Raw genomic sequence first — 57,459 nt, forward strand, 5'->3', positions numbered from 1 at the left:
GCTTGTTAGCTCATCGCTGACTTACATTTAAACCTGTTTGACAGGTCGCTCATTGTTCAGTTTTCAAGGAACAAGTTATTTTCTCGTATCGCCCATGTCTCAGCGGCGACTTGATTAATATATCATAACCCAGAAGGGGATTGCAACCCATTTTTATAACTTTTTCTAAAATATACGTCATTCCTCAAAAAAAGTAGAAACGCAGGGAATCCTGCGTTTCTAAACTCTGATTATTCACCTGCACGCTCGCGCATAAGCGGGAACAACAGGACGTCTCTGATGGACGGCGCATCCGTCAGCAGCATGACCAGACGATCGATGCCGATGCCGAGTCCTCCCGTAGGCGGCATGCCGTACTCCAGCGCGCGAATAAAGTCTTCGTCCATCTCGTGCGCTTCGTCGTTGCCTTGCTCTTTCTCGAGCAACTGGGATTCGAAACGCTGGCGCTGATCGATCGGATCGTTCAGCTCGGTAAAGGCATTGGCATGTTCGCGCGCGACGATGAACAGCTCGAACCGGTCGGTAAAGCGCGGATCGAGGTCATTCTTCTTGGCAAGCGGCGATATCGCGACGGGGTGCCCCGTTACGAACGTCGGCTGGATCAGCGTGTGCTCCACGAACTCTTCAAAGAAGGCGTTCAAGATATGACCGAAGGTCATATGCGGTTCTACTTTCACGTTGTGAGTCTTGGCGTGAACATGCGCTTCTTCGTCCGTCATTTGCTGGCTGAAATCGACGCCCGTCGTTTCTTTGACCAATTCGACCATGGAGACGCGGCGCCACGGCGGCGTCAGGTCGACTTCCTGGCCTTGATACATGATCTTCGTAGTACCGAGCACCTCTTGCGCGATATGCGCAACGAGCGACTCGGTAAGCGCCATGATATCTTTGTAATCGGCATAGGCCTCGTACAGCTCGATCATGGTAAATTCAGGATTATGACGCGTCGAAATGCCTTCGTTGCGGTAAACGCGGCCGATCTCGTAAACCTTCTCCATGCCGCCTACGATCAGGCGCTTCAGATGAAGCTCGATCGCGATCCGCATGTACAGCTGCATGTCCAGCGCATTATGATGCGTGATGAACGGACGCGCCGCCGCGCCGCCGGCGATCGCATGCAGCGTCGGCGTCTCGACTTCCAGGTATCCGCGCGCATCCAAATAACGGCGCATCGATTGAATGATGCGCGAACGGGAAATGAACGTTTGCTGCACTTCCGGATTCGTAATGAGATCCACGTAGCGCTGGCGGTAGCGCAGCTCTACGTCCTTGAGGCCGTGGAACTTATCCGGCAGCGGAAGCAGCGATTTGGAAAGCACTTCGATATCCTTCGCTTTAATGGACGTCTCGCCCGTGTTGGTCTTGAACACGGTTCCCCGCACGCCGATGATATCGCCGATATCCAGCAGGTCGAACGCTCGGTACTGCTTTTCCTCGACGGAATCTTTGCGCACGTAGATTTGGATCTTCCCGCTCAAATCCTGAATATGCGAGAAGCTGGCTTTGCCCATGCTGCGTTTCTGCATGATGCGGCCCGCCATGGATACTTCTACGGCCTGCTCCTCGAGGTCTTCCTTGCTTGCTTCGTCATACGAATCCAAAATTTGCTTTGCTTGATGAGACCGCTCGAATTTGCCGCCGAACGGATCGATTCCCAAGCCCCGGAGCTCGTCCAGCTTGTCCCTTCTGATCTGCAGAAGCTCGCTCAGCTCTTGCTCTTGAATACCACCCGTACCTTGCTCCACCATGATTCATCTCCTTCTAATTCCTGCAACGGACGCGTAAACGCCCGCCGCACGTGCTTAATTGCTGCCTGAAATGTTCCTCTATGTTGAAAAAAGCTTCCACAAGGAAGCTTTTTCGAAAGGCATGCCTGTTTATTTCTTGATATCGACGATTTTATATTGAATAATGCCGGCAGGTACGCTGACTTCCACGGTTGTTCCTTTAATCTTGCCGAGAATCGCTTTTCCAACCGGACTTTCGTTCGAGATCTTGTTTTGCAGGGGATCGGATTCTGCCGTGCCCACGATCGTGTATTCCATCGTGTCGCCGAATTCCAAATCCTCCACCGTCACGATCGAGCCGATGCTGACCATGTCGACGTGGATTTCGTCGTTATTGATGATGCGCGCGTTGCGGAGCATTTTCTCCAGCGTAATGATGCGGCCTTCGATAAAAGCCTGCTCGTTCTTCGCGTCTTCGTATTCGGAATTCTCGCTGATATCGCCATAGCCAATCGCCACTTTGATCCGCTCAGCCACTTCACGACGCTTGACGGATTTCAGGTTCTCCAGTTCGTCCTCAAGCTTGTTCAGACCGTCTTGTGTAAGAATAATCTCTTTATCGCTCATGGTACCATTTCTCCTGTCATGTGGCTTTTATTCATACCTGTGTATGAATTCACTGTTACTTAATATATTACGCTCCATGCCCATGATGACACCGCGCAGTAATCAGTTCGACAATCCTAATCCAGGCAGACGGTTTGTTATTGGAAGATTATATTTCATGTTTATCTATATGTCAACGAAAGCCAATTGCCCATGTAATCGCTTAACTTCACGAAACGCAAAGGGCCGCGCGGGCGCCTTTGCGTTCGGTTTCAGTGGTATACGACCTCGTCCTTGGAAGATGAGACTGCCGCCACGGGCGTTTCGCTCTTCTCGCCCAAGGTTTCGACAAAATCCCCCAGAATCCGCACCATCTTGTCGCGGGTCGTCTCTTCCATGATGACGTCTTTGACGCGCGCCGCGCCAGGGATGCCTTTCAGGTACCAGGCCAAATGCTTGCGCATCTCGCGCACGGCCGTGAATTCTCCCTTAAGGTTGACGAGGCGGTCCATGTGAAGGATCGCGACGTCCATTTTCTCGCGCGGCGTCGGATCGTTCAGGAGCTCGCCCGTCGTTAAATAATGAATCGTCCGGTAAAGCATCCATGGATTGCCAAGCGCGCCGCGGCCGATCATGACGCCGTCGCAACCGGTATGCTCCAGGATCTTCTGCGCGTCCTCCGGCGTGAACACGTCCCCGTTGCCAATAACGGGAATCGATACCGCCTGCTTAACATCCCTTATAATATCCCAATTGGCCGTGCCGGTATACAATTGCTCCCGCGTGCGGCCGTGCACGCTGACCGCTTTGCCTCCCGCGCGCTCGACGGCTTGCGCGTTCTCCACTGCGTACACGTGCTCGCTGTCCCAGCCGATGCGCATCTTGACGGTAACGGGTTTATCGACGGCATCGACGACCGCCGACACCATCTCGTAAATCTTGTTGGGGTCGAGCAGCCAGCGGGCGCCCGCATCGCATTTGGTTACTTTCGGCACGGGGCAGCCCATGTTGATATCGATGATGTCGGCATTCGTTTGTTTATCGACGACCTTCGCCGCTTCCACCAACGACTCGCGGTCGCCGCCGAATATTTGCAGGCTGAGGGGCTTCTCGCGCTCGTCGACGAACAGCATCTCCATCGTGCGCTTGTTGCCGTGCAGGATTGCCTTGTCGCTGACCATCTCGGCGCAAACCAGGCCGGTACCGAATTCTTTGGCGATCAGTCGGAAAGCCGGGTTGCACACACCTGCCATCGGCGCCAGCACGACTCTGTTTTTCATCTCGATGTTTCCGATTTTAAGCATGAACATCCGGTCTCCCTTCTGACTCGCACAGGTAATATAATGTAGTTTGTTGCATACGGTTCATTATGATTCGGCGGTTAAGTCGGCGTAGCCGACTCCGAGCGCATCCGCGATGCGTTCCAGCAGTTTAGGGTCGGGCTTGCGCGTTCCCCGCTCCAAGGAGCCCAGCACGGCAACGGATATTTCCAGCTTCGCTGCCAGCTCCTGCTGCGTGTACCCTTTCAGCTTTCGGAATGCGCGGACGCGCCCTGCCAATTGATCGTATTCCATAGCGCGATTCCTTCCCCTCTGTCCCGTAACGCCCGCTGCGCGATGTAGGTCGCCTGCCCGTGCAGCGCATGCCCGTTCTCCAGCACGTCGGCAAGCGGTACAAGAACGAAGGCCCGTTCCATCATCCGAGGATGGGGCAACGTCAGCTCTTCTTCCTCCATCACAACCTCTTCGTATAACAGCAGATCCAGGTCGATCGTACGCGGCCCCCAGCGGACATCCCTCGTCCGGCCCAACCGGCTCTCCATGCCGAGCATGGCCCGAAGCAGTTGCAACGGGTCAAGCGAGGTGCCGAGCGCCGCGGCCATATTGAGAAAAGCCGGCTGATCGGTAAAGCCGACCGGCGCGGTCTCGTAGACGGCCGATATGCGGCGCACTTCAATAGCGGGATGCTCGTCGAGCAAGCGCAGCGCATCCCGAAGGAGCCCGGCGCGGTCTCCGACGTTGGAGCCCAGCGCGATGTACGCCGTATGGCTGGCCGGGTTCAAATGCACGTCAGTTGGCTGCGGGTCGTAGTCTGCCATGGTCATCCCGCTTTCTGCAAAGTTCCACCGTCACTCCGTCGAAATAAATCTCGAACGGCGGATTCGGCTTCGTTACGGATACCGTCACTTCATTTACACTAGTATAAGCGTCGAGCACGGCCGATGCAATGTTACCGGCTAAAGCCTCGATCAGTTTGAAAGGCGGGCCTTGGACGATCTCTTTCACGAACGCGTAGACTTCGGCGTAATTAACGGTGGCCTCCAGATTATCGGTCGCGGCCGCTTCCGCCAAATCGAGCCTAAGCCCCAGATCGACAATATACTGCTGTCCTAGTTTATTTTCCTCCGGAAAAACGCCATGATACCCGAAAAATCGCATTCCGCGCAGCGTCATCCTATCCGTCGACATTATTCATTCCCCTTCCCGAAATGGGCTTGTATTGCTTACATAACCGTCAGAACGAATTTCTCTAACGCGGATAGACGATGGCGTCGGTCATCATGGCCGCTTCCTTGTTGCTTCGCACGTCATGGACGCGGACGATCTGGCAGCCTTGGGCGATGCCCAGCACCGTCGTGGCCGCCGTGCCGAACGCGACTTCGTTGGTCTGCAGCCCGAGCGTATCGCGGATGAATTTCTTGCGCGACGTGCCCAGCAGGACCGGGTAACCCTCCCCGGTGAGCGTACGAAGCCGATTCATCAGCGACAGGTTGTCCGCATGCGTCTTGGCAAAGCCGATGCCGGGGTCGAGCCAAATGTCGTCGCCTCGCACGCCGGCGGCCCGCGCAATCGCGATGCTTTCGCGGAGATCCGCCATAACGTCCGCGGCCAAATCGCCGTATCCGCGGTTATCCCGGTTATGGCTGATGATGACCGGGCAGCGGAAGTCCGACGCGACCTCTGCCATGCGGGGATCGGCTTTCAGCCCCCAAATATCGTTAATGATGTGCGCGCCCGCCTGCAAGGCTTGCTTGGCGGTTTCCGCCTTATAGGTATCGATGGATAGCGGCATGTCAGGCAGCGCCGCCCGAACGGCGCGAATGACCGGAAGGACCCGCTCCAATTCCTCCTCCAGCGGAACCGCGGCGAATCCCGGTCTGGTGGACTCCCCTCCGATATCGATGATGTCGGCGCCTTCGGCAGCCATCCGGCGCGCATGATGCACCGCGGCTTCCGCTTTGCCGTATCGTCCGCCGTCGGAAAACGAATCCGGCGTCGCATTCAAAATGCCCATGATCAAGGTTCGTTTGCCAAGCTCCAGCTTTACTCCGTCCGGAAAAACGTATTCGCGCCGGTACGGCCATCGCTGAAGTTCGCGTTGTCGTTCGTTCATCGGTTCGTATCCTCCCGGTAAAGGCCCAGCAGCCTCGTCGTTATCGGCCCGGCATGCCCGTCACCGACCTTATGGACGTGTCCATTCTGGTCTCTCAGCGCCGTGATCGGCACCAGTTCCTGGATGGAGTTGGTCACCCAGACCTCATCGGCCCCGGCCAGCTCATGCCATGTATACAGGCCTTCCTCCGCGGGCAAGCCTTCCCGCGCGGCCAGCTCCAGCACCCGCCTGCGCGTAATGCCTGGCAGGATGCCCGTTGAAATCGCCGGCGTGCGCAGCTGCCCGGCCCGCGCGAAGAAGAGGTTGCTTACGATCCCCTCGGCCAGCCAGCCTTCCCGCGTCAGCATCAGCCCTTCCGCGCCTTGAGAAGCCCCTATTGCCGTTAATTCCCGCTTTGCCACGATGTTATTCATGTAGTGCAGCGATTTCAACCGGACTTCGCCTTCCGGCGTATTGCGAAGGGTAGAAAGCTGAACGAGCTCGCGGCCGGCTTGATACAGCTCAGGATTCGTCGCGGGCAGCGATTTGACCAGCAGCAGCGCATTGGGCGATTCATAATCGCCGCTCGGGAGTCCGAGGATATCCTCGCCGGCCGTCACCGTCAGCCTGACGTACGCTTCCGCCAGCCCGTTCGCGGCCATCAATTCGCGAAGCCAGCGACGAAGCTCTTCCGCATCCGGCTCATAGCGAATGCCGAGCGACCTGCAGCCCGCGGCGAGGCGCTCCAAGTGCAGCTCAAGCAGATAGGGCTGCCCGCCATATGTCCGGAACGTCTCGAACAAGCCCATCCCATACAAAAAACCGTGATCGTAAACCGAGATCACGGCTTCTTCCTGCGGCTTGACGCAGCCGTTCCAACCGACGTTCATCGTGCCGCGCCTGCGCGCAAACCGAGGAAGTTGCGAAGCAAGGTAAGCCCGTTCTCGGTGATGATGGATTCGGGATGAAATTGAACGCCCTCGATGGCGTATTCTTTATGGCGAAGTCCCATTATTTCGCCTTCCTCCGTCTCCGCGCTGATCTCCAGGCAGTCCGGCAGCGTCTCGCGCTTGACGATCAGCGAATGGTACCGGGTGGCCGTGTAGGGAGAGGGAATACCGGCGAAGATGGTCCGTCCGTCGTGATGAATCTGCGAGGTTTTGCCGTGCATCAGTTTCTCCGCGCGAACGACTTCGCCGCCGAAGGCTTGTCCGATCGCCTGATGGCCCAGGCAGACGCCGAAGATCGGAATCTCGCCCTTGAAGCGGTCGATAAGCGCAAGGCTGATGCCCGCCTCGTTCGGGCTGCATGGCCCCGGCGAAATGAGGATATGATCCGGCTTCAACGCCGCGATGCCTTCCAGGTCGATCTCGTCATTCCGCTTGACGACGATGTCCTCGCCCAGCTCGCCCAGGTATTGCACCAAGTTGTACGTAAACGAATCATAATTATCGATGACCAATATCATTCGCGTTTCCCCCTTCGGTAACTGGCTGCCTGCCCGCCGAAGCGCCGACCAGCGCCGTCCATTGCTCGCTGTATTGGATCGCCTTCCAGAGGGCCTTGGCTTTGTTCATGGATTCGACATATTCGCGTTCCGGCAGGGAGTCGATCACGATGCCGGCTCCGGCTTGAATATGCACGACTTCGTCCTTCACGAGCATCGTTCGTATAATAATATTAAATTCCATATCCCCGTTATAGTCAATCCATCCCATCGATCCCGTGTAGGGCCCGCGCCTCGTCGGCTCGAGTTCTTCGATGATCTCCATCGTCCGGATCTTGGGCGCGCCGGTGATCGTCCCGCCGGGGAAGGTCGCGGCGATCACGTCGTACGCATCCTTGCCCGCCGCCAGCTCGCCCTCTACCTGCGAAACCAAATGCATGACATGGCTGTAGTATTCGATGACCATCAATTCCTCGACCTTCACGGTGCCGTAAGCCGAGATTCGCCCGAGGTCGTTGCGCTCCAGATCGACGAGCATGATATGCTCCGCCCGCTCTTTCTCCGTGGCCAGCAACTCCTCCGCCATCCTGCGATCCTCTTCTTCCGTGCGGCCGCGGCGCCTGGTGCCCGCGATCGGCCTTGTCGCCAATTTACCGTCCGCGAGCTCCACGAGCAGCTCGGGCGAAGCCGACACGAGCTGGAAATCAGGCGCGCCGATGTAGCCCATATACGGCGAAGGATTCACCAGGCGAAGCCATTCATACAGCTCGCGGGCGTCCGCCTTGGACGGCCGATCCTGGCGCTGGGACAGGTTGACCTGAAACGCGTCGCCCGCCGCGATGTAATCGCGAATCCGTTCGACCGCCTCCTGATAAGCCGCCCTGGCGAACGGCGACGCGATCCCGCCCACCGACTCCACGTCGATGTGAAGCGACCCTTCGTCCATAAAACGAACGCGTTCGGCGCGCAGCGCCTCGGCCTCTAACCCCGCCCTCCCGCCTGCGAACGCCGCCCACTGCGCCATCAGCCGCTCTGTCCGGATGCAAGCTTGCGTGTATAAGGATTCCAACATCCCATGCGAAGCGTCCGCCGGCAGATCCGTATGAACCGCCGTCATTAACACACGTTCCTCATGGTCGAGGATCCAAAGCTCGTCCATGCGCATAAACAGGTACTCCGGCAGTCCAAGATCGTCGGCCGCCAGCTCCGGGAGACGCTCGATCGTCCTTACGACGTCATAGCTCCAGAAGCCCGCGCAGCCGCCCGTCCACTTCGGAGAACCCGGTACGCGTGGCGCCTTGCGTCCGCCCATCCAGCTGCGCACGGCCTCGAGCGGCTTCTGCTCATAGACCGTCACGCGTCCGGTCAACGCGTCGACCGCCTCTCCCCGCTGGCTGTCGCCCCGTATGACGGAAGCCGGATGGAGACCCAAATACGTATAGCGTCCGGATTTGCCGCTTTCCAACACGAATGCATGCGGGGCTGCCGTTCTCCACGCCGCCTCCCATGAAGCCGGGCGCTCCCCTTCGCTCCCCGACAGGGGGCGCTTCATCAGCAGCGGCAGCGAGGTATAGCCTTGCTCCTGCCACTCCAACCAATCCCTAAAGGCTGTCCGTTCCAATTTGCAGCCCCTCCGCTTCTTCGCCGTTCATAAGAGCCTTCGCTCTCGGTTTGGAAGCTAGTATACCGAAATTGCCCGGAAAAGAAAAGGGCCGGAGAAGCAGACCGACGCGAACCGCGCTCGCTGAAAATCCGCCGATTCGATCGTATCGTAGTCGCATCGCGCGATATGCAAAAAGAGGACCTCTGCAAAAGAAGGTCCTCTCCCCGTACGAACGGCAACTACGCCGTAATTAGTTCTCGAAATTGAACAGCGGCGTGGACAGATAGCGCTCGCCGTTGGACGGAATGATCGCAACGACGCGTTTGCCTTTGCCCAGCTCCTTCGCGACCTTCAAAGCAGCGAAGATCGCGGCGCCGGAAGAAATGCCGCACAAAATGCCTTCTTCTTTCGCGGCGCGGCGAGCGGTTTCGAATGCTTCTTCGTTCTCGATCGTGATGACTTGATCGTAGATCTCGCGGTTCAGGATCTCGGGGATGAAGTTCGCGCCGATTCCTTGGATCTTGTGCCCGCCCGGGCTGCCGCCGGACAACAGCGGAGACGCCGCCGGTTCAACCGCCACGACTTTGATGCCGGGGAAGTTCTTTTTCAGCACTTCGCCCGCGCCGGAGATCGTGCCGCCGGTTCCGATACCCGCGACGAACGCATCGAGCTTGCCGTCGAGCGAATTAATCGCTTCCACGATTTCCGGGCCCGTCGTTTCGCGGTGGATTTTCACGTTCGCTTGGTTCTTGAATTGCTGCGGAATAAAGTAGGACGGGTTCTCGGCTTGCAGCTCTTCCGCACGGCGTACCGCGCCGTTCATGCCTTCGGCTCCCGGCGTCAACACGAGCTCCGCTCCATAGGCGCGAAGCAGGTTGCGGCGCTCGACGCTCATCGTCTCGGGCATCACGAGGATCGCTTTGTAGCCTTTGGCCGCCGCGACCATCGCCAGACCGATTCCTGTGTTGCCGCTCGTCGGTTCAACGATCGTATCCCCTGGTTTGATGCGTCCTTCCTGCTCGGCAACTTCGATCATGCTGATGGCAATCCGGTCCTTCACGCTCGCGCCCGGGTTTTGATACTCCAGTTTAACGTAGATTTCCGCGCTGTCCTCCGGCACCAAACGGTTCAAACGGACAAGCGGCGTATCCCCGATGAGCTCGGTAACGCTTTGTACAATTTTAGCCATGAAAGTTGCTCCTCCTTATTCCGACCAATTCAGTAGGTTTTACTAACATAGTACCAATGAAACCCAGACGTTGTCAATAGCGAGTTTCCGTCTGCAGCCGCATCGGTGACCTTGATGGCCCGGCTATTGGATGACGACGGCGTTGTATTTTGCAAGCAGGCTGTCTTCGATCGCCCGCTGTCCGTTCAGCTTCTCCATGGCGATTTCCTTGCGTGCCCGATCGTGCATTTGCTCCTGGTCCAACTGCTCGTCGGTCTGCTTCTCCGTCAAGCGGATGACCGCTTGCCCGCCGTCTACCGGGATCGGCCCCGTCGTCTCTCCGACGCTCAGCTTGTTGGCGGCTTCCAGCATAGCCTGGTCGGCCAGCGGATCGTCCGCGTCGATGTACCCCAGATCCCCGCCGTCATCGGCCGTATCGGCGTCGATGGAGTAGGTCTTGGCCATCAGCGCGAAATCCTCGCCGTCGGCCAGCTTCTGAAGCACGTCGTCCGCATCCTTCTCCGTCTTCGAGAGGATCCACGAAATGCGCAGCTGCGTGCGGGCCGCAAACTCCCGCTCGTTGTCCGCGATGTACGCGTCTTCCTCGGCTTCGCTGACATCGGCGGTCCGCACGGCGATCTTCTCCAGCAGCAGCCGGTACTTCGCATCCTCCCGGATCTCGTCCGGCGTCAGGCCGAGCTGGTCCCGCATGGCGGCAAAATACTGTTCCTCGCCGTCGTACCCTTCCATCGCGGAAGCCAGCTCTTCGTTCAGCTCGGTGGCGGTTACTTGCAAACCGTAGGCTTGCGCATCCATGCGAATGGCCGCATGGACCATCAAGGTTCGCAGCACGCCGTCGCCATACTGCAATCGCAGCTGGTCATTGAGCTCTTTCACGGTAATCGGCTCGCCGCCGACTTTGGCCGCGACCGGTTCCGGTTCTTCCGCGGGCGCGTCGTTATGATCCTGCGCATCTCCGGACGGCACCTGCGGCGTCGATTTGGGCGGCAGCAGCACGCGGTACACGACGATGAACGCCAAAATAATCAAACACAATGCTTGAAGCACCACGATGTACTTCAGCACCCGGTCTTTCCTCATGTTCGCTCGGCCTCCGATTAGTGCATCGGTTTCGGCTTCGCCTGTTCGAGCAGCATCTCCAGCTGCGGGCGGTCAAAAACATACTTCTCGTTGCAGAAATGGCACTCGACTTCAGCTTGTCCGTCATCCTCAATGATCTGTTTCAATTCCTGCGCCCCCATGCTGATGAGGGTGCGCTCCACGCGTTCTTGGGAACATTGGCATTTAAAGACGATGGCGAGCTCGTCCATCAGCTGCACGTCCTCGCCGACTACCCAGCGCAGCAGCCCTTCCGGCGTTTCTCCCCGCTCCATCAGCGCCGAGATGGGAGGCAATTCGGCAATCGCCGTCTCCAGCCTCGTCACCTCGTCATCGGTCATGCCGGGCATGACTTGGACGATAAACCCGCCTGCCGTGATCACTTGGCCGTATTCGTCGACGAGCACGCTGAGTCCGACCACGGAAGGCGTCTGCTCCGACGTGGCGAAATAATACGTGAAGTCTTCCGCCAACTCCCCCGAAACGATCGGCGTGCTGCCGCGGTACGGTTCTTTCAAGCCCAGGTCTTTGATGATATGGATGTAACCCGTTCGTCCTACCGCGCCCGCGACATCCAATTTGCCGAGCGCGTTGCTCGGGAGCTGCACCTGCGGGTCGTCCACGTAGCCGCGAACCTCGCCGTTCGCGTTGGCGTCCACGACGATCTGCCCGACCGGACCGTCGCCTTTCACCTGAATCGTCAGCTTCTCGTTGCCCTTCAACATGGCTCCCATCATGGCGCCCGCCGTGGCCGTCCGACCCAATGCCGCCGTCGTCGTCGGCAGCGTGTTATGCCGTCTGCGCATCTCCTCGACAAGCTCGGTCGTCTGTACGGCAAAAACGCGCAGTTTCCCGTTCCAGGCGGTGCCCCGAACGAGATAATCCTGCTTTCTCTTCATTTCCTCTGCCATGCGATGGCCTCCTAACGTCTTGCATCTTTGAATGTTGCGCACGATGTCATGGTTGGATTGCCCAAGCTCACTCCTGGTTGCGTTCGTAAATCATGCGAAGCCCTTCCAAGGTCAGCAGCGGGTCCACTTCTTCGATCGTCTCCGACTCGGCCGCGATCAGATCCGCGAGCCCGCCGGTCGCGATCACGCGCGGATTGACGCCGAACTCCTTGCGAATCCGGTTCACGATTCCGTCCACTTGCCCGGCATAGCCGAAAATGATCCCGGCCTGCATGGACGTAACGGGATTCCGCCCGATGACGCTCTTCGGCCGGATCAGCTCGATGCGCGGCAGCTTCGCGGCGCGCTGGTACAGCGCCTCCGTCGAAATGCCGATGCCCGGCACGATGGCCCCGCCCAGGTAGTTATTATCCGCGTCGATATAATCGAAGGTCGTCGCCGTCCCGAAATCGACGACGATCAGCGGCGTGCCGTATTTCTCGATTCCCGCGACGGAGTTGACGATCCGGTCCGCGCCGACCTCGCGCGGATTCTCATAGCGGATATTGAGGCCCGTCTTGATGCCGGGTCCGACGATCAGCGGCGATTTGCGCAAATATTTCTGGCTCAGCTGCTCCAGCGTACGCATCAGCGGCGGCACGACGGACGAGATGATGACGCCTTGAATCTGATCCAGCTTCACGTTCGCGATCTGAAACAGATTGTGAATCATGATGCCGTATTCATCCACGGTCGCCGAGCGGTTCGTGCTGAGCCGCCAATGATAAAGCAGCTTCCGGCCTTCGTAGATGCCGAGCACGATATTCGTATTGCCTACGTCCACGACGACGATCAAGCGGACACGCCTCCCTTTTTGCCGTGCAAATCCAAGCTGATGTCCAGCGATTGGAAGGAGTACGTCAGTCCGCCGACCGAGATGACGTCCACGCCGCATTCCGCGATCGCGCGAACGGTATCCAGGCGAACGTTGCCGGATGCTTCCACGATGATATGCGGGGCGCGGGCCTTAATGACCTGCACCGCTTCGCGCATCCGATCATGCGGCATGTTGTCCAGCATAATGATGTCCGCGCCGCTCGCCAGCGCTTCCTCGACTTGCGCGAGCGACTCCGTCTCCACTTCGATCTTCATCGTATGGGGGATCGCTTCGCGCGCGGCTTGCACGGCGCCCGCGATACCGCCGGAGCCTTTAATATGATTATCCTTGATCATGACGGCATCGTACAGGCCGAAACGATGGTTGTGGCCGCCGCCGACCCGTACCGCGTATTTCTCCAGCATGCGGTGTCCAGGCGTTGTCTTGCGCGTATCCACCAGACGCGTCGGCAGCCCTTCGAGCGCATCGACGAAAGCGCGCGTCTTGGTCGCGATGCCGGACAGCCGCTGCATCAAATTCAGCGCCAGGCGCTCGCCCGTCAGGATGCTGTGCGTGCTTCCTTCCACCTCCGCGATGACGTCGCCCTTCGCGACGGTCTGACCGTCGGCCGCAAGCGGACGGAACGCAAGCGTCGCGTCCACGACCTCGAACACGAGCCGCGCGATCGGCATGCCGGCAAGCACGCCGGATTCTTTCACATGAATAACGGCGTGCGATCGGCTTCCCGCGGGAATCGTCGCCCAGCTCGTAATATCGCCCGATCCGATATCTTCGGCAAGCCATGCGCGAATTTGCGCGCGCACCGCGTCCGCGCTAATGCCGCCGGCCGTTGCCAATGTTGCTTCAAACATATTCGATTCGCTCCTCCGTTGAGCCGTGCTCGCGATTAAGCACGACATGCTTGCGCCAGGTCAGGTCGTCCCGTTCCGGAAAATCTTCGCGGCTGTGCGCGCCCCGGCTCTCTTCCCGGGTGCCGGCCGCTTTCGTCGTCAGCAGCGCGCAGGTCAACAAATTCGCAAATTCGTATTCCTCGCGCTTCGTGATGACCGAGCGGAAAATCGAACTGAGCCGGCTCAGCTCTTCGAGTCCTTTGCTCAGTCCGCTGGCATTGCGTTTGAGTCCGGCGTAGCGGACCATGATCTTCTGCAGCTTGAGCCGTTTCTCCACCACGGCTTGGATCGGGGCATCGCTTCGCTCCAGCGAATCCATGTGCACGCGAAATCCCTGCTCGGCAGGCGGCAGCGTGTTAATGCGCTCGACGATACGGCGTCCGAACACGATCGCTTCCGACAGCGAGTTGCTCGCAAGGCGGTTGGCGCCGTGCACGCCCGTGGACGAGCATTCGCCGCACGCGAACAAACGGGCTATGCTCGTTTCGCCGTTCAAGTCGGTTCTGACGCCGCCCATCATATAATGCGCCGCCGGCGCCACCGGAATCCAGTCCGTCGTCAAATCAAGGCCGTATTGCAGGCAGTATTCATAAATGTTCGGGAACCGATGCCTGACCATGTCCGCGGATTCGTGCGTGACATCCAGAAAAACGAACGTTGAATTGGTCGCTTCCATCTCGCTGACGATCGCGCGCGCCACGACGTCCCGCGGCGCGAGCTCGAGCTGCTCGTGGTACTTCTCCATGAAGCGCTCGCCGCGGATGTTCCGAAGCACGGCGCCTTCGCCGCGAACCGCTTCCGAGATCAGGAACCGGGGCGCGCCGGGATAACAGAGCGACGTCGGATGAAATTGCACGAATTCCATATCCCGAATATCCGCTCCGGCACGGTAAGCCATGGCGATCCCGTCGCCCGTCGCGACCTCCGGATTGGTCGTGTAGCGATACAATTGTCCGGTTCCTCCCGAGCAGAGGATCGTCGCTTTGCCGCGCACGATCAGCCGCTGTCCGTCCGGTTTCTGAACGAGCGCGCCGACGCATACGTTATCGTCCGTGATCAGATCAATGACAAAATGATCGTCCCACACCTCGATGCGGGGGTTGGCCACCGCTTTCTCCGACAGTGCACGAACGATCTCGAAGCCGGTCGCATCGCCATTCGCGTGCAAAATCCGCCGCTGGCTGTGCGCGCCTTCCTTGGTCAAAGCAAATTCGCCGTTCTCCACATCAAACTTCGTGCCCATGCGCACCAAATCCTGCACGCCCATGGTACCTTCATGCACCAAAATATCCACCGCCTCTTGGGAACACAGGCCGGCTCCGGCAAGCAGCGTATCTTGACGATGGTATTCCGGCTTATCGTCTTCCGAGATAACCGCGGCAATGCCGCCCTGCGCATAGCGCGTGTTGCTGTCGAGGAGCGACTTCTTGGTAATCATCAGCACCTCATTGTCTTCGCTTGCCTTGATCGCGGTAAAAAGACCGGCGATGCCGGCCCCGATAACAATGACGTCTTTATACAAAACCGGCAGATCTTCGAGCTGCTCGTCGACGAGATAGCGTGGAATCATATCGATGCTTTCCTTTCTCTTCGGAAAGTGGAGTAAACGTACGTTATTTGACTTGCAGCATGCGCTCCAGGGACAGCCGCGCTTTGCTGGCGACATCTTCAGGCACGTAAATTTGCGGCTGCATCGTTTCCAGGCTTTTCACGAGCTTCTTCAAGTTGTTGACTTTCATGTTCGGGCATACCAAATATTTGGTCGCGAAATGGAACGTCTTATCCGGGCTGTCCAGGCGAAGCTGGTAGCCGGTGCCGTCTTCCGTGCCGACGATGAATTCTTTGGCGTCGGATTCTTTGCAGTATTTGATGATCGCGGTCGTGCTGCCGACGAAATCGCCGAGCGCCACGACTTCCGGGCGGCATTCCGGGTGGACGACGAACTCCGCGTTGGGATGCTTCGCTCTCATTTCTTCAACGTCCTTGACGGTCAGCATATCGTGCGTGTTGCAATAGCCTTCCCAGATAATCATCTTTTTGTCGGTTTTTTGCTGAACGTAATGGCCCAGGTTTTTGTCCGGCACCCAGATGATTTCGTCGGAATCGACCGAATTGACGACGCGCACGGCATTGGCGGACGTACAGCAAATATCGGTTTCCGCTTTGATCTCGGCGGAGGAATTAATATATGTGACGACTTTCGCGTTCGGATGCTGGGCTTTCAGCTTGCGCAAGCCGTCCACGTTGACCATGTCGGCCATCGGGCAGCCGGCGCGTTCGTCGGGAATGATGACCGTTTTGTTCGGCGCCAGAATCTTCGCGCTCTCGCCCATAAAATGAACGCCGCAGAACACGATGACGTCGGCATCGGTTTGCGCCGCCTTCTGCGCCAGCAGGAAGGAATCTCCCCGGAAATCGGCTACCTCTTGAATCTCGTCGCGTTGGTAATAATGCGCAAGGATAATGGCGTTGCGTTCCTTCTTCAGCTGCAGCAAACGTTCCCGCAGTTCGCGGTTTTGTTCCGCTTTCCGCTCGAGCGCTAATGCTTCCATGGCTATTCCCCTCTTTTCACTAACTTTGTGAACTGATGCACAAACTCTGCCAAAACAAAACGGGCGCGATTGCCCTTATGCCTGTTTGTGCCGCTTTATGATCAAGAACGAGGGCCCGAGCAAGGTTATTTCCGTTAGAATACCCTTCCTGCCAAACCCTTGATTCACAGTCGGCATTACAAGTGATTAACATTTAATTTACACAAGGTCCGGTAGGCTGTCAACTCACAAAAGCAGCCGTTTTGACCGTTGTAGGCAGGTTTGCGCGCATTAGAAAGGCACGCGTCCCGCACGCTTGTATCTTCTTGCATTCATGCATTCCGATTCCGAATCCGCCAGGTATTACCGCGTAATGTCCGGCCTTGCGGAAAATAAAGCCGAACGCATGCAAAAAAACTGCCCGCCGCAGTTGATTCTGCGGTGGACAGCCCTTTGTTTTGCTTCTTAATTATGATGGTTGCGATCCGCCGTTGCCGTTGCCATTATCGTTGCCGCTGTCCGGATCGACAGGAGGCGTCACGATATCTCCGGCTTCTTTGGATTGAATGCGTACCTTCACGCCGCCGATCGTATCGACGATCGGTTCGCCTTTCGGCTCGTCGCTTACCGGACCGGCGGAAGAACCGCCTTCTCCGTCTCCGGCGATCGATCCGCTCTCGATCAAGCGTTTGATTTGCTCGATTTCCAGCGTCTCTTCGCTGAGCAAGGTTTGCGCGATCAGATGCACTTCTTTGCTCTTCTCGGTCAGGAGCTTTTTAGCCCGTGCGTAGCATTCTTGAATGATGGACTGCATCTCTTGGTCGATCTCGTACGCGATGGCATCGGAGTAGTTCTGTTCATGTCCGATATCGCGGCCTAAGAAGACTTGCCCCTGCGAGCTGCCGAACTGCATCGGCCCGAGCTTGTCGCTCATGCCGTATTCCATGATCATGGCGCGGACGATGCTCGTCGCTTGCTTGAAGTCGCTGTAGGCGCCGGTGCCGATTTCGCCGATGAAGATTTCTTCGGCTACGCGGCCGCCGAGCAGTCCCGTGATTTTATCCAGCAATTCCTGCTTGGTCGCCAGCATGCGGTCGCCGTCTTTCGGAAGCATGATGACGTAACCGCCCGCTTTGCCCCGCGGAATGATCGTGACTTTATGCACTTGGTCGGCGTGCTCCAAGAAGTAACCGACGATCGTGTGGCCGGCTTCATGGTACGCGACGATCCGTTTCTCGCGGTCGCTGACGACGCGGCTGCGTTTCTCCGTGCCGACGATGACGCGATCGATGGCATCGTCCACTTCCGTCATGCCGATGTCCTTCTTGTTGCGGCGGGCCGCGAGAAGGGCTGCTTCATTAAGCAGGTTCTCCAGATCGGCGCCGGTGAAGCCCGTGGTGCGTTTCGCGACGACATCCAGCTTCACGTCGCGCGTGAGCGGCTTGTTGCGCGAATGGACCTTCAATACCGCTTCGCGGCCTTTCACGTCCGGACGGTCGACCGTGATTTGACGGTCGAAACGGCCAGGGCGCAGAAGCGCCGGGTCAAGAATATCCGGGCGGTTCGTCGCCGCCACGATGATGATGCCTTCGTTCGCGCCGAAGCCGTCCATTTCGACGAGGAGCTGATTGAGCGTCTGTTCGCGCTCGTCATGCCCGCCGCCGAGGCCGGCGCCGCGCTGGCGACCTACGGCATCGATCTCGTCGATGAAGATGATACAAGGCGCGTTCTTCTTCGCGTTCTCGAACAAGTCGCGTACGCGGGATGCGCCGACGCCGACGAACATTTCCACGAAGTCGGAACCGGAGATGCTGAAGAACGGTACGCCCGCTTCGCCCGCAACCGCGCGCGCCAACAGCGTTTTACCTGTACCCGGAGGTCCGTTGAGCAAAACGCCCTTCGGAATTCTTGCTCCGACGGCAGCGAATTTGCGCGGATCCTTCAAAAACTCGACGACTTCGACAAGCTCTTGCTTCTCTTCGTCGGCGCCCGCCACGTCCTCGAACGTGACGCGCTTCTTCTCTTCGTTATATAGTCGGGCACGGCTCTTGCCAAAGTTCATCACTTTGCCGCCGCCGCCTTGTGCCTGATTAATGAGGAAGAAGAACAGGATAAAGATGATCACGAACGGAATGATCGACGTCAGGAAGGTCAGCCAAATGCTTTGTCCCTGCATCGGCTTGCTGCTGATTTGGAATCCGTTCTTGGCCTGGGCGTCGTACACTTCCTTCACAACGAACTCTTCGACGTTGGAGTGGGTGTAGAATTGATTGGAGTCTGCGTTGTCCGGCTTCTTCTTGTATTCACCCGTGATCAAGTAAGAATAACCGTCGAATTGATACTCCAACTCCGCGATGTTGTTGGTCTGCAATTCCTGCCTAAATTGATCGTAGCTAAGTTCTGTGCTGGAGTCATTTTGGCTGCTGATAAATTGGAAGATCCCGACGGTCACCAAAAAAATAATCAAATAAAAGCCAGTATTGCGGATGATCCGATTCATCCCCTACCTCCTCTCAAGACGCAAAAAATAAGTTGACCCTGCAACTGGCTCCCGGCTTGCGGAAGCTGCCTCGCACGGTGAATTGCATCCTTGTTTACTTCTCATAAACCTCGGGCTTCAAGATGCCGATAATCGGCAAATTGCGGTATCGCTCCGCGTAATCGAGCCCATACCCGACGACGAAAGCATCAGGCAGCACAAATCCTTTATAGTCCGCTTCCAGTTCCACCTTGCGTCCGGTCGGCTTGTCGAACAGCGTAACCAGCGTGATGGATTTGGCGCTGCGGCGCTCAAGCACGTCGATGAGATAACTGAGCGTAAGCCCGCTGTCGATGATGTCCTCGACAATGAGCACGTCGCGTCCCTGCACCGAAGCGTCAAGGTCCTTGATGATTTTGACGACGCCGCTCGTCTTGGTCGATTGACCGTAGCTGGACACCGCCATGAAGTCGATCTCAAGCGGAATCGTAACGGCCTTCACCAGATCCGCCATAAAAATAAACGCGCCTTTGAGCACGCAGATGACAAGCGGATTGCGACCTTCGAACTCGCGGCTGATGGTTTCGCCAAGCTCTTGCACCTTCTGCTGAATTTGGTCTGCGTCGTAAAGCACTTCTTGAATGTCGTTCAGCAACACGGGCCCTCCTAAATGTTTCTTGCCTATACTATGAATGGTTCCGCGCATCTTATTCGGACAAATGGGTCAAACGGTAAAATCCGACGCAAACCGCGCTTTCATGCGAATGACGCTTCGTGTCGAATCCGTGATTTGAGCCGAGGCCGATCTGCGAATGCCAGGAATCCATAGCACCAATCCATTGGCGTCGACAACGATCGGCAGCACCTCGCGGCGCGAGGGAGCAACACGATCATCAACGAACATATCTTGTACTTTTTTGGTGCCGTTTAAACCAAGCACCGCCATACGGTCGCCGGGCCGCCGGTTTCGTATCGTGAGCGGGTAACGAATCGCGTCGGCGTCGAACAGCGCCTCCAGCCGGTTTCCCGGACGTTGCGCAGCCGATGCCGCCATCGCTTCGAACGTCAAAATGCCTTCCGCTTCGGGAAGCAGCAAGGAAGTCGTTCCTTCCTCCGCTTCGTAAGCGTATCCGTCCGGAGGTCTCTCTTCTCCCGAGGGACGAACAAAAAGCAAATTGTCGTACTCGCGCACGAACCGGATGCCTCCGCCTGCATCGAAGCTCCACGTCGTGGCTGCGCTCTCGAGGGCTGCAAGCCGTATCGTTTCTATGCTTTCGAATGAAGTGGTTTCCGTTTCCAAGCCAATATAACTCAATATTAGTTTAATCAATCTCCTTTGTAAAGCGACGTGCAGACCGAGCAGCGCTTTGCGGTTCAATTGGCATCCTTCGCGGTAAGGCAGCACATGGCGTTCGTAAACCGCCTTCGTTTCTTGCGCGAGCCAGTCGTCCTCGGCCGCCGCAAGCTCCGCCAATCGGACGAGCGACTGCGGGAATTGCGGGTTATGCGCCGACAGGTACGGCAGGATATCCAACCGGACAACGTTGCGAAAATAATGCTTATGCCCGTTGCTGCTATCATGACTGTACGGGACGGCCCACAAATCGCAGTAGCGCAGGATGTCTGCCTTGTATTTACGCAAAAGCGGCCGAATAAGTTCCACGTTTTTTTCGAATCTCGAAATCGGGATGCCGGCCAGTCCGCCAAGACCGGTCCCGCGGATGATTCGCATGAGGACCGTCTCCGCTTGATCGTCGGCATGATGGGCGAGCGCGATACGCGACGCTCCGTATGTATGGGCAATGCCATGAAGGTAGGCATAGCGCTTCTCGCGGGAAGCGGCTTGGCCGTTCATGCGCGATTCTTCTATATAAGCAGGCATGTCGATAAAGGTAGATTCGCAGGGAACGCCGAGCGCGGCGGCGTACTGCCTGACCGTCTCCGCTTCCCGCGCGGATTCCTCGCCGCGGAAACCATGGTCGACGTGGGCGGCGACCAGCGTCAGGCGCTCGGGAGCCGAGAGACGGTGGAGCAGATGCAGCAGCGCCATGGAATCCGGCCCGCCGGACACCGCGACGACCAGCGTGTCGCCCGGCGACCAAAGCTTTTCTTCCCTGGCAAGTTCCGTCAACTCGCTCAGCCATTCGTCCACTATCTTTCATTCCTTCCCGCGGTTCTGGTTCGCTAGCGTATCCCTACTATATTGAAGTCGCGCCGCGATGCAATCGCGGATTCTCTCTCATTAGAGCCCCGAGCGCAGCAGCCAATATACCGTCGTCGCGAGGACCGCGGCCGAGAGCGCGAACAGGCCCTTCATCCAGCGCGGCGCCGGCGCGCCGGCATGGCCGCGCTCGCGGTTCGGACGGTGCATCCATTGCTGCCAAGAGGCAGCCGCTTCGCGCGCGTTGCGGAATTCGCCGTAGAAGGCCTTGCGCAGCCAGCCGCTGAGCGGTTTCAACTGCGGGCTCGTCGCGGCGAGCTTCGCCAGCTCCTCCTGCGTCCGCGTCTGCGGCAGCAGCCCGGCCGACAGCTGCGCCAGCCTGCGCCCTTCGTAAAGCTGAACGCAAAGAACGGCGAACGAGAACAGGTCGTAGCCCGCATCCGCCGTGCGCGATCCGGCATTCCAATACCCGCGGTCGTAGATCTCGGTAAATTGCCGGACCCCTTTCCCGAACGCCGTGGCGCCGCCGTAATCGACGAGCTCCGGACGCCCGTAATCTTCGACGATGACGTTCTCCACCTTCAAATCGCCGAACGCCCAGCCCGCTTCGTGCAGCTCCGCCAGCTTGCCGAGCAGATGAAACCCGACGACGGGGAGCCATTCTTTGCCTTGACGCTCGAGATAGTCTCCTAACGTCATCCCTTTGATATAACGCATCACATAGAAGGGATAATCCTTCCCGTCCGCGGCCTGATAATCATCCACATCGACCAGAAACGCGCCGGACTTGGAGCCCAGCCTGCGTTTCTGCCCGGCTATCGCCTGCAGCACGTTGACCTCGGACTGCAGGTCCACCGCGTCGGCGCCGAGCTTGAGCGCGTACAAGTACCGCTGCCGTTCCACCAAGAACACCTTGCCGTTGGCGCCTTCGCCGAGCGGCTTCTCGACCCGGTACGCGCCCTGCTTCCATTTGCCCCGGATCAGCGTGCCGCGCGGCAGGCTCCAATCAAACGACGTAGTCACTCATCATCCCGTCCGTTTCATCATTCTTCCTATTACCATAATCGGCTTTCCGGTAAAAATCAATGACATGCAAAATCGCCGGACCCGTCGGCGTCGTACCGCGCATCTGCAGACGCGGAAAAATCGCGTTCACGCCGCCGATATCCGCCGTCCAGTCCAAGTCCATTCTGCAGTCTTCGCCGTATGCCGAGCCGGGAAAATGAAACACCGACAGCTCGCTGCCGCCCTGTCGCGAGCGCAAGCTGAGCGCCAGATCGCGGATCGCTTCCTCGACCGCTTGGAGCTTCGGCTTCATGCTGGCGCTGGCATCGATCAGCAAGGCCACCCGAAGCTGGCTCGTCTCGCTGAGCTCGTCGATGACGCGCACGACTTCGCCGCGCTTCTCCGGCGGAAGCTCTTCGATCGAAGAGGCTCCGAGCACCTGCTTCAGCTCGCGGTGCACGGCATGCTGAATCGTCTGCACGACGGTTTTGCGCGTGAGCATCTGAACCGTCTGGGACAGCTGGCGCGTATGGGAAAGCCGGCTCAAGCCGCCGCCGGCTTTGGCGATTTCCTCGATCTCCGTCGTGCCGAATTCGACCAGGTCGCCTTGATCGACGATGCCGACCACGTTGACCGTAATCCCGGCGGCATACGCCTGCGCGGCCGCGACTACCGGACTGACGCCGACATTGGAGCATCCGTCCGTCACTAATAGAATCTGCCTCATTGTACATTCCCCCAAAAGCTTGAGATTAAAACGCTTGGCAGCTGATGCTGGCTAGCACTCGTTCTATCAGCATTGCCATAAATGGAAGAGGCTAATCCTGCTCTCGGGACACACGGCATAAGAAGCCTGCCGCGGGCCGGCAGGCTTCTTGCGATTCTCTCGATTCTATGAGGCGGATCGGACGACCCCGCTATCATTGGTCGCGCAGAATGGCCGGCACGCGCGCCGGCGGCTGGGAACCGGGCGTTCGTTTGCGCTGCCGGGCGATGAACATTCGCTTCGGCTGGCCGGATTCGGAAACGCGTTTGAACGGCTGAAGGTCCGGCGCCTGTTTGGGCGGGCGAAGACCGGATGATTCATCCGGACGCTTGCGATGGACCGCTTCGCGCGGCATAGGGGCGTCGGGCGCCGCTCTCTGCTGCCGACGTTCGAGCGTCGCGCGAGCAGGCTGCGGGATGTCCGGCGCCGCTCTCTGCTGTGGACGTTCGGACGTCGCCCGAGCAGGCTGCGGGATGTCCGGCGCCGCTCCCTGCTGACGACGTTCGGACGTCGCCCGAGCAGGCTGCGGGATGTCCGGCGCCGCTCCCTGCTGTCGACGTTCGAGCGTCGCCCGAGCAGGCTGCGGGATGTCCGGCGCCGCTCCCTGCTGTCGACGTTCGAGCGTCGTCCGAGCGGGCTGCGGGATGTCCGGCGCTTGGCCGAACCGCCGCAGCTCGACTATCCGTTCGCGCTTCGCCGCTTCGGGAGGCGGCGGCACCCGGAGCGCCCAATGCTCCCGCCCGGGCAGCCGGTCCTCCGGCATTCGTATGCGCGCCCGCCTCCGCTGCGCCTTGACTCCGCGTTCCTCCGCCGCTTCGTTCCACCCGTTCAACGCTGCCGTGCTTCTATTTAAAAATGCGCCTCGCATCAACTTATATCCATTCATCTCAGCTCACCGTCCTCGGACGCTCGACCGTGGGTCTACCAGGCCAGCGGAATGTTGCCCACTCGGGCTGATGCTTGTCCACTCTTGCGACGACAACCGTCATATCATCCACAATGTCGCCTTTGTGATACCGTACCACCGTATCGAGAAGCGCGTCCGCAATCTCCTGCGGGTTGTCGGTTTTGATCTCCTGGATGACCCGTTTCATCCACATCTCCTTGTTCACGGCATGTCCCGGGGCATCGTAGATGCCGTCGGTCATCATGATGAGCGTGTCTCCCGGCTGCAATTGTACGCGAATCAGATCTATGTCAATGTCCTGCAATATCCCTACCGGCAAATTGTTGGCCGAGACCGGAATCACTTCGTTCCCGCGCTTGATGAAGCTGGGCGTTGATCCGATTTTCAAGAAGGTCGTCTTCGCCGAATACATGTCGATCAGCGCTACGTCGACCGTTGCGAATACTTCGTCCGAGGATCGAAGCAGGAGCACGGAATTGACCGATTTGATGGCCAGCTTCTCGTCCATGCCGGACTGCAGCAATTGCTGCAGGATCGTCAGCGCCGCGCTGCTTTCCTGCTTCGCCCGCTCGCCGTTGCCCATGCCGTCGCTGATCGCCACGGCAAACTTGCCGTTGCCCAGCTCGACCGTGCTGAAGCTGTCTCCCGACAGCAAATCCCCGCCTTTGGCAAGCCCGGCCACGCCGGTATCGACCTCGAACGCCTTGGCGGTGCCGAAGACGACCAGCGCGGCGCCGCCGTCCTTCTCCGGCAGTTTCTCCGACATGACGGCGATCGGCTCGCCCAGGATATCGGAGAGGAGCGGCGCAATGATTTTGCGGCACTCGTCATAGCCTTGCCCGAAGGTGTGGTACACCTCGATTTCAACATTCCCCTCCTCCAAGTTAATGACTTCGATGCCCTGTATCGATAAACCGAGCCCTTCCAGCGCTTCTCGGATTTGTTCTTCCTGCAAGTGCAGCTGCTGCCCTTCCCGTTGAATTTCCCTCGCCAGGTCTTCCATGACCTGCGAGACGCCGGACAGCTGCTCCGCCACGAGCTGACGCGAGTCGTTCAGCTGCTTCCGCCATTGAAGATCATGCTGATACAGTTCATGCTGCTGCTGCATCACCCCAAGCACCTGATGCGTCTTGGTGCAATGCACGCTCCACTCCCTCGGCACCTCCTTCGGCCCCATGCGGCGGCCCTCTTCCACGGTCGACATCATGTTCGTCATCATGCGGTACGTGTCATAAAATTTCCCCTCCCAACAGAGATCTTTTCGGTGGCAGCCGCTGCAAACCCGCTCCGCCGCCGCATTCATGAAGTGACTGACCGTTTCTTCCCGCTTGTCCTTCTCGTCCGTGCCGCCGCCGAACTGCCCGAAGCTTCGGGACAACTGACGAAACACTTCCGAGAACTGCGTCACTCGCTGCGCCGTCACGTCCCGTACGCGCTTGGCGTACTCATGCTGGGATTTGACGTGTTCTTGCGTGCCGGGCACGTATTTGGAAATGATGCGCGTAATCGATTTGGGGGTGGCGAGCAGCAAAGCCGCCGCGATGACGGACTCCCACGTGGAAGCCATCACGTCCGTCTGGTTCCCCACGTAGATCGCAAGGATGGAGGAACCGAGCAGCATGCCGAAGGCGACGGCCATTTTGCCTCCTTCGCGGAGCAGACCCGCCAGCATGCCGGCAAACGCGAGCAAGCTCATCTGCACGATCGCGTTGGCATCCGCCAAGCTTAAGATGAGACCGGCCACGACGCCGACGGAAGCGCCGAGCGGCGCGCCGCCGACCAAGGCGAAGAGGAGCAGCATATAGCGCGACATGATGTGTTCGATGGATAACCCTTCTATGGTCCAGCCAACGGCTCCCGTCATAATGGAGGCCAGCATGATCATGAGGCAAATGATTTCTTCGTTCTTGAGCGAAGAGGTCTTCTTCGTGAACGTCAGCACGGGAAGGGCTTGCACGAAGACGAGAGTGAGCACGAAGCCAAGCGACGCCTCGACGCCGACCATCATCAGCTCGTACCAGCCAAGCGAGCTCTGCGTGACGACGCCGAACAGCCGCACGAGCAGCGTGGCCAGGAACACGAGCAGCGGCGAGTAGGAGAGCTCGGCCCTTTCGTAGGCCTCCAGCCCGCGCAGCAATAAGTAGACGACCGCGAGTTCCATGGCGATCCACATCGGGTCCGGCGAGACGGCGAACCAGCTGCCGGCGATGATCGTCGCGGCTACCGGCAGATGCAGATCCTTTCGCAAAAAGTAGATGACGGTGAAGTACGCGACGGCGAACGGGGTGAGCGATTCCAGAATGACGGCTCGTCCGAGGAGGAAGCCGACGGCCATGAGTATGAACGTCCATTTACGGGAGGCGACGATACCCGCGAGTCGAAGGGCACCTGTGCGGGTCAACCCTTTATGAAGCGCCGATTGCACGAAGCTTGTTTTGCGCACGCCTGGGAACATGACGACTTTCGGTTTGACTGCCATGGTGAGAAGCACCACCCTTTTCGAAATAATGTATCGCCATTATAGAGTCGGGCAAACGAGAAAGTTTGTCAGAAAGCGTTGTCACCGCCAAAGTTTTTTCCGACAATTTCGCCGCGGCGGGCGGCGGCGTGTCGCCGGACCGGCATCCTGCTGTATGTCTGGGATTCAGCGTGGGCTGCGGTGTTCCGCCGCGTTGCCTTTCAACAAAAAGCGTGGCCGATTGTTGCGCGTCCGGTGACGATTCGCCGTCCGAAACTGTCGGGATAGCGTGAGAACAAGAGAAAAGTTTTTTCCGTGGGCGGGTATATTTATGACGTGGGCTGCATAAAGAGGTCACAGAGGGAAAGAAAAATCAAAAAAGGCAGTGCCGAATGGGGCACTGCCTTCAAAGATGCTATGCAATTAAACGCGTTTCGCTCCGCGACCGCCGCGTTTGGATTCCGTGTTCTTCTTCAGGGAGGACATACGTTCTTCGCTGTCTTTCAGGAAGCGTGACATTTTATCCTCGAAAGAAGGCTTGCCGTAAGCAGGTTTGCCGCCGCCGGCTTTATTAAATGGACGTCCGCCGCCGCCACCGCCGCCTGGACGATTGAAACCTCCGCCGCCGCCGGGTCCGCGATCTCCGCCGCCGCTCGGACGGTTGAAGCCGCCTGGCCGATCTCCGGTGCGCTCGCGCTGAGGAGGTACAGAACCTTCTGGCCGGTCGATTGCTTGTTTGATGGAAAGCCCGATTTTCCCGTCTTTATCTACATTAATGACCTTCACTGTAACGACATCTTCCAGTTTCAGATGGTCTTTAACGTCTTTGACGTAGTTATCGGCAATCTCTGAGATGTGAACTAGCCCTGTGACACCTCCCGACAAATCGACGAATGCTCCGAAATGCGTAATGCCTGTCACCTTGCCTTCTAACTTGGCGCCCACTTCAATTGCCATAGGTAAAAATGTTCCTCCCTAACCGTTATGAGAAGCATCTCGCTTCGAGATCCGCAGCTCCAGCATCCGCGGGTAAAAAATGAGGTAAGCCAAGATGATGAACTGGCCGGCGCCGTCTTCGTGCGGCAACCGAGAGCGTCACCCTGTGAAAGCGAAAAATTGCGGTTACTTAAGCTAAGTATACTCGAACGGCAGAAGCAAGGCAACAGACGTATACCCGTTTTGCCGCCCGGCTACGGCCTTGGGACGACATCGATCTGTTTCTCGCCCTTCTTGACCATCCCGAATTCCTGCGTCGCCTTCAGTCCGATATACTCCGGATCGTTCAGCCGCTTGAGCTCGAGCTTTAAGTCTTCCGATTGCTTGGTCGCTTCGTTGAACTTCTGCTTCGCGGCAGCCAATTTCTCCTCCGCTTGGCCTTGATGGTGAAGCTGCGTTATGAATGTATAGAGCGCCCAGCCCATGAAAAGCGTGACGAACATAAACCAAAGCTTAAGCCTGCGTTTCGATCCCGCGCGGTTCGCAGACGATGCGTTAGAGTTAGCGGCAGCCATTCATGGACCCCCTGACGTAAGTTTAATCATCTTCCTTCTTCGCGTCGTTGCGGTTCTTCCAGCGCTGCCAAAGCCCCTGCACGGCGCCCTTGCCCGTCTGAAAACGTTCCGCAACCCGCCATTTGGCGATAATCGGATATACCCGCTTCTTGCACCAGCGAAACACCGGTTTCCAAATCGGCTTCGTCATCCAGGAGATCAGAAGCCAAAGCGGACGGAATAATTGTATCACAATTTTGAAGAGGAAAATAGTAAACGCCCGGAAAAAGGCCAAAACGAGCCTTGCCAGCCGATACAGCAAAACGAGCGGTTTCACGATCAAGATCATGAAGGCTTGGATCGTGAACTTCGTGACGGCGCGAACGGTCTGAATGAGCAGCTGCACGACCCTGACGGTGATCTTGCTGAACAGCCAATAGTAGCAGGCGATGCCGAGCAGCAGCCCCAGGAACACATAGAACCGCACTTCCCCGTGATTGCTCGACGAAAGCACCTGGAACACCGCGATCGTCGCGGCGATCCAGTACAGCAGATCGAAAATCGGCACCCAGATGCGGCTGATCCGCAGCTCGTCCGATACGACGCGGTAGCCGTCGAAAACGATGCCCATCCCGATCCCAGAGAGAAGCATCGTCATCATGGTCCACCATTGCACGCTGAGGCTTACGCTCACTTGAAGATCTTCCCGAACAGGCCCTTGGATTTAGAGGCCGAATTGCCGTCCAAATACGTGAGCGAATGAACAAGCCCTTCTATGGCGACAAGCCCCTGCTCCAGGCTCAGATGCTTCATGTGCAGATTTTGCCCGCGGATCGCCAGGAAGCCAAGCTCCGTCTCCAACAGAAACTCTTCCACGTCGAAGCTTTCCACGTTCATGACGCCGGTAATCTCAAGGATCTTGCGGTTAAGCATTTTGATTTCCTGGCGTTTCTGCGTTTTGTTCCCCTGCTCCATCACTGCCCCGTCCCCCTTCTACGAGCCTACTAGTAACTGAGACTAGCCTATGAGGAGCGGACAGGTTTTAGAACTGATGCGAAGCGTGCCGTTTCCACGCCGCATGAACGGCCCTCCACCCGCGAACGGCGTCCTATTCATCGCGGATTTGCCCGCGCCGGGCGGTTTCGCGCATAAAAAAAACGGCCCCGTCCGGTGGTGCCGGATGAGGCCGCCTGCGCTTACTGCCAGTCGAGCTTATTGTCGGGCTGGCGCGATTCTTCCTTCAACAAAGTATACATCCCGCTCGCCTCGTCCTTCTTGGTCGTCTCCGCGATCCGCTCGACGCGGACGGTGACGATCTTCTGGCCGTATTGAATCTTGAGCTCGTCGCCGGCTTTGACGTCGCTGCTCGCTTTGGCTTCGCGGTCGTTGATCCAGACGCGCCCTTGATCGGACACGTCCTTGGCGACGGTGCGCCGCTTGATCAGACGCGATACTTTGAGGAATTTATCCAGACGCATGCTTACTTGATGGCGTCTTTCAATTTGTTGCCGGCTTTGAACGCTGGTACCTTGGATTCCGCGATCGTGATCGGGTTGCCCGTTTGCGGGTTGCGGCCCGTGCGGCCGGAACGTTTGCGCGTCTCGAACGTGCCGAAGCCGATCAGCTGCACTTTATCGCCGCCTGCGAGGGCGTCCGTGACTTCGCCGAGGAAGCCGTTCAGCACCGATTCCACGTCGCGTTTGGTCAAGCCGCTCTTTGCTGCAATGTTGTTGATCAAATCCGTTTTGTTCATCGTAAAAATCCTCCTATTAATTCAAATATGGTTGTAGGCGGCGCGAAGACCGCCAGTTAGCCTCGTTTCCTCAAAACGTACTATTCTGCTCGTTAGCAAAAAAATCCTGCCTGACTGGAAAATATTTTTGTGTTTTATGAGGAAATTAGCCGAATTTTGACGAATCTTTCTGGACTGCTAGGGAAGCCGCTTCGCTTCCTCCCAGTAACGATCCATCTCTATTAATTCAGTTTGGTCAAAGGAACGCCCGCTTATACGAAGCTGCTCCTCAATATATGAAAATCTCTTCATGAACTTCCGGTTGGTGCGCGAGAGCGCCTCTTCCGGATCGGCATGGATGAATCTGGCGGCATTGACCGCCGCGAACAGCAGATCGCCGAGCTCGCCCGCCTGCTCCTCCGCATCCTTCGCCGCGATCGCTTCCCTCAGCTCGCCGAGCTCCTCTTGGATCTTGTCCAGCACCGGACCGATCTCGTCCCAGTCGAAGCCGACCTTGGCCGCTTTCTTCTGAAGCTTGTAGGCTTTCATGAGCGCCGGCAGATCCGGCGGAATGCCGTCCAGCTGCGAAGCCTTCGAAGGATCGATGCCTTTGCGGCGTTTCTCCTCGGCCTTCATCTCTTCCCAGTTCCGCAGCGCCTCCTGCGCGTCTCCCGCGGCCGAGTCGCCGAACACGTGCGGATGGCGGAACAGCAGCTTCTCGTTCAGCGTCTGGATGACGTCGTATACCGAGAACGTGCCGAGCTCCTCTTCCATCTGGCTGTGCAGCATGACCTGCAGGATCACGTCGCCGAACTCCTCGCGCATGCCGTCGGGATCGTCGTTGTCGAGCGCTTCGATCGCTTCGTACGTCTCCTCGATGAAATTCTTGCGGATGGACTGGTGCGTCTGCTCCATGTCCCACGGACAGCCTTCCGGGCTGCGCAGGATGCCCACGATCTCGTGCAGCCGCTCGAAGCTGCGGTTGCGCAGGCGCTCGTCCGTCGACCGCGGCAGCCAAATGAGCGACAGATTGCCGAAGCCCGGCGTCCGGTCCAGCTCGTAGAGCGGCACGGTCAGGATCCGCTCCTCGCCCGGCACGCCGAGCGCATGGCCGATCGTGACGGGATGGTCGTCCGGCAGCACTTCCATGAGCGTCAGCTTCACGTCCGATGCCGTGAAGGCGTCGTATACCTGGCCGATGACGGTATGCAGCTCCGTCCGGATGAAGGACGGCTTCAGATCGGCGGCGTCGAGCAGCTGGAAGCCCTCGATCGGGTCGAAACCGAGCCTCGTGAACGCTTGGTCCAAGAAGCTCTCGCCGCCCAGAATGGTCAAGGCGATGCCGTGCTCGGGGCAGCGCTCGCGGAGCAGCTGCACCGTGCGCTCCGCGACCATCGGATGGCCGGGCACGGCATAGATTAGCGACTGCTTGGCCGCCGCCTCCTTGAGGAGCGCGTCCGCGATGGCTTCGTAAACGTCGGGAAAGGAATCCAGCTGCTCGTAGAACGAGTCGAAGGATCGATACGCAAGCTGATGGTCGCTGAACAGCCGCATCATGGGATGCTTGTCCGTCCGCACGTAGCGGTGAGCGGCCTCCTGAAGCTTGCGCCACGCGCCGAGCGTGAGCTGATCGGCGTCGCCGGAGCCCAGCCCGACGACGGTAATGGTCGGTTGCATCGTTCGTTACCTCCTGGCAATGATTTCTCGCCTAACTGGATTCATTATAGCACTCCGTTCCCGCGAACAGAAAAATCCACCCCGAGCTAACGCTCGAGGTGGAGCCCGGCCGGCGAAAACGGCCTGCAGCCGGAGCTTGAATCCATGCGACGGGCTTGATTTCCGGGCGCGATGCGAGGGGCGATACGGCGAACATGCGCGGTCGCCGCGGAGGTCGTGCGATGAATCCCCGGGGAGGTTGCGCGCTAAATCCCCGAGGAGGTTGCGCGCTAAATCCCCGAGGAGGTTGCGCGTTAGTTCCACAGTGGAGTTTGCGTGCTAGTTCCCCGCGTTATCACGCTACGGTTTCGCCAGGAACTCGGCCGTGAAGGCTTTGGTCACGTCCTGCTTCTCCTTCAAGCCCTTGATCTCGATCAGCTGATCCTGCAACCGGTTCCACCTGTCCGCCGTCATGGCGCCGATGCCGTTCGCCTTGGTCTCGTCGGTCAAAATGAATTCCTTCTCGTGCTCCGCTTCGTAATTCATCGCGTCCAAAGTCGCCTCCGGGTTGTATGTCTTGATGAGCGGATTGACGGTCTCGTAGTTGTCCAAATAGTAGCTCCAGCCCTTCTGGCTCGCTTGCACGACGGCCTTGACGACGTCCGGGTGCTTCGCGAGGTAATCCTCCGTCGTGAACAGCACGTCGGCATAGTTGGCATAGCCCGAATCGGCGACTTTCAGCAGGGATACGTCGACCCCTTGGTTGGCGAGCGCATACGGTTCGTTCGTAATGTAACCTTGGTTCAACGATTTCTTATCCTTGATGAAGTTGACCAGCTGGCCCGTGTAGGCCATCGGCTTCGCTTCCGTCAGCTTGAATTTGCTCTTGATGTACTCCCAATACAGCGTGCCCGGCGTCACGTACACGGTCCGGTCCCCGATATCGGCGAAGCTCTCGATCCTGTCGTCCGCATGGTGAATCAGCACCTGGGGCGAGTATTGGAAGCCGGCCAGGATGCCGACGACCGGAATGCCCTGCTGCCTCGCGAGCAGGATGTCGTCCGCGTAGGAGATCCCGAAGTCAGCCTTCCCCGAAGCGACCAGCGTCATGGCCGAGATCTGCGGACCGCCGGGCGTAATCGTCATGTTCACGCCGGCGTCTTGATAATACTTTTGTTGGAGCGCGGCAAAATAACCCCCGTCCTCGCCTTTCGCGTACCAGCCCTCGATCAAGGTGACGTCGGTCGGGTTCGCGCTTGCCGGAGCGTCCGCGGCCGGCTCTTCCGCGGCGACCGAAGCGGTATTGGCCGAATCCGCGGTTGCCGCGTTCGAAGCCGGCTCGCCATTCGAGCCCGAATCGTTCTTCGCGTTCGTGCCGCAGCCCGCGAGCGCGAGCAGAACGAGCAGCATCGCGATTCCTGTTCCTTTTACATGTCTAAACATGGTATCCCTCCCCTGCCGATCCATTTCGGCTTCTCTCTTCTCATGCCGACGTGTTCGGTCTTTATGACCTTATCGTAGAGCCCGGAGGAAGTGTATGTAAATATAGCTGACATAATTTTGGAGAAAAGACGAAGAAGCCTGCTTATTTTTGTGCAGGATAACAATTTCGGACGCGCCAATAGGGATATATATTTCATGAATATCACATGAATATGCCGTCATCTGCCGATGAAAAAGGCTCTCCTTCCTTGAATTCGGGAAGAAGAGCCTTGGTCTTGGCGCTGGCTTAGGCGCCTTCGGGCAGCAGGCGCCAACGAATCAGGCGAGCGGCGAGCGCATCGCCGCCCGGCAGCGCGCGCAGCTCGCGCGCGCTAACGCCGCCGAAGCGCAGCGCGGCGGCGGCGAAGAGCGCTCCGCCGAGGGCGGTGCCCCCGAGCGCGAGCACGGCCGCTGCCGCCCGCGGCGGCAGCGCAAGGCCGAGCAGCGGGGCCACGCCGCGCTCAGCCAGGACGAGCGCCGCGGCCATGACCGCGAGCGCGAGTCCCATGCCCGCGGCGCTGCGCGCGGGCACCGCCGCGCCGGCGGCGCGGCGGACGGCGCCCGAGCCCAGCAGGGCGGCCGCCGTGAGCGCCGCGATGCCGGCGCAGGCGGCGCCGGCCGTGCCGTAGGCCGGCACGAGGGCGGCGTTGAACGCCGCCTTCAACACCGCCGCGCCCAGCATGAGCAGGGCAGGGGTGCGGACCGCCCCCAGCCCTTGAAGCACGGCCGCGGTCAACGCGCTGACGGTGCCCGCAAGCGCCGTGCACCCGACCAGGGCGAATGTACGCGAGCCGGCATCGTTCGCGTACAGCAGCATGTTAATGGGCTCGGCCAGCAGCGCGAGCCCCAGGGCCGCGGCCGCGCCGATGCCCCACGCGGCGCGCAGCACGAGGCTCGCTTGCTGCCGGACGGCCGCCGCGTCCCCGCGGGCGCGCGAACCCGCAAGCGCGGGGACGAGCGCGCCGCCCATCGCGCCGGCCACCATGACGACCAGCTGCACGAGCGGCTGGCCGCGGCCGTACAAGCCGAAGAGCGTCATCGCTTCCACCTGCCCCAAACCGTTGCCCTGCAGCAGCCGGGGGACCGTGAACGCGTCCACGACGTTCAGCACCGGAATCGCCAGCGCCCCGAGCGTTACCGGCACCGCGAGCAGCGCAAGGCGGCGCATCAAGGCCGGCAAGCTCGCCCGTCCCTCGATGCGCCGCTTCCGCGAATACGGCGATCCCGAGGAACGCCGCAGTCCCGGTCGACCGATTCGCTCTCTGGAACCGCGAGGCTCGCTTGAATCTCGGAACTCGCGCAAGACCGGTACCGGGATCGGTTCCCGTCTTCCAGTCCCTTTCTCCGCGCTTGAATACCTTCCGGCCCGCGCTGCATCCGCCGCTCGCGCTTCATCGAACCGCTCTTGCCGCCGCCTATCCCGCAATCCAGGCGCATGTCCCGCGTCTGCCGGACCGCGCTTCTCCCGCAGCCAATACGCGACGATCACCGCCAATCCGGCCAGGCCGCCGATCGCGGAGCCCGCCGTCGCGCCGGCCGCAAGCCGGGCATCGGACCAGCCGAGCTGCCAGCCCGCGAGCAACAGCGCCAGCATGCCGGCCACGCGCACGGTCTGCTCGGACAGCTGCGAGACCGCCGACGGCAGCATTCGCCCAAGTCCCTGGTAATAGCCGCGAAACGCCGCCATGGCCGGGGCGACCCAGAACGCGAGCGCGGATGCCTTGACCGCGTTCGTCGCCGCCTCGTCGCCCAGCCACGAGGCGATTCGGTGCGACCCGGTCCATAGCAGCAGGAAGCCGATCGCCCCGCCCGCGGACAACAGCCACGCGCTCGCCGTCAGCACGCGTCCCGAGCCGTCCCGGTCGCCCGCGGCCTCGCGCTCGGCCACGAGCAGCGATACCGCGACCGGAAAGCCCGCCGTCACCATGACAAGCAGCAGCTGGTACAGCGGGTAGACGGCATTATAGATGCCGAATACGCGATCGCCCGCCAAGTTCTGCAGCGGAATCTTCTGCAGCGTGCCGAGCGTCTTGCTGAGCAGCATCGCGACGCCCATGAGCGCGGCGCCCTGCATGAAGCGCGGGCCTTTTGCGCCGGCCTCGCCGCCGTTCCGAGCCCTTCCGGACCGATGCCCCGATTCCGACGGCAAGCGGCCGGCTTCCTGCCCGGCGCCGAACTCCTCCGGAGGCCGTTCGTTTATTTCAAGCGTTTCGGGATCGTTCGATGACGTCCCGCGACGCCGATTTCGTTCTTGCTTTTGCCTCAAACGTCCGCACCTGCCCGTCTCTTCTCCTGCCCCCATTATACCCCAAACGCGGGCGGCCGGCGCGGCGAAGCAAAAAAGCTCCCCCGAAGGTCGTATCCCTCCAAGGAAGCTTGTCCGGCGCTATTGCTCCATTTGTTTGGCGAGGAACCCGGCAGCGGTCTCCGCCATTTTCGTTTCCATTTGCGACATTTTGACCGCATCGTCCTTGCTCAGCAGCACAACCGTCCCGATCGGATCCCCGCCGGCCACGATCGGTGCCGCCACGAACGAGCTGAACGTCTCGCCGATGTCCTTGACGACCTCGAACGACCCGCCGCCGGACTCCACGACCGTCTTGCGGTTCTCCATGCAGCCCTCCAGCATGGCGCCGATTTGCTTCTCCAAGTAATCCTTCTTCGGCGCGCCCGCGACGGCAATGATGTTGTCGCGGTCCGTGATGAGCGTGATGTGGTTGGTGCTCTCCGAGAGGGACTCCGCGTATTCCTTCGCGAAATCGCCGAGCTCGCCGATCGGGGAATACTTCTTCAGGATGACTTCTCCGTCGCGATCGACGAATATTTCCAGCGGGTCGCCCTCGCGTATTCTCAGCGTACGGCGGATCTCCTTGGGAATGACGACCCGGCCGAGATCATCGATGCGACGGACAATTCCAGTTGCTTTCATGTTCTAGTTGCCCCACTTTCCTTGGAAGGTTTTGAATTCGACTGGACGATTGTGATGCCGGCAATGCTTTATTATTCAAGAGGAGAGAATCCTTGAAAGAGGTGTTTAGCGAACTGACCATAGTATTCATCCCCTCCCATTTTCTTATGCATTCGGCCGACCCGGAAAGCCGTCCTTCGACGGTCGAAAAAACGGCGTCCGCGAACGGCGCCGGAGGCCATAAAAAAACCGCCGCTCATAGGCGAGCGGCGGGATGGCGAAAGAACATCAGGGTGACGACGAAACCGAGCACAGTCCACAAACGCGCTTTCCAGCGACCTGCATTTCCATTACGTTCCATGCGCAACGCTCCTCTTTCGCGGGATGACGAATCAATGCTTCAGCAGCGCCCCGAGCTCGCGCTTGAGCGACAGGAACGCCGGCAGCTCCCGGACCTCCTGCGTCCGCTGCGCGGGCAGCTTCACGTCGAACGCTTTCAGGATCCGGCCGGGGTTCGCGCCCATGACGACGACCCGCCGGGAGAGGAAGATCGCCTCCTCGATATCGTGGGTGATGAAAAGCACGGTCGTTTTCTCCTTCTCCCACACCTCGAGCAGCATCTCCTGCATCTCCAGCTTCGTCTGCGCATCCAGCGCGCCGAACGGCTCATCCATGAGCAGCACCTTCGGGCGGTTAGCCAGCGCCCGCGCGATCGCGACTCGCTGCTTCATGCCGCCGGACAGCTGCTTCGGGTAGGCGTTCGCGAACTGCTCGAGCCGGATGACTTTCAGAAAATGGCTGCTGATCGCCCGGCGTTCCAGCGTGGAGACGCCCTTCAGCTTCGGGCCGTATTCGATGTTCTCGCGCACCGTCAGCCACGGGAACAGCGTATAGCCTTGGAACACCATGCCCCGCTCGGCGCCCGGCCCGACGACCTCATCCCCGTCCAGCCGCACGCTGCCTTCCGTCAGGTCGTCCAAACCGGCCACGATCCGCAAGAGCGTCGACTTTCCGCAGCCGGACGGCCCGACGATCGTCACGAACTCATTGGCGCCGATCGTCAGATCGATGCCGGCGAGCGCCTCGAAGCGGTTCTTCTTGGAGGCGTACACCTTCCCCAAGCCCGCGATGACGATTTCTCCTTGCCGGCCCGCTTCGGCAGGCGCCGATCCGATCGATCCGGCGGCTTTCTCCTCGTATAAAGCTTCCTGTTTCTTGGCAGCTTCCATAACGTTCACGCTCCGTTTGTTCTCCCTTGGCGGGAGTTGCTTGGCGACGACTGCATCCGTCCAAGGCGTTCTACGCCCAAGGGAATAATCTGCGGTTCAGGAAAGCGAAGATCCGATCGCTGATCAGTCCCAGCAGTCCGATGACGATGATGCCGACGAAGATTTGATCCGTGTTCAGGAAGCGCTGCGCCTTCATGATGGCATACCCGAGGCCGCTATTGACCGCGACGAGCTCCGCCACGACGAGATACGTCCACGCCCACCCGAGAATGAGGCGGAGCGTGTTCATCAGCTGCGGTTGGATCGCCGGAATGAGCACCGTCTCGATCGCTTTCCAACGCCCCGCCCCGAGCGTGAACGACGCCTGCAGCAAGTCGGCCGAGACGCGGCGCGTATTGTCGGCCACCATCAGCACGAGCTGGAAGAAGCAGCCGAGGAAGATGAGGAGGATTTTCGCCCACTCACCGATTCCCGCCCACACCATGATGAGCGGAATGAACGCCACGGCCGGCATGTAGCGGATAAACTCCATCGGCGGCTCCACGAAGGCCTCCCCGTACTTGAAGGTGCCGGCGAAGATTCCGAGCGGGATGCCGACGATGCAGGCCAGGATAAACCCGGCCGATACCCGGAACACGCTGATGCCGATGTGATGCCAATATTCGCCGGTGCCGAGCAGCTTGATCATCTCCGTCAGCACCTTATCCGGCGTCGGCAGGAAGACGGGATTCACCGCCTTCGCGTAGCTCAAGACCGACCAGACGATCAGCAGCAGCAGGAAGGAGAAACCGGCCGTGAAAGCAAACGGCCTCCCGCCGATATCCTTGAAGATTTGAAACGTATGGGGTTTCCGGCGTTTGGTCGCGTTCATCGGCGATCACTCCTTGGCGGCTTTTTCTACGAAGCTCGAATCGAACAAGCTATCGAAGTCTTTGATCTCGTCCACCATGTCCAGCTTTTGCAGGAAATCGGCGGTCGTCTTGGCGGTATAGGCGAGCGACGTGTAATCGTCGCGCTTGCCGAACGCGTTCACGTTGTCTTCCGGCGTGAACAGCTTGATGCTGGAGAGGCCGAGCTTGAAGTCTTCCGGCGTCGTCTCGGCTTTCTTCGCCATCAGCGCGATCGCTTCGTCTTGATGGGACTGGAAGTAATTCAGAGCGTCGAACCAGGCATCGACGATCTTCTGAATATCGTCCGGGCGATTCTTCACGACGCTGTCGCGGAAGACGAGCAGATCCGGAATCAAGCCCGGCGTTTCCTTGGAGGAGAAGAGCACCTTGCCCTTGCCTTCCTTCACCGCCGTCGTCTGGAACGGCTCCCACAGCACGGACGCGTCCGTCTTCCCGGAGATGAAAGCAGGACCGGCGTCGTTGACCGTCATGTTCACATAGTTGACATCCTTCTCGCTCATGCCGTTCTTGGCAAGCGCCGTCAGCAGCAGCAGGTGGTCGACCGTTCCGAGCTCCGTCGCCACGGTTTTGCCCTTCAGCTCCTTGATGGAGCCGATGCTCGTCTTGCTGACGATGGCATCGCCGCCGAAGGAGTTGTCGTTGACGAGGACGGCCTTCAAGCCGATGCCTTTGGATGCGGGCGCGAGCGTGTCGCTGAGCGTCTGGCTGTTCGCGTCCACCTTGCCGGTCGAGAGCGCCTGCAGGGAGTCGCTGTAGACGGGAAACCATTTCAGGTCGACCTTCACGCCGTGTTTGTCGAAGAAGCCCTTCTCGTCGACCAAGTACCAGAAAAACCAGCCCGGCCACGGGCTCAGCGCAATCGTAATGGGATCGTCCGAAGAACCGCCCGAGGACGCTTCCTTGGCGCCTCCGCAGCCCGCGAGCACCGTAAGCATGACCAAAAGCATTAGCAGCGTAACCGATCGTTTCATCACTTTCATGTTCTCCCCACTCCCCATCTCTTTGTGCAGGAATCGCCGGCTCGCCGACCCTTTCGCCCGCGCCGCTTCATTCCAGGTAAAAAAGAAAAAGCCTAAGGAGAGATCTCCCAGGCTTTTGTCCTTCCGTGTTATATGGGGCAGCGGACCCCGCGAATACGGGACCTTGCGCCATACGCCGCCTCTTGGACCAGACTGACCGCGAACGGTCACGGAACCCTAGACAGCATGTTGTTCCCAAGTATGATGGCCGGGAACCGCTATAAAATTGTGAGCTAACCTTACATCTACCTGTATTGTAAAAGCACACCCCGCAACGTGTCAATACAAATGTTAGGTTTTATTACATTCGGTTGCGCGGCTAAACCGTTAAATACTGCCGGATGACCTCGTCGTTCAGGTCGGCCAGACCGCCTTCCCACGCCACGGCGCCCTTCTCCAGGATGTAAAAATAATCGCCGACGCTCTTCACGAACTCCAGGCTTTGCTCCGCCAGCAGGATCGACGTCTTGCCGTCCGCCTTGATGGCGCGGATGACGTCGCGGATATCGTCGACGATAGAAGGCTGGATTCCTTCGCAGGGCTCGTCGAGCAGCAGCAAATCCGGCTCGGACGCCAAGGCTCTGGCAAATGCGAGCTGCTGCTGCTGCCCGCCGCTGAGATCGCCGCCCCTGCGGTCGTACATCGCCGGGAGCACGGGGAACTTCGCGATCGCCGCGTCCGGGATCACCCGCGTCTTCGATCCGGACGCTTCGAGTCCGAGCAGCACGTTCTCGAATACGGTGAGCTGGGCGAACACCTCCCGCCCCTGCGGCACGTATCCGATGCCCTTCTTGGCCCGCTGCCCGGGCGCCCGCCTGGTCAGGTCGTCGCCCTTGTACGAGACGGTTCCCTTTCGCGCCTTCAATACGCCCATGATGCTCTTCATCAGCGTCGTCTTGCCGACGCCGTTGCGCCCGAGCAGGCAGACGACCTGCCCCGGCCTCACTTGCAGCGTGACTCCGCGCAGGATCACGCTTTCCCCGTACCCCGCTTCAAGCTGTTGAACGGCTAGCATCGGCATCCCGCCTTTTCCCCAGATAGACTTCCGCTACGCGGTCGTCGCGCTGCACCTCGTCCATCGATCCTTCCTTCAGCAGCTTTCCTTCGTGCATGACCGTGACGAAGCTTGCGAAATTGCGAACGAATTCCATGTCGTGCTCCACGACGACGATGGACTGCTTCTTGCGGATCTCCTGCAGCAGCTCGCCGGTCTTCTCCGTCTCGTTGTCGGTCATCCCCGCCACCGGCTCGTCGAGCAGGAGGATCTCCGGCTCCTGCAGCAGCATCATGCCGATCTCGAGCCACTGCTTCTCGCCGTGCGACAGGCCGCCGGCCCGCCACTGCGCTTTGTCCGCGAGGCCGACCATGTCCAGCTGCGCCGCGATGCGTTCGGCGTCTTCCTTGCGAAGCTTCGCGCGCATGGCGGCGAACACGCCCCGGTTCTGCTTCATCGCGATCTCGAAATTCTCGTACACCGTGAGGGACGCGAAGATCGACGGCGTCTGGAATTTGCGCCCGATCCCGAGCTCCGCGATCTGATGCTCCTTCTTGCGCGTAATGTCGACGCGGCTTCCTCCGAACAGCACCTTGCCGACTGCCGGCTTCGTCTTGCCGCAGATCACGTCCAGCATGGTCGTTTTCCCCGCGCCGTTCGGCCCGATCAGGAACCGCAGCTCCCCCCGCGCCAGCGTCAAATTCATGCCCTGTACCGCCTTGAATCCGTCGAAATCGACGGTCACCTCGTCACACTGCAGGATAACGGACTCCATCTGCTCCTTCATCGGCTGCCTTCCTCCTTCTGAGCCATTTGAATTGGCCGAACAGACCCGCCGCCCCCTTCGGAAGAAAGACGACGACGACGACGAACAACGCGCCCATGAACAAGATCCAGATATTCGGATACGATTCGCTGAAGGTGCTCTTGGCGTAATTGAGCAGGACCGCGCCGATCACGGCGCCCGCCAGCGTGCCGCGGCCGCCGATCGCGACCCACAGCACCATTTCGATCGACGGGACGATGCCCATCATGGACGGCGAAATAATGCCGACGTGCAGCACGAACAGCATGCCCGCAAGGCCGGCGAGGCCAGCCGAGAAGCTGAACGCGACCATCTGATAGATCGCCGGGTTATAGCCTATGAACCGGGCACGGTTCTCGCCATCGCGGATCGCCCGGAGCACTTTGCCGAACCGGCTCTTCACGAGGAACCGGCAGAGCAAGAACGCGCCGATCAGCAGCGCGACCGTCACCCAGTAGAGCCACCGCTTCGTCTCCGGCGAGCCGAGCGAAAAGCCGAACAGCTTGCTGTAGCCCGTGAGTCCGTTGGTGCCGCCGGTGTAGGCTTGCTGCCCGATGAAGAGCGTGGTCGTGATGATGACGAGCGCCTGCGTCAGGATCGTGAAGTACACGCCCCGGATCCGGTTGCGGAACGTAAAGAAACCGAGTATGAGCGCAAGCAGCGCAGGCAGCAGGATCCCCGCCGCGATCGCGAACGGCAGCGATTCGAACGGCTTCCAGAACCACGGCAGCTTCGTCAAGCCGCTCCAGTCCATGAAATCCGGCAGCTTGCCGCCGCTCGCATCCATCTTCAGATACATCGCCATCGCGTAGCCGCCGAGTCCGAAGAATACCCCGTGCCCCAGGCTGAGAATGCCGGTGTAGCCCCATATCAAGTCAAGCCCCAGCGCGACGATGGCATAGGCCAGAAATTTAGCGAGCAGGTTAAGCCGGAAATCGCTCAGCATAAGCGGGGCGCAGAAGAGCAAAGCCGCGGCCGCCGTATAGGCGGCAAGCAGCCACAGCCGCTGCGCCGACAGTTTACGAATGGGCATGATGATGTCCTCCACCTTTCGGGGGCGATTGCGCCCCGGCCGAATCAGTTATCCAGCGAGCGCGAGCGCATCGCCACGAAGCCGCTCGGCTTCCACTGCAGGAAGGCGACGATGCACAGGAACACGAGCACTTTGCCGAGCGAAGCCGTCGTCCAGTATTCGAAGAGCGTATTGGAGAGCCCGATGCCGAGCGCGCCGAACACGGTGCCGACCAGCTTTCCGACGCCGCCGAGCACGACGACCATGAACGCGTCGACGATATAATACGTCCCGATCGTCGGACCGATCGGACCGATCAGCGTCAGCGCGCAGCCCGCGATGCCCGCGATGCCCGAGCCGATCGCGAACGTCGTCGCGTCCACCCTGCGCGTCGAGATGCCGAGGCAGGCGGCCATCTCGCGGTTTTGCATGACCGCTCGCATCCGGCGGCCGGGATGGCTGCGGTAAATGTACAGGTACATGACCAGCAGGCAGACGAGCACGAGCCCGATGATAAACAGCCGCTTATACGGAAACACGTTGTCGCCGACCGTCATGCCGCCGTCCAGCCATGCCGGACTTTTCACCCCCACGTTCGGAGCGCCGAAGATGCTGCGCGCCAGCTGCTGGAGCATCAAGCCGACGCCCCAAGTGGCGAGCAGGCTGTCGAGCGGCCGGCCGTAGAGAAACCGGATCAAACCCATCTCCAGCACCAGGCCGAAGACGAACGCCACCGCGAAGCTGACCGGGATGGCCAGCGCGAAATACCAGCCGAACATCGAGGCGGGCATATAGTCGGCGAACAGGTTTTGCACGACGTAGGCGGTGTACGCCCCGATCATGATCAGCTCGCCGTGCGCCATGTTGATGACCTTCATAAGCCCGAACGTAATGGACAGCCCAAGCGCGATCAGCAGCAAAATCGAGCTGATGCTAAAGCCGTTGAACAGCTGAAGGATGATCACGTCCATAATTTCACTCCTTATGAAGAAATGAATGAGTTACACTAAATAAACGAATGAGTTTCTTCAGGGGAAATGAATGAGTTGCACTAAATAAACGAATGAGTTTCTTCAGGGGAAATGAATGAGTTGCGCTTAATTTACGGAATGAGTTTCTTCAGGGGAAATGAATGACGAAGGGAGCATCCGAAGCACACCGCCGACGAATACTCCCTCCGTTTTATTTGCCTTCGCTCAAGCTTTTCGCCCAGTCGTAGCCCTTCAGGAACGGATCGGGCTTCACCGGCGAACCGGAGTTCCATACTTCCTTGAACTGTCCGTCGGTCTGCACCTCGCCGATCCGAACGGTTTTGTACAAATGCTGCGTTTCGCCGTCGATCTTCACCTTGCCCTCCGGCGCATCCCACTCCAGCTCCTTGGCCGCGTCCTTGACCTTGTCGACTTCCGTGGAGCCGGCCTTCTCGACCGCCGCCGCCCAGAGGTACACCGCGTCGTAGCCCGCTTCGATCGGGTCCGCCGTCACGCGGTCGTCGCCGTATTTCTTCTTGTAGTTCTCGACGAAGGTTTTGTTCGCCGGCGTATCCGTTGTCTCGTAATAGTTCCACGCCGCAAACGTGCCGGCCAGCACGTCCGCGCCGATGCCGCGAATCTCCTCTTCCGCCACCGATACGGACAGCGTCGTCAGATCGCCGGACGAGATCCCGGCATCCTTAAGCTGCTTGAAGAACGCGACGTTGCTGTCGCCGTTCAGCGTGTTGAACACGACGTCCGGCTTCGCCGCTTTGATCTTGGAGATAATCGTCGCATAGTCGGTATGGCCGAGCGGCGTGTACTCTTCCCCGGCCAGCTCGCCGCCTTCCACCTTCAGCTGCTCCTTGATGATTTTGTTCGCCGTGCGCGGGAAGACGTAGTCCGAACCGAGCAGGAAGAACTTCTTGCCTTTGTTCTCCAGCAGCCACGATACCGCCGGTACGATCTGCTGGTTGGTCGTCGCCCCCGTGTACATGATGTTCGGCGATTGCTCGAGCCCCTCGTACTGCACGGGATACCACAGCAAGCCGTTCAGTTCCTCGAAGACCGGCAGCATCGCTTTCCGGCTGGAGGAGGTCCATCCGCCGAACACGGTGGCGACTTTATCCTCGGAGATGAGTTTTCTCGCTTTCTCCGCAAACGTCGGCCAATCGGAGGCGCCATCCTCGACGACCGGCACGATTTTCTTGCCCATGACCCCGCCCTTGGCGTTGATTTCGTCGATGGCCATCATTTCGGAATCCTTGACCGATACTTCGCTGATCGCCATCGTGCCGCTTAACGAATGAAGTATGCCGACTTTGATTTCCCCGCCGCTGTTCTCGCTGCCGGTGCTTCCGCCGTTGTCCGTTTTGGTGCCATCCGCATTTGTCGTCGTTGAAGCCGCGTTATCGTTCTTTCCGCAGCCGGCCAGCACCAAGAGCAGTGCCAGTATTACAAATACCCCGCTTTTCCAAAACGCACCCTTCATTCTCCCACTCCCCATCCGTTTTCTTTTCTCTAATCCGAACGATTTACTGGATATCCCTTCCATCGTTCGTGGACCCATTATAAAATCACGTTAGCTTACATGTCAATAAAGTTTACATAAATGGTATAAATTTCACTTATTGGGACGAGGTTTAGACATTTTCCTTCAAATTCGATGCCGTTCGAACCGATTCCAAAGGAGATCCGTTCAATAACATGACATAATACCTTCCATAGCCTGCATATACATTACACATATATATCATTGTCCTCGATGAAAATGCATGAAAAAAGCCGCTCTCCACTTACGGAGAACGGCTTGCGTTCGAACGCACGGTTCCGAGCTTTGACCGCGCCGGCCTTGCATCCCTAGGAACAGAGAACCACTTCGGCGGACTAATGGAACCATTTTTCTCATTGCTGCTGCCGGGGAGATCCGCCTCAAGCGTGCGATGCCTCCGCCCGTGCGATAGGGTTGAATAATGGCTTCTTAAAGAAATGCAACGCAAACCGGCTTAAAGGACTCCACGTCTTCTCCGGTCGGCCGGAGGCGCCCGGTATCCGAATCCATTCGGAACGCGACGATGTTATCGCTGTCCTGATTGGCCGCCAGCAAGTACTGCCCATCCGGCGAAATCGCAAAATTCCGCGGCGTGCGGCCTCCGCTGGAGACGATATCGATCAGCTCGAGCCCTCCGTCCGGTTGGATGCGATAGGCGGCAATGCTGTCATGCCCCCGGTTGGACGCGTACAGGAATCGGCCGTCTGCCGTGACGTGAATGTCCGCGCAGGTGCTTTCCCCCGCGAACGCTTCCGGCAGCGTGGATATGACTTGCCGCTGCGTCAGCACGGAATCTTCGCCCTCGTAGCCGTATACGCAGACCGTGTTGTCCAGCTCGTTGACCACGTATAGCATGTCGCCTGCCGCATTGAACGCCATATGCCGCGGACCCGCTCCCGGGATCGCCTTCGTGGCGCCATGACGAATCAGCTTTCCGTTCTCGCGGTCGATGCGGTAATGCACGATCTCATCCGTGCCCAGATCGGCGACCAGCGCGAAACGGTTGGCGGCGTCGAAGATGGCGGAATGCGGATGTGGTCCCTCCTGCCTGTCGCCGCGAAGCCCGCTGCCTGCATGCGCGACGTTATCCGACAACCTCAGCGAACCGTCACCCCGCACTTCGTATACGCTTACGGTACCGCCCGTATAATTCGTGACGATAAGCAGCCGTTCCGCGGCATCGAGCGCGATATGGCAGGGCGAGCCGCCCAACGTGGAGGCCTCGTTAATGAGCGCGAGGGCGCCGTTCTCCGCATCGACGGCATACGCGAACACGCTGCCCGGCTCCTCCCCCGTCTCGCTGACGACGTACAGCCGCGTTCCCGCCGCATTGCTTTTCAGAAACGAAGGATGATGCATGCCCGCCAAGCCCGCGCGTTCCGTGATCCTGCCGTCTTCGGCGCTCAGGCGCATCGCCTTGACGCCTTCCTGCTCGCGTGTCGCGTAAGATCCCGTATAAAAGAATTCCTTCCCCATGATTCATGCCTCCTCGTATTCGCGTTTATAAACAACGCGAGCCCAGCCGTTGCGGGCTGGGCTCGTTGCCGGTGAAAGCCGCGTTTACCGCCCGATTGCCGCCGAATGCTTACTTGCCGTCGGTTTTGGTATCGTTCGTGGTCGCATCGTCTTTCTTATCCGTGTTGGTCGTTCCGTTCTTGCCGGTATTCGTGCCCGTTCCGGCGTTCGTGCCCGTCCCGGCGTTCGCGCCGTCGGCCGGCGCGGCCGGTGGTTGCGGCAGGTCGATGTTCGTGATGAGCTTCGGCAGATCCGTCGTCATGAACGCGTTCAATTTCGCCGAGGCCGCTTCCTGCTTGATGCTTTCTTTATCCGCGTCCGTCAGTTTGTCGAACGTCGTCGGCGTGCGCTTCTCGACCTTCATGACATGATAGCCGAACTGCGATTTGACCGGATCGCCGACTTTGCCGATCTCCTGCTTGTTCGCCGCGTCCTTGAATTCCTGCACCCAGCCCTTGGCCTGCTGGTCCGCGTACAGACCGCCGTTGTCCTTGGAGCCGGTGTCGTCGGAGTATTTCTTGGCAAGCGTATTCCAGTCGCCGCCTGCGTCCAGCTGCGCTTTGACGTCTTTGGCGAGCTTCAGCGCGTCTTCGTCCTTGCGCGTCTCCGCGCCCGTGTTCGGGTCGGCCGTCGCGATCAGGATATGGCGAACGCTGATGACGTTATAATCGTCCTTGGTCGTATCGAATTGCTTCTGAACGTCCGCGTCCGTGACCTTGCTTTCCTCGTCCTTCATGATCGTCGTGATCATCGAATAGAAATAACGGATGTCCGCTTCCGTCAGGCCGGCATCGTCGATCTTCTTCTTGGTCGCCGCATCGGAATCGATTTGCTGCTTCACCTGCGTGTAGAAGGCGTCGAGGTTCTTCTGCTCTTCATCGGTCAGCTTCTTGTCCGCGAGGGGCTTGTACAATATTTTATAGCCGATGTACTCGCGCAGGAACTGCTCCTGAAGCTGCGGGATGCTCAGGTACATCTCCGTTTGCGGCTGCACGATGCCGAAGAACGTGGAGTATTTCTTGAACTCCCCCTCCGTGACGGTGCCGTCCTTGTACGTGGCGATCGTTTTGCCGGTGCCCGTGCCCGGAGTGGAGGATTCCTCCCCCTTCTTCGAGCCGCAGCCCGCTGCAAGCACAACGACCAGTACGGCGACAAGCGCAAGCAGGATCGTTCTTCTTGCCTGTTTAGTGCGTAACATCCTGTAGTTCCCCTTTCGAGTGAATGGTGTCTTTATACTGCGTCAAAAACCGTTCCAGCAGCTCGAGCTTCTGCTCCACGGACAACCCTTTGCCGCGCAGCTGCACGAGCGGATTAGCCTCTTGCCCCGTCGATCGCGCGAATCGGTTCTCCAGCTGCAGGCAGAGACGGTCCACTTTCTTCGCGTCGAACCGTTTCTTCTCTTGCTCCGCGAACTTCATGGTGATGTCCTCGCCCTTGCCGCCGATCTGTTCGATGCCGCAAATCGCGCCGAACACTTTGAGCCGCGCGACGGAAAGCAGGTTATCCACCGACTGCGGCAGGTCGCCGAAGCGGTCCACGAGCTCGTCGCGCAGATCGTCGCTTTCCTCGAACGTGCGGACGGCCGCGACTTTCTTATAGATCTCTATCTTCTGTATGCTATCGTAAATATAAGAAGAGGGCAAGTAGGCATCGATGCTCATATCGATGGACGTACTCACTTCCTTGACGATTTCCTCGACCTCGCCGCCCATTTCCGCCTTCCGTTTGGCGATTTCGTCGGCCAGCATCTGCGAATACAAATCGAAGCCGACCGACGCGATGAAGCCGTGCTGCTCCGCCCCGAGCAGATTGCCGGCGCCGCGGATGGATAGATCCCGCATCGCGATCTTGAAGCCGGAGCCGAGCTCCGTGAACTCCTTGATCGACTGCAGCCGCTTCTCGGCGACCTCCGTCAGCACTTTGTCCCGCTGATACGTGAAATACGCGTACGCGATCCGGTTGGAGCGCCCGACGCGGCCCCGCAGCTGGTACAGCTGGGAGAGGCCCATTTTATCCGCGTCGTGCACGATCAGCGTGTTGACGTTCGGAATATCGACGCCCGTCTCGATAATGCTGGTGCTGACCAGAACGTCGGACTCGCCGTCGAGGAAATCGAGAATCGTCTTCTCGAGCTCCTGCTCGGACATCTGCCCGTGACCGACCGCCACCTTCGCATCCGGCACGAGGGCGTTGATCTGTTCCGCCATCTGGTAGATCCCCTGCACGCGGTTGAACAGGTAGTAGACCTGGCCGCCGCGCGCAAGCTCCCGTTCGATCGATTCGCGGACGAGCGACGGACTGTACTCCACCACGTAGGTCTGCACCGGGAACCGGTTTTCCGGCGGCGTCTCGATCACGGACAAGTCGCGCACGCCGAGCATGGACATGTGCAGCGTCCGCGGAATCGGGGTCGCCGTCAGTGTCAGCACGTCGACGTTCGTCTTCAGCCGCTTCAGCTTCTCCTTGTGGGACACGCCGAAACGCTGCTCCTCGTCGACGATCAGCAGTCCGAGATCTTTGAAGATGACATCCTGCGACAGCAGGCGATGCGTGCCGATCACGACGTCGACCGTGCCCGCCTTCAAGCCTTTCATCGTCGCCGACTGGTCCTTCTTCGACCGGAAACGGCTCAGCACCTGCACGTTGAACGGGAACCCCGCGAAGCGCTCGCGGAACGTCTCGTAATGCTGCTGCGCCAGGATCGTCGTCGGCACCAGAATCGCCACCTGCTTGCCTTCGATCGCGGCCTTGAACGCGGCGCGCACCGCGACCTCGGTCTTGCCGTAGCCGACGTCGCCGCAGAGCAGCCGGTCCATCGGGCGCGGCGTCTGCATATCCTTCTTGATCTCGGCGATCGCCCGCAATTGGTCGACCGTCTCGTCATAAGGGAACATCGCTTCGAATTCCTGCTGATACGAGGTATCCTGACCGAATCCGAAGCCGGTCGTCGCCTGCCGCTCGGCATACAGCTTGATCAGCTCGTCCGCAATATCCTTGACCGACGACTGCGCCTTGCTCTTGACGCGCGTCCACTCGCTGCCGCCGAGCTTATAGACCTTCGGTTCCTTCTCTTCGTTGCCGACGTATTTCTGGATCAGGTCGATCTGCTCGATCGGCACGGACAGCTTGTCGCCGCCGGCGTACATGATATGCATGTAGTCCTTATGGATGCCGGCGATCTCGAGCGTGCCGATGCCCATGTATTTGCCGATGCCGTGGTTCTGATGCACGACGTAATCGCCGACCTTCAGCTCCGTATAGCTCTTGATCCGTTCGGCATTATCCATCTTCTTGTCGAGGCGGCGCGCCTTGCGCTGCTTCTGCGAGAACATCTCGCCCTCGGTGATGACGATGAGATGCACCGACGGCAATTCGAATCCGCTCTGCAGGTTGCCTTCGATCAACGTCGGCGGCTCGATGCCGTAATCATGGAGCACCCGCCGCATGCGGTCCATCCGCTCCGCGCTGCCGGCCAGCATCATGACGGTCGCGCCCGCTTTGCGCCAGCGCTCCATCTCCGCCTTCAGCACGTTCATTTGGCCATGGAAGTTCTGCATCGCGCGGCTGACGACGTTGAGGATATTTTGCGGCTGCGTATGCGGTATTTGCCGCAGGAACAGCGAGAGGAACAGCGTCGGGAACGGGCGATGGAACAATACGTCGTCCGAAGGGCGCGCGAGGGCAAGCGCCGGCAGCGATTTGCCGTTGGTCAAGAGATGCGTCGACCATTCCACCTCGTCCCGCTCCAACTGGCGGCCGGTCTCGATCAGGCGGGTCGGCTCGTCGTAGATGAGCAGCGTGTCGGACGGCACGTAGTCGAACAAGGTTTGACGCTCGGGATAGAGCAGGGATATATATTTATAGATTTCGGGAAAATAGTGATGCTCCCGCAGCTTCTCGATCTCGGCGCCGATCTCGGCGCGCAGCCGGTCCTTGGCCGTGCGGTCGGTCATCTTCTGCAGCTGCTGCTCCAGCAATTCCGACGCATGCTGCGCCGCGTTCTCGAAGCGGCGTTTGTCCGCCGTCAGCTCTTGGCAGGGCGGCACGCTGTAGGCGTCCAGCTTCTCGATGGAGCGCTGGTCGGAGGAATCGAACGTGCGGATGGAGTCGATCTCGTCATCGAACCATTCCACCCGGTACGGATGCGGCGACGTCAGCGGGAAGAAGTCGACGATACCGCCCCTGACGCTCATCTCCCCTTTGCCCTCTACCTTATCCACGCGTTCGTAACCGAGTTCTACCATCTGCCGTAAAAACGCTTCCAAAGCTAGCGTCTCGCCGACCTTGAGCCCAATTCGCGCGTTCGCCATGACGCTGTTCAGCGGCAGGAACCGCCGGACGCCGGAAAAGGGCACGACAACGATCCCGCGAAACCCCTGCGACAGCCGGATAAGCACATCCATCCGCTGGGCCAGCGTTTCCGGGCTCGAGATCGCCGCTTCGGCAGCGACAAGTTCATTGGCGGGATAAAGCAGTACCTCGTCGGGCGACAAGCACTCCACCAGATCCTCCGCGACCTTCTGGGCCGCGAACATATTGTGGGTCACGACTAGGATCGGACGGTCGAATTCCCGCTTCAGGGCGGCGATCATCACCTGGCGCGACGAGCCGGCCAGCCCCGATATGAGCTGCTCCCGCATTCCTTTCTTGATTCCGGATACGATCGATCCAAAGTCCGTATCCGCGGCATAAGCTTCCAGTAATGCTTTCAACGTTAGCGGCACCTCGTTTCTTTCCAAACCACTTGCGTGTTTCCGAGTCGTTACAAAAAAGAAGCCTCAGCCGTTCGCCAAGGCTCTTCTATTGCTTTACCGCGGCTACTGCAGCGGATTCGCCACCAGCAGCAGCTCGGGATTGCTCTCTATCGCTTCGCGACAATAATCGCAGACTACGTTGACCGTAACGTCTCCGTTCGGATTATACGCTATTATATCGCTGCGTTCTTCGGGGGTCAAGAAATGGAAACCGAGCTGCGTTTCCGAGATCTGGGCGTTGTTGATGGAGCCCATCGGCGTTTTGCAATGCCGGCAAATATAATGCACAGCCATATTTATGCCTCCTGAGTGGTCGTTATACCCTGGTCGCGAACTTTCTCTGACTCGTGAGCTTCTCTCAATTGTTCAGTTGTTGTACCTCCAAATTCGCTGTTCAGGTGTGCCTCTTACCCTCAGTATGCCCGCGGCGGCTGAAATTTAACGGTTATATTTGGCCATCGTCCGCTCGAATGTGTTCGTCAGGGCGAACTCGGCCGCGTCGCAGCTCTCTTCCACCATCGTCTTCAACAGCTCGCCCTCGCTCTTCGGGAAGTTCGAGAGCACGTAATCCGAGATGCTCATGCCGGGCTTCGGGCGGGAGATGCCGACGCGGATCCGGTTGAACGACTGGGTGCCGGTATGCTGAATGATCGACTTGATGCCGTTATGCCCGCCCGCGCTGCCTTGATAACGGAGCCGGATGCGGCCCGTCTCGGTATCCATGTCGTCATAGACGATGATGGCGTCCTCCAGGTCGGCCTTAAAATAATCCATGAACCCGCGCACCGTCTCGCCAGACAAGTTCATGTACGTCATCGGCTTGATCAGCGCCACTTTCACGCCTCCGACGTTGCCTTCGCCGATCAATCCTTTGCATTTGCTTTGCGTCACCGATATGCCCCACCGTTTGGCGAGCAAATCCACGACCATGAACCCCACGTTATGCCTTGTCCCTTGATAAGCGGTTCCGGGGTTGCCGAGACCTACGATCCATTTCATGCTGCTGTCGTCAACTCCTGTAATCGAAATTTCTTTTTTGCCCCTGCAACGAATCTTCATTCCAAATTGTCATATGTATAGAGGCGGCGGACTGCCGAACTTCGTACGCAAAGGGGCGTTTTAATCGATGTATTTGAACGGTCAACTGATTTTCGACGATAGCCATTTCCAGGATCATCACGAATGCGGCGTGCCCGTGCAGGTATATTGGGGCAAAGTGCATCATGATATCGGGTTCGTCGAACAATTCAGTCCATCGTACATCAAGATGAATAATATTTTCTACAGCCGCAAGCAATTTACCTTCGTGTCGAGGCCCGGCTACTGAAAAAAAAGCAAAGGGGCTGCAAAAGCAGCCCCGATTTCTTCGTTATTCCGATGTATGCACTTCCATCTTCGCTTCATGCGACCGCTCCGCGGCTGCTTCCGCCTCCTCGGCAGCCTCTTCCGCCTCGTCCGCCGTGAGATCTTTCTGCGGCGCCAGAATCGTCACGACGACCTGTTCGGCATCCAGCCGGGTCGTAACGCCCGAAGGCAGCTTCAGATCCCCGACAAGCAAGTTCTCGCCGATGCCGAGCGCCGAGACGTCGACTTCGATCGACTCCGGAATCCGGTCCGGCAGACATTGAATCTCCAGCTCGTGCAGCATCGCCTGCAAGATACCGCCCTCGCGCACGCCGGCGGAATCGCCGACCATATCCAGGCGAACCGCGGTCTTGACCGCTTCGTTCATGTTCACTTGATGAAAATCGACATGGAGCACGGTCCGCGACAACGGCTCGCGCTGAACCTCCGTCAGCATGACGGGCTGCTTGCCCGCCCCCGGAATATCAAGCTCCAGCAAAGCATGCGGATGGGAGCGCAGCAGCGCCGACAGCTCCTTCTCGTTCACCGCGACGTTCAGCGGCTTGCTTAGCTTCGCACCATATACAACGCCAGGAATACTGCCCCTCAGCCTCATTTTCCGAATGTCGCCCTGCGTACCGATCGTCCGTTCTTGCGCTTGAAATGGGATTGCCATCGTGGAAACCTCCTTGTACGAATCGATTTCCATATATTCATACCCATTCCGGCACGGAATTAAACGAAACCGGCGCAGCCGCGTTGCGTCCATCGGCCATGAAGAGACGGTTCGAATGCGAATAGGAGACGATTACAGTGGTTGTCCGCCAGCATGAATAAAGGCTCCGAAGGCTCTGGAAAACCGCCCTCGAAGCCCATGGCAATTCGAATCGGAATGAACACGGTTAGCACGTGGGCATGTGCTCCCACAATCACGCCGCCGCATCCTGGCGCGCGTCGCTTACGGCGTCATAACGAGCCCAGGAGAGGCGCGTCGCGATCAATCAGTCCTTCGATTTGGCCTCTTTCTTCGCCTTCGCCCGCCCGCGCAGCTTGTCGGCGTAGCCCGGCTTGTTGTCCTGACGCACGCGCGCGATCGCCATATCGTTGGCCGGTACGTCGAGCGTGATCGTGGAACCGGCCACCACGTAGGCGCCGTCTCCGATCTTGACCGGCGCGATCAGGTTCACGTTGCTGCCGACGAACGCGTTGTCGCCGATCTCCGTCAGCGACTTGTTATAACCGTCGTAATTGACGGTAATCGCGCCGCAGCCGATATTTACGTCTTTGCCGACCTTGGCGTCGCCGATGTAGCTTAGATGGGACACTTTCGTGCCTTCGCCAAGCTCGGCGTTTTTGATCTCGACGAAATCGCCGATTTTGACGCCGGCACCGAGCTTGGCGCCAGGACGAAGATACGCATACGGGCCGACGGAGCACTCGTCGCCGATGACGGCTTCCGCCGAGACCGAATGCTTCACCGTGACGCCGTTGCCGATGGCGGTGTCCGTGATGTCCGCATTCGGACCGATGACGCAGTCTTCGCCGATGACGGTAGCTCCGCGTAGCACCGTTCCGGGATAGATCACGGTATCGGAGCCGATGACAACGTCCGCTTCAATATAAGTCGCGGCAGGATCGATGATCGTGACGCCGCCGAGCTGATGCTTGCGCACGTTGCGCGCGCGCATGAGCGCTTCCGCTTCGCCAAGGCCGACCCGGTCGTTGACGCCGACGCCCTCCGCATAATCGGGCGTGCAGTAAGCGCCGACGTTTTCTCCGGCGTTCTTCAGAATCTCCATGACGTCCGTCAGGTAATATTCGCCCTGCGCGTTATGGTTCGTGACTTTGGCGAGCGCCTGGAAGAGCTTCTTATTATCGAAGGCGTACATGCCCGTGTTGATTTCGCTGATCAACGCCTGCTCCGGCGTGCAATCCTTCTGCTCCACGATCCGAAGCACGTTGCCGGCCTCGTCGCGTATGATCCGCCCGAGCCCTTGCGGGTTCGGCACCACGGCCGTCAGCACGGTTGCCGCGGAACCGGCCTCCGCATGATATTTCAGCAGCGACGCGATCGTCTCCGACGTCACGAGCGGCGTATCGCCGTACAGGATGACCGTCGTGCCTTCCTCTCCGCCAAGCAGCGGCTCCGCCTGCTGCACCGCATGGCCGGTTCCGAGCTGCTGCTCCTGCAGCGCGAACTCGACTCCTTCGCCGAGGTAGGAGCGGACCGTCTCCGCGCCATGGCCGACGACGACGACCGTGCGCTCGCAATCGGCGTCCTTCACCGTCTGGAGCACATGCGCCACCATGGGCTTGCCGCACACCGGATGCAATACCTTATATAGTTTGGATTTCATGCGTTTCCCTTGACCAGCCGCAAGGATAATGGCCATTACTTTCACGTAAGTCCCTCCACCCAGGAGTCCGCTGAGACTCTTATAAATGCTTTACTGAATATATCGTATCCCGCGGCAAAAGAAAAGAGAGCCGGGACGGCTCTCTTCCTCTCAACCCCAATATTCCCAATTTAAGCGCCTTCTTCAATAACTTCCTCTTCCGTGGCCGCACGCTCGTACTCGGCGAGTACGGCAGCTTGGATCTTCTCCCGTGTCGTCGAAGAGATCGGATGTGCGATATCCCGAAACTCTCCATCCGGCGTACGCTTGCTTGGCATTGCCACGAACATCCCATTGTTGCCGTCTATCACGCGAATATCGTGAACGACAAACTCATTGTCAATGGTAATGGAGGCGATAGCCTTCATGCGACCTTCGGAATTTACTCGGCGGAGTCTAACATCGGTAATTTGCATCTGTGTTCACCACCTTTGGGTATCAAAGACTTGGTGTATACTTCCACATTCCGATGCTAAATCCTTCATGATTCTGGAAATTTATTGTCTAAATTTCAAATATTTTTTTGTGAGAAAGATTATTCTTTTCCATTCGACTTATATCGCTACGATCAGCTCGATTTCGACAAGAACATCCTTTGGAAGCCGCGCGACTTCTACGGTTGAGCGCGCCGGCTTGTGATCGCCGAAGTAGGATGCGTAGATGCCGTTCAGCGCCGCGAATTGGTTCATGTCCTTGATGAAGACCGTCGCTTTCACCGTGTCGGCCAGCGTCGCGCCCGCTTCCGCGAGAACCGCTTGCAGATTACGGAATACTTGATGCGTCTGTTCCTCGATGCCGCCATCGACCAGCGCGCCTTCCGCGTTCAGCGGGATTTGGCCCGACGTGAAGAGCAGGTTGCCCAGCTTGATCGCTTGGGAATACGGTCCGATGGCCGCAGGGGCTTGATTGGTCGATACGATTTGCGGTTGCTGCTTCATGTTTGTAAAATCCTCCCGTTACTGTGGATTTAATTGAAATAGTTGCCCGGAATGACCGTCGTGTGCTTCGTCTTCATATCCACGGCCGTCAGCCTGGCCAAGGACACGTAATCCTCCAGCAGCCGCTCCTCGGTATCCAGCTCGCCGGATTCCACGAATACGCCGACGCCCGCGACCTTCGCGTTGAATTCGTAGAGCAGATCCATCATGCCCTGGATCGTGCCCCCCGCTTTCATGAAATCGTCCACGATGAGCACGCGCGCGCCTTCCTTGAGCGCGCGGCGCGCCAAGGACATCGTCTGGATGCGCTTGTTCGAACCCGAGACATAGTTGATGCTGACGGCCGAGCCCTCCGTGACTTTATTGTCGCGGCGCACGATGACGACGGGCAGGTTCATGCAGGAAGCCGTCGCATACGCAAGCGGGATGCCCTTCGTCTCCACGGTCATGATCACGTCGATATCCGCGTCCGCGAAGGCCGTCGCGAACATGCGGCCGACATCCGCGAGCAGGCCGGGCTGTCCGAGCATATCCGTCATATATAAATAACCGCCGGCAAGCACGCGCTCCGGCTGCTCCAGCTGGCGGCAGATGCCGTTCATAATGTCCAGCGCTTCCGCGGCGCCCATCTTCGGCGTGTATTTCACGCCGCCGGCGGCGCCAGCTAGCGTATGAAGCTCGCCTAAGCCTTCTTCTTCGAATACTTCTTTAATGATCGCCAGATCCTCGCTGATGGACGATTTGGCAGATTGATAGCGATCCGCGAATGCTGTTAGAGAAATTAACGTATGGGGGCGCGTAAGTAAGTACTGCGTCATCTCAACTAACCGTGCACTTCGTTTCAATTTCTTCAAAACGACCTTCCCCCTTGCCAAATCCGAATAATATAAAGTCAATATACCATTTTCATACGGATTTAATCAAGGTTTACGTCGGCTTTATGTCAGCATTCTTACCACGTAAACTTCTTTGCAAAATCCGCGCAGCCCGTTGTAAATTCGCGAGACCTTCGCTTCTTTGCTGACCAGGCCGAAAACGGTCGGTCCGCTGCCGGACATCAGCACGCCGTCCGAGCCCAGCCGCTGCATGATTTCCTTCAACTGCAGCACCTCCGGATGCAGCTGCAGCGTCACGTTTTCCAGCACATTGCCGAGATTCGCGCAGACATCCGCGAAAGAACCGCTTGAAATCGCTTCCAGCATGTCCTTGGCAGACGGATGGCGTTTCAACTCGGAAGCGCGCAGCTTGCCGTATACGTCGGCCGTCGATACGTTGATCGGCGGCTTCGCCAGAATGACCCAGCACTGCGGCGGATTCGCGATGCGCTCGAGCTTCTCGCCCCGTCCGGTCGCCAGGGCGGTGCCGCCCGTCACGCAGAACGGAACGTCGGAGCCGAGCTCCGCGCCCAGCGTGCATAGCTCGTCCTCCGAGATGCCAAGCTCCCAGAGCCGGTTGAGGCCGCGCAGCGTCGCCGCGGCATCGCTGCTGCCACCCGCCAATCCCGCGGCCACCGGAATGTTTTTGTCCAAATGAATATACACGCCCTTCCGGACGTTATAGCGGTCCTTGATAAGCCGCGCTGCCTGAAAGGCCAAGTTCTTCTCGTCGAGCGGTATGTATCCCGCTTGGCTTGAGATAATAATGGAATCGCTGTGCAGTTCCTCCATCTCGAGCCGGTCGGCCAAATCCACCATCGTCATGATCATTTCGACTTCGTGGAAGCCATCGTCGCGTTTGCGCAGTACATCCAAGAGCAGGTTAATCTTGGCCGGCGCCTTCTCATAGATTTTCATGTTCGATTCACCCGTCCATTATCGTTAAACTTCACATATTATAACAAAAGGTCATAAGAAAAGCTAAGATGCCGGAAGCCCGCTGCTGCAGAGCTTGCCATCTTAGCTTGATACGGCCGATGTTACGGATGCATGTTGGACGTGTGCTGGTGACTATTCGCCATCGCTTGCTGCGCGACGTACGGCGGCACGGTAGCTGCCGGGGACATCGTCCTCGGCTGCGTCGCGGGCGCTGCGGCATACGAGCGCTGCGCATTGTGCGACGGCGCCTGCGGCCGGTACGCCTGTGCCTGCGGCTGCGGCCGGACCGTCTGCTGCTCCTGGTATTGCTTCGCGGCGGCTTGCTCAGCCAGCTGAATGGCGCGTTTCACCATATTGCCGGCGTCCTTCGCCTTGATGCTGCCCCATCCTTCTTTCTGCACCGTGTCGTAAAAGCCCAAATCCTTGGCCAGCTCGTTCTTCAACTGCTCGCTCATCGTGCTGCGGCGTCTTCGGGACATGAGAACTGTCTCCTCCTTAGAAACGTAATGGTACCGTTAGTATGGATGTTTTCCGCGATCCCAATTCCCTTCGAAAAAAAATGCAAGCAATGCAAACGCCGACCTCGCGCTTGCCATTGCTTGCATTCTAAAGAAAGCCAAACGAATGTTTGTTTCTTACTGTATATAGGTAATGCGTACCTGACCGTCATCGCTGTCGACCATCACTTCAACGGATTCCGTCAAAATATCGGCGTAGCTGTAAGAAACGCGCTTGAAGGCATGCTGTTCCTGATCAAGTCTGACAATAAATACAGAAGGGTAGATTTCTTCTAATACACCGGTCCGTTCAATAGTCTTTCGACGACCACCGTTTGCACGAAGACGTATTTTGGAGCCGACATGGGTTTCCAAACTGCGTTTAATCTCCAATAGCGCATTTTTAGCCATTG

At 58.8% G+C, this 57,459-nt stretch carries 55 protein-coding genes, 1 pseudogene and 1 riboswitch; of the genes and pseudogenes, 1 reads left to right on the forward strand and 55 read right to left on the reverse strand.

Annotated features, from left to right (window positions below):
• Positions 1-230 precede the first annotated feature (230 nt).
• From lysS to pth, 47 genes are all read right to left on the reverse strand, one after another.
• Positions 231-1,748: a lysine--tRNA ligase gene (gene lysS / locus GT019_RS29645; protein ID WP_161747071.1), complete on the reverse strand. Its 1,518-nt coding sequence runs from the start codon at positions 1,746-1,748 to the stop codon at positions 231-233.
• Positions 1,749-1,877: 129 nt separating this feature from the next.
• Positions 1,878-2,354, reverse strand: a complete 477-nt coding sequence (greA, locus tag GT019_RS29650; protein ID WP_161747072.1) for a transcription elongation factor GreA — start codon at positions 2,352-2,354, stop codon at positions 1,878-1,880.
• A gap of 251 nt (positions 2,355-2,605) precedes the next feature.
• The gene (gene dusB, locus GT019_RS29655; RefSeq protein ID WP_161747073.1) at positions 2,606-3,637 is read right to left on the reverse strand and encodes a tRNA dihydrouridine synthase DusB; all 1,032 of its coding nucleotides are present in this window, start codon (positions 3,635-3,637) and stop codon (positions 2,606-2,608) included.
• 63 nt (positions 3,638-3,700) lie between these two features.
• Positions 3,701-3,907, reverse strand: a complete 207-nt coding sequence (locus GT019_RS29660; protein ID WP_161747074.1) for a helix-turn-helix domain-containing protein — start codon at positions 3,905-3,907, stop codon at positions 3,701-3,703.
• Positions 3,859-4,431 carry a 2-amino-4-hydroxy-6-hydroxymethyldihydropteridine diphosphokinase gene (folK, locus tag GT019_RS29665; protein ID WP_201755646.1) on the reverse strand — a complete coding sequence of 191 codons (573 nt, stop codon included), beginning with the start codon at positions 4,429-4,431 and terminating at the stop codon, positions 3,859-3,861. The genes GT019_RS29660 and folK overlap by 49 nt, the downstream gene beginning before the upstream one ends.
• Entirely contained in the window at positions 4,403-4,801 is a 399-nt protein-coding gene (folB, locus tag GT019_RS29670; protein ID WP_161747075.1) for a dihydroneopterin aldolase, read from the reverse strand. The genes folK and folB overlap by 29 nt, the downstream gene beginning before the upstream one ends.
• A 61-nt stretch (positions 4,802-4,862) precedes the next feature.
• Positions 4,863-5,726, reverse strand: a complete 864-nt coding sequence (gene folP, locus GT019_RS29675; RefSeq protein WP_161747076.1) for a dihydropteroate synthase — start codon at positions 5,724-5,726, stop codon at positions 4,863-4,865.
• A complete protein-coding gene (locus GT019_RS29680; protein WP_161747077.1) occupies positions 5,723-6,595 on the reverse strand; it encodes an aminotransferase class IV in 873 nt (290 codons plus the stop codon). Before GT019_RS29680 ends, folP begins: the two co-directional genes overlap by 4 nt.
• The gene (gene pabA / locus GT019_RS29685) at positions 6,592-7,173 is read right to left on the reverse strand and encodes an aminodeoxychorismate/anthranilate synthase component II (RefSeq protein WP_161747078.1); all 582 of its coding nucleotides are present in this window, start codon (positions 7,171-7,173) and stop codon (positions 6,592-6,594) included. The genes GT019_RS29680 and pabA overlap by 4 nt, the downstream gene beginning before the upstream one ends.
• On the reverse strand, positions 7,154-8,773 hold the full coding sequence (locus GT019_RS29690; RefSeq protein WP_407945114.1) for an anthranilate synthase component I family protein: 1,620 nt from the start codon (positions 8,771-8,773) through the stop codon (positions 7,154-7,156). Before GT019_RS29690 ends, pabA begins: the two co-directional genes overlap by 20 nt.
• A 232-nt stretch (positions 8,774-9,005) precedes the next feature.
• Positions 9,006-9,944 (reverse strand): cysteine synthase A, encoded by a 939-nt coding sequence (gene cysK, locus GT019_RS29695; RefSeq protein WP_161747079.1) that lies wholly within the window; start codon positions 9,942-9,944, stop codon positions 9,006-9,008.
• 123 nt (positions 9,945-10,067) lie between these two features.
• The gene (locus tag GT019_RS29700) at positions 10,068-11,024 is read right to left on the reverse strand and encodes a peptidylprolyl isomerase (protein WP_161747080.1); all 957 of its coding nucleotides are present in this window, start codon (positions 11,022-11,024) and stop codon (positions 10,068-10,070) included.
• 17 nt (positions 11,025-11,041) lie between these two features.
• Positions 11,042-11,941, reverse strand: a complete 900-nt coding sequence (gene hslO / locus GT019_RS29705; RefSeq protein ID WP_161747132.1) for an Hsp33 family molecular chaperone HslO — start codon at positions 11,939-11,941, stop codon at positions 11,042-11,044.
• Between the two features lie 79 nt (positions 11,942-12,020).
• The gene (locus tag GT019_RS29710) at positions 12,021-12,788 is read right to left on the reverse strand and encodes a type III pantothenate kinase (RefSeq protein WP_161747081.1); all 768 of its coding nucleotides are present in this window, start codon (positions 12,786-12,788) and stop codon (positions 12,021-12,023) included.
• Positions 12,785-13,681, reverse strand: a complete 897-nt coding sequence (gene nadC / locus GT019_RS29715) for a carboxylating nicotinate-nucleotide diphosphorylase (protein WP_161747082.1) — start codon at positions 13,679-13,681, stop codon at positions 12,785-12,787. The genes GT019_RS29710 and nadC overlap by 4 nt, the downstream gene beginning before the upstream one ends.
• Entirely contained in the window at positions 13,674-15,290 is a 1,617-nt protein-coding gene (gene nadB, locus GT019_RS29720; protein WP_161747083.1) for an L-aspartate oxidase, read from the reverse strand. The genes nadC and nadB overlap by 8 nt, the downstream gene beginning before the upstream one ends.
• Before the next feature lie 43 nt (positions 15,291-15,333).
• Entirely contained in the window at positions 15,334-16,272 is a 939-nt protein-coding gene (gene nadA, locus GT019_RS29725) for a quinolinate synthase NadA (protein WP_161747084.1), read from the reverse strand.
• 448 nt (positions 16,273-16,720) lie between these two features.
• Positions 16,721-18,751: an ATP-dependent zinc metalloprotease FtsH gene (gene ftsH / locus GT019_RS29730; protein ID WP_161747085.1), complete on the reverse strand. Its 2,031-nt coding sequence runs from the start codon at positions 18,749-18,751 to the stop codon at positions 16,721-16,723.
• Positions 18,752-18,845: 94 nt separating this feature from the next.
• The gene (hpt, locus tag GT019_RS29735; protein ID WP_161747086.1) at positions 18,846-19,385 is read right to left on the reverse strand and encodes a hypoxanthine phosphoribosyltransferase; all 540 of its coding nucleotides are present in this window, start codon (positions 19,383-19,385) and stop codon (positions 18,846-18,848) included.
• Between the two features lie 69 nt (positions 19,386-19,454).
• A complete protein-coding gene (gene tilS, locus GT019_RS29740; RefSeq protein WP_161747087.1) occupies positions 19,455-20,882 on the reverse strand; it encodes a tRNA lysidine(34) synthetase TilS in 1,428 nt (475 codons plus the stop codon).
• Positions 20,883-20,972: 90 nt separating this feature from the next.
• Complete coding sequence (locus GT019_RS29745; RefSeq protein WP_161747088.1) at positions 20,973-21,914, reverse strand: serine/threonine protein kinase; 942 nt, start codon at positions 21,912-21,914, stop codon at positions 20,973-20,975.
• A complete protein-coding gene (locus tag GT019_RS29750) occupies positions 21,898-22,623 on the reverse strand; it encodes a vWA domain-containing protein (RefSeq protein ID WP_161747089.1) in 726 nt (241 codons plus the stop codon). Before GT019_RS29750 ends, GT019_RS29745 begins: the two co-directional genes overlap by 17 nt.
• Before the next feature lie 193 nt (positions 22,624-22,816).
• A complete protein-coding gene (locus GT019_RS29755; RefSeq protein WP_161747090.1) occupies positions 22,817-23,494 on the reverse strand; it encodes a hypothetical protein in 678 nt (225 codons plus the stop codon).
• A gap of 55 nt (positions 23,495-23,549) precedes the next feature.
• Positions 23,550-26,048, reverse strand: a complete 2,499-nt coding sequence (gene spoIIE, locus GT019_RS29760; protein WP_161747091.1) for a stage II sporulation protein E — start codon at positions 26,046-26,048, stop codon at positions 23,550-23,552.
• Between the two features lie 402 nt (positions 26,049-26,450).
• Positions 26,451-26,984: a S1 domain-containing RNA-binding protein gene (locus GT019_RS29765; RefSeq protein ID WP_161747092.1), complete on the reverse strand. Its 534-nt coding sequence runs from the start codon at positions 26,982-26,984 to the stop codon at positions 26,451-26,453.
• Positions 26,985-27,217: 233 nt separating this feature from the next.
• The gene (locus tag GT019_RS29770; RefSeq protein ID WP_161747093.1) at positions 27,218-27,538 is read right to left on the reverse strand and encodes an FtsB family cell division protein; all 321 of its coding nucleotides are present in this window, start codon (positions 27,536-27,538) and stop codon (positions 27,218-27,220) included.
• 22 nt (positions 27,539-27,560) lie between these two features.
• Entirely contained in the window at positions 27,561-28,211 is a 651-nt protein-coding gene (yabQ, locus tag GT019_RS29775) for a spore cortex biosynthesis protein YabQ (protein WP_328804069.1), read from the reverse strand.
• Positions 28,208-28,492 carry a sporulation protein YabP gene (gene yabP / locus GT019_RS29780; protein WP_161747134.1) on the reverse strand — a complete coding sequence of 95 codons (285 nt, stop codon included), beginning with the start codon at positions 28,490-28,492 and terminating at the stop codon, positions 28,208-28,210. Before yabP ends, yabQ begins: the two co-directional genes overlap by 4 nt.
• A gap of 221 nt (positions 28,493-28,713) precedes the next feature.
• Positions 28,714-28,995 carry an RNA-binding S4 domain-containing protein gene (locus tag GT019_RS29785; RefSeq protein WP_161747094.1) on the reverse strand — a complete coding sequence of 94 codons (282 nt, stop codon included), beginning with the start codon at positions 28,993-28,995 and terminating at the stop codon, positions 28,714-28,716.
• Positions 28,996-28,997: 2 nt separating this feature from the next.
• A complete protein-coding gene (locus tag GT019_RS29790; protein WP_161747095.1) occupies positions 28,998-29,270 on the reverse strand; it encodes an HU family DNA-binding protein in 273 nt (90 codons plus the stop codon).
• A 177-nt stretch (positions 29,271-29,447) separates the two neighbouring features.
• Positions 29,448-30,926, reverse strand: a complete 1,479-nt coding sequence (yabN, locus tag GT019_RS29795; protein ID WP_161747096.1) for a bifunctional methyltransferase/pyrophosphohydrolase YabN — start codon at positions 30,924-30,926, stop codon at positions 29,448-29,450.
• A gap of 339 nt (positions 30,927-31,265) precedes the next feature.
• Positions 31,266-32,348: an ABC transporter substrate-binding protein gene (locus GT019_RS29800; protein WP_235949596.1), complete on the reverse strand. Its 1,083-nt coding sequence runs from the start codon at positions 32,346-32,348 to the stop codon at positions 31,266-31,268.
• Positions 32,349-32,634: 286 nt separating this feature from the next.
• The gene (locus GT019_RS29805) at positions 32,635-34,536 is read right to left on the reverse strand and encodes a putative polysaccharide biosynthesis protein (RefSeq protein ID WP_161747097.1); all 1,902 of its coding nucleotides are present in this window, start codon (positions 34,534-34,536) and stop codon (positions 32,635-32,637) included.
• 237 nt (positions 34,537-34,773) lie between these two features.
• Positions 34,774-35,316: a stage V sporulation protein T gene (gene spoVT, locus GT019_RS29810; RefSeq protein WP_161747098.1), complete on the reverse strand. Its 543-nt coding sequence runs from the start codon at positions 35,314-35,316 to the stop codon at positions 34,774-34,776.
• 371 nt (positions 35,317-35,687) lie between these two features.
• Complete coding sequence (locus tag GT019_RS29815; protein WP_161747136.1) at positions 35,688-36,524, reverse strand: ABC transporter ATP-binding protein; 837 nt, start codon at positions 36,522-36,524, stop codon at positions 35,688-35,690.
• A 70-nt stretch (positions 36,525-36,594) separates the two neighbouring features.
• Positions 36,595-37,395, reverse strand: a complete 801-nt coding sequence (locus tag GT019_RS29820) for an ABC transporter permease (RefSeq protein ID WP_161747099.1) — start codon at positions 37,393-37,395, stop codon at positions 36,595-36,597.
• 6 nt (positions 37,396-37,401) lie between these two features.
• A complete protein-coding gene (locus tag GT019_RS29825) occupies positions 37,402-38,415 on the reverse strand; it encodes an ABC transporter substrate-binding protein (protein WP_161747100.1) in 1,014 nt (337 codons plus the stop codon).
• Between the two features lie 102 nt (positions 38,416-38,517).
• A riboswitch (guanidine-I (ykkC/yxkD leader) is annotated at positions 38,518-38,646 on the reverse strand.
• Positions 38,647-38,773: 127 nt separating this feature from the next.
• Positions 38,774-39,469 (reverse strand): urea ABC transporter ATP-binding subunit UrtE, encoded by a 696-nt coding sequence (gene urtE / locus GT019_RS29830; RefSeq protein ID WP_161747101.1) that lies wholly within the window; start codon positions 39,467-39,469, stop codon positions 38,774-38,776.
• Complete coding sequence (gene urtD / locus GT019_RS29835) at positions 39,447-40,235, reverse strand: urea ABC transporter ATP-binding protein UrtD (RefSeq protein ID WP_235949597.1); 789 nt, start codon at positions 40,233-40,235, stop codon at positions 39,447-39,449. The genes urtE and urtD overlap by 23 nt, the downstream gene beginning before the upstream one ends.
• A complete protein-coding gene (gene urtC / locus GT019_RS29840; RefSeq protein WP_161747102.1) occupies positions 40,198-41,286 on the reverse strand; it encodes an urea ABC transporter permease subunit UrtC in 1,089 nt (362 codons plus the stop codon). The genes urtD and urtC overlap by 38 nt, the downstream gene beginning before the upstream one ends.
• Before the next feature lie 44 nt (positions 41,287-41,330).
• Positions 41,331-42,236: an urea ABC transporter permease subunit UrtB gene (urtB, locus tag GT019_RS29845; protein ID WP_161747103.1), complete on the reverse strand. Its 906-nt coding sequence runs from the start codon at positions 42,234-42,236 to the stop codon at positions 41,331-41,333.
• A 211-nt stretch (positions 42,237-42,447) separates the two neighbouring features.
• Entirely contained in the window at positions 42,448-43,728 is a 1,281-nt protein-coding gene (urtA, locus tag GT019_RS29850) for an urea ABC transporter substrate-binding protein (RefSeq protein ID WP_201755647.1), read from the reverse strand.
• Between the two features lie 489 nt (positions 43,729-44,217).
• Positions 44,218-45,264 carry a lactonase family protein gene (locus GT019_RS29855; protein ID WP_161747105.1) on the reverse strand — a complete coding sequence of 349 codons (1,047 nt, stop codon included), beginning with the start codon at positions 45,262-45,264 and terminating at the stop codon, positions 44,218-44,220.
• Positions 45,265-45,373: 109 nt separating this feature from the next.
• Positions 45,374-46,501 (reverse strand): peptidylprolyl isomerase, encoded by a 1,128-nt coding sequence (locus GT019_RS29860; protein ID WP_161747106.1) that lies wholly within the window; start codon positions 46,499-46,501, stop codon positions 45,374-45,376.
• Complete coding sequence (gene mfd / locus GT019_RS29865) at positions 46,488-50,015, reverse strand: transcription-repair coupling factor (RefSeq protein WP_161747107.1); 3,528 nt, start codon at positions 50,013-50,015, stop codon at positions 46,488-46,490. The genes GT019_RS29860 and mfd overlap by 14 nt, the downstream gene beginning before the upstream one ends.
• 105 nt (positions 50,016-50,120) lie before the next feature.
• Complete coding sequence (locus GT019_RS29870) at positions 50,121-50,351, reverse strand: anti-sigma-F factor Fin family protein (RefSeq protein WP_161747108.1); 231 nt, start codon at positions 50,349-50,351, stop codon at positions 50,121-50,123.
• Positions 50,352-50,495: 144 nt separating this feature from the next.
• Complete coding sequence (gene pth, locus GT019_RS29875; protein WP_161747109.1) at positions 50,496-51,056, reverse strand: aminoacyl-tRNA hydrolase; 561 nt, start codon at positions 51,054-51,056, stop codon at positions 50,496-50,498.
• A 127-nt stretch (positions 51,057-51,183) separates the two neighbouring features.
• Between pth and GT019_RS29880 the strand changes: the two genes are divergently transcribed.
• Entirely contained in the window at positions 51,184-51,384 is a 201-nt protein-coding gene (locus GT019_RS29880) for a hypothetical protein (RefSeq protein ID WP_161747110.1), read from the forward strand.
• A 42-nt stretch (positions 51,385-51,426) separates the two neighbouring features.
• Here the strand turns inward: GT019_RS29880 and GT019_RS29885 are convergent, their stop codons facing one another.
• The 8 genes and pseudogenes from GT019_RS29885 to veg all read right to left on the reverse strand — a co-directional run bounded on the left by GT019_RS29885 (position 51,427) and on the right by veg (position 57,457).
• Positions 51,427-52,077, reverse strand: coding sequence for a 50S ribosomal protein L25 (locus tag GT019_RS29885; RefSeq protein WP_161747111.1), 651 nt, complete (start codon positions 52,075-52,077; stop codon positions 51,427-51,429).
• A 325-nt stretch (positions 52,078-52,402) separates the two neighbouring features.
• Entirely contained in the window at positions 52,403-53,803 is a 1,401-nt protein-coding gene (gene glmU / locus GT019_RS29890) for a bifunctional UDP-N-acetylglucosamine diphosphorylase/glucosamine-1-phosphate N-acetyltransferase GlmU (RefSeq protein WP_161747112.1), read from the reverse strand.
• A 125-nt stretch (positions 53,804-53,928) separates the two neighbouring features.
• The gene (spoVG, locus tag GT019_RS29895; RefSeq protein WP_018759486.1) at positions 53,929-54,213 is read right to left on the reverse strand and encodes a septation regulator SpoVG; all 285 of its coding nucleotides are present in this window, start codon (positions 54,211-54,213) and stop codon (positions 53,929-53,931) included.
• 138 nt (positions 54,214-54,351) lie between these two features.
• Positions 54,352-54,735 (reverse strand): RidA family protein, encoded by a 384-nt coding sequence (locus tag GT019_RS29900; protein WP_161747113.1) that lies wholly within the window; start codon positions 54,733-54,735, stop codon positions 54,352-54,354.
• Positions 54,736-54,764: 29 nt separating this feature from the next.
• A complete protein-coding gene (gene purR, locus GT019_RS29905; RefSeq protein ID WP_161747114.1) occupies positions 54,765-55,589 on the reverse strand; it encodes a pur operon repressor in 825 nt (274 codons plus the stop codon).
• A gap of 84 nt (positions 55,590-55,673) precedes the next feature.
• Positions 55,674-56,528: a 4-(cytidine 5'-diphospho)-2-C-methyl-D-erythritol kinase gene (gene ispE / locus GT019_RS29910; RefSeq protein WP_161747115.1), complete on the reverse strand. Its 855-nt coding sequence runs from the start codon at positions 56,526-56,528 to the stop codon at positions 55,674-55,676.
• Positions 56,529-56,854: 326 nt separating this feature from the next.
• Positions 56,855-57,028, reverse strand: a pseudogene (locus GT019_RS29915) (small, acid-soluble spore protein, alpha/beta type); the annotation flags it as partial.
• Positions 57,029-57,184: 156 nt separating this feature from the next.
• Entirely contained in the window at positions 57,185-57,457 is a 273-nt protein-coding gene (gene veg, locus GT019_RS29920) for a biofilm formation stimulator Veg (protein ID WP_090648920.1), read from the reverse strand.
• Positions 57,458-57,459 lie beyond the last annotated feature (2 nt).

This window comes from Paenibacillus glycinis (genome assembly GCF_009909185.1).
Lineage (GTDB): Bacteria > Bacillota > Bacilli > Paenibacillales > Paenibacillaceae > Paenibacillus_Z > Paenibacillus_Z glycinis.

Excerpts from the sequence above, each read along its gene's own strand:
- GT019_RS29860 (WP_161747106.1), bottom strand. The coding sequence starts at position 46,501 with ATGTTACGCACTAAACAGGCAAGAAGAACGATCCTGCTTGCGCTTGTC.
- cysK (WP_161747079.1), bottom strand. The coding sequence starts at position 9,944 with ATGGCTAAAATTGTACAAAGCGTTACCGAGCTCATCGGGGATACGCCG.
- urtB (WP_161747103.1), bottom strand. The coding sequence starts at position 42,236 with ATGGACGTGATCATCCTTCAGCTGTTCAACGGCTTTAGCATCAGCTCG.
- spoVT (WP_161747098.1), bottom strand. The coding sequence starts at position 35,316 with ATGAAAGCAACTGGAATTGTCCGTCGCATCGATGATCTCGGCCGGGTC.
- yabN (WP_161747096.1), bottom strand. The coding sequence starts at position 30,926 with ATGCAACCGACCATTACCGTCGTCGGGCTGGGCTCCGGCGACGCCGAT.
- pth (WP_161747109.1), bottom strand. The coding sequence starts at position 51,056 with ATGAAATGGATCGTAGGTCTCGGCAACCCCGGAACCGCTTATCAAGGG.
- GT019_RS29700 (WP_161747080.1), bottom strand. The coding sequence starts at position 11,024 with ATGAGGAAAGACCGGGTGCTGAAGTACATCGTGGTGCTTCAAGCATTG.
- urtE (WP_161747101.1), bottom strand. The coding sequence starts at position 39,469 with ATGCTAGCCGTTCAACAGCTTGAAGCGGGGTACGGGGAAAGCGTGATC.
- nadB (WP_161747083.1), bottom strand. The coding sequence starts at position 15,290 with ATGATTCCACGCTATCTCGTCGACGAGCAGCTCGAAGATCTGCCGGTT.
- folB (WP_161747075.1), bottom strand. The coding sequence starts at position 4,801 with ATGTCGACGGATAGGATGACGCTGCGCGGAATGCGATTTTTCGGGTAT.
- GT019_RS29785 (WP_161747094.1), bottom strand. The coding sequence starts at position 28,995 with ATGCGTCTGGATAAATTCCTCAAAGTATCGCGTCTGATCAAGCGGCGC.
- nadC (WP_161747082.1), bottom strand. The coding sequence starts at position 13,681 with ATGTTTGAAGCAACATTGGCAACGGCCGGCGGCATTAGCGCGGACGCG.
- hslO (WP_161747132.1), bottom strand. The coding sequence starts at position 11,941 with ATGAAGAGAAAGCAGGATTATCTCGTTCGGGGCACCGCCTGGAACGGG.
- yabP (WP_161747134.1), bottom strand. The coding sequence starts at position 28,492 with ATGGAGCAGGGGAACAAAACGCAGAAACGCCAGGAAATCAAAATGCTT.
- GT019_RS29820 (WP_161747099.1), bottom strand. The coding sequence starts at position 37,395 with ATGAACGCGACCAAACGCCGGAAACCCCATACGTTTCAAATCTTCAAG.
- spoVG (WP_018759486.1), bottom strand. The coding sequence starts at position 54,213 with ATGCAAATTACCGATGTTAGACTCCGCCGAGTAAATTCCGAAGGTCGC.
- veg (WP_090648920.1), bottom strand. The coding sequence starts at position 57,457 with ATGGCTAAAAATGCGCTATTGGAGATTAAACGCAGTTTGGAAACCCAT.
- GT019_RS29680 (WP_161747077.1), bottom strand. The coding sequence starts at position 6,595 with ATGAACGTCGGTTGGAACGGCTGCGTCAAGCCGCAGGAAGAAGCCGTG.
- ispE (WP_161747115.1), bottom strand. The coding sequence starts at position 56,528 with ATGAAAATCTATGAGAAGGCGCCGGCCAAGATTAACCTGCTCTTGGAT.
- GT019_RS29750 (WP_161747089.1), bottom strand. The coding sequence starts at position 22,623 with ATGAGGCAGATTCTATTAGTGACGGACGGATGCTCCAATGTCGGCGTC.
- lysS (WP_161747071.1), bottom strand. The coding sequence starts at position 1,748 with ATGGTGGAGCAAGGTACGGGTGGTATTCAAGAGCAAGAGCTGAGCGAG.
- GT019_RS29885 (WP_161747111.1), bottom strand. The coding sequence starts at position 52,077 with ATGGCAATCCCATTTCAAGCGCAAGAACGGACGATCGGTACGCAGGGC.
- GT019_RS29880 (WP_161747110.1), top strand. The coding sequence starts at position 51,184 with ATGTATTTGAACGGTCAACTGATTTTCGACGATAGCCATTTCCAGGAT.
- GT019_RS29815 (WP_161747136.1), bottom strand. The coding sequence starts at position 36,524 with ATGGAAGCTGCCAAGAAACAGGAAGCTTTATACGAGGAGAAAGCCGCC.
- urtC (WP_161747102.1), bottom strand. The coding sequence starts at position 41,286 with ATGCCCATTCGTAAACTGTCGGCGCAGCGGCTGTGGCTGCTTGCCGCC.
- pabA (WP_161747078.1), bottom strand. The coding sequence starts at position 7,173 with ATGATATTGGTCATCGATAATTATGATTCGTTTACGTACAACTTGGTG.
- GT019_RS29870 (WP_161747108.1), bottom strand. The coding sequence starts at position 50,351 with ATGGCTGTGCATTATATTTGCCGGCATTGCAAAACGCCGATGGGCTCC.
- GT019_RS29790 (WP_161747095.1), bottom strand. The coding sequence starts at position 29,270 with ATGAACAAAACGGATTTGATCAACAACATTGCAGCAAAGAGCGGCTTG.
- dusB (WP_161747073.1), bottom strand. The coding sequence starts at position 3,637 with ATGCTTAAAATCGGAAACATCGAGATGAAAAACAGAGTCGTGCTGGCG.
- ftsH (WP_161747085.1), bottom strand. The coding sequence starts at position 18,751 with ATGAATCGGATCATCCGCAATACTGGCTTTTATTTGATTATTTTTTTG.
- GT019_RS29800 (WP_235949596.1), bottom strand. The coding sequence starts at position 32,348 with ATGTTTAGACATGTAAAAGGAACAGGAATCGCGATGCTGCTCGTTCTG.
- GT019_RS29770 (WP_161747093.1), bottom strand. The coding sequence starts at position 27,538 with ATGGCTGCCGCTAACTCTAACGCATCGTCTGCGAACCGCGCGGGATCG.
- urtA (WP_201755647.1), bottom strand. The coding sequence starts at position 43,728 with ATGAAGGGTGCGTTTTGGAAAAGCGGGGTATTTGTAATACTGGCACTG.
- GT019_RS29660 (WP_161747074.1), bottom strand. The coding sequence starts at position 3,907 with ATGGAATACGATCAATTGGCAGGGCGCGTCCGCGCATTCCGAAAGCTG.
- spoIIE (WP_161747091.1), bottom strand. The coding sequence starts at position 26,048 with ATGGCAGTCAAACCGAAAGTCGTCATGTTCCCAGGCGTGCGCAAAACA.
- nadA (WP_161747084.1), bottom strand. The coding sequence starts at position 16,272 with ATGGAAGCATTAGCGCTCGAGCGGAAAGCGGAACAAAACCGCGAACTG.
- greA (WP_161747072.1), bottom strand. The coding sequence starts at position 2,354 with ATGAGCGATAAAGAGATTATTCTTACACAAGACGGTCTGAACAAGCTT.
- GT019_RS29765 (WP_161747092.1), bottom strand. The coding sequence starts at position 26,984 with ATGGCAATTGAAGTGGGCGCCAAGTTAGAAGGCAAGGTGACAGGCATT.
- GT019_RS29825 (WP_161747100.1), bottom strand. The coding sequence starts at position 38,415 with ATGAAAGTGATGAAACGATCGGTTACGCTGCTAATGCTTTTGGTCATG.
- GT019_RS29900 (WP_161747113.1), bottom strand. The coding sequence starts at position 54,735 with ATGAAGCAGCAACCGCAAATCGTATCGACCAATCAAGCCCCTGCGGCC.
- GT019_RS29855 (WP_161747105.1), bottom strand. The coding sequence starts at position 45,264 with ATGGGGAAGGAATTCTTTTATACGGGATCTTACGCGACACGCGAGCAG.
- folK (WP_201755646.1), bottom strand. The coding sequence starts at position 4,431 with ATGGCAGACTACGACCCGCAGCCAACTGACGTGCATTTGAACCCGGCC.
- folP (WP_161747076.1), bottom strand. The coding sequence starts at position 5,726 with ATGAACGAACGACAACGCGAACTTCAGCGATGGCCGTACCGGCGCGAA.
- urtD (WP_235949597.1), bottom strand. The coding sequence starts at position 40,235 with ATGAAGGAGCAGATGGAGTCCGTTATCCTGCAGTGTGACGAGGTGACC.